Below are 57,671 nucleotides of genomic sequence, written 5' to 3'. Positions count from 1 at the left end.
CCCAACGGCAGATCAACTTCAGCTAAGAATAGGCCAAAGCGAGTATCTCCCACGCGAGCCAAGATATCATAGGGACGAATATGGTCTTGAAGAAGTTGCCCAATTAATACCAGAACAGCATCCCCACCACCCCGACCATGCTTGTCGACAATGCGTGAGAAATCATTCAACTCAAATAGTGCCAAGCAAGCCGGTACTTTCGCCCTTGTACAACGGTTAAGCTCTGCTTCTACATCTGTCGAAAACGCATTAATATTGGGTAAGCGTGTTAAATCATCAACCATAGACAACTGCGATAATTTACGAAGCTCATACCCCATATGCTTCTCTCGGTTCTTATGCTGAGAAATGTCTTTCAATTGAATCAAAACACATCCATCAGCATGAGTTTGCTCCGATACTAAATAACAACGGTCATCCTTAAATTGCAGCTCATACCACCGAAAGGGTCTACTACGACGACTCTTGTGAGAAAACTCAAGCCATTCGTCTACACTAAGGTTATCCAGCTTAAGGCCATGTTCATCCAAAAAAGAGGCGCGCATAAGCTCACTAAATGTCAAACCCACCGTCGTATTTTGAGGCTTCTTAAAGACATGCGCAAATGCTGGATTGCAAAAAACCAGAGTGTCATTCGTATCGTAAAAGGCATACCCGTCCAAACTTTTTACGATGAATTGATCCAGCACTTTTCCAGCATCCGGCCCATAGTGCCTTTCAAGGGTGGTAATTAAAGATGGCGTCGAGGCACCCACCTTACGAGAGGTAAGGGGTAAACTTGATTTAAGGTGAGAAGGCTTTGTGTGTTCCGGTACCGAGGGTTGCATATGCACCTCCTTGCATGCACCAATACTGCGTTTATTTTCCTTCAAGAGTATAGCAGTAACTATCTGCCATTCATGGTCAATTCACAACCTTTCAATCCACCCATAACATTTCACCCATCTATCATTGGTAACCTACCTGTGAATCCTTCCTACTGCCGTTCAGTGCTAGCCACAAAAAGTGTAATCCATATGACTTTAGAGCAAAGGAAGATCCTCAATTAATTTGAAAGCATTTCAGATTAATATCCGCCCAAAAATAAATTAAAATAATTTTTTTAACTTCTAAAATTATTATGCTATTTGCATATGCTCTTCTGACGTTAGAGAAACCACCCGATTTTTACCCTGCCGTTTGGCCAAATACATAGCAGCATCCGCTCTTGCTACCAACAATTGCGGTAAATCTTCTTCCGTCAGCTCTGCCACACCAATACTCACACTTTTTTTTACTACCTCTCCTGGCTTGGGCTCAAATTCAATGGCTAATACGGCTTTTCGTATTCGCTCTGCAATTGTATAAGTGGTATAAAGATTGGTTCTGGGTAAAAGAATTACAAATTCTTCACCGCCATATCGAAAGGGTTTATCTATTTCACGCAACACGGCTTTAATTTCATGCCCCATTGCCGCAATAACTTTATCACCTTCAATATGCCCATAGCGGTCATTGTGACTTTTAAAATCATCAATATCCATCACAATCAGGCTTAAAGATAATTGATAGCGACGAGCCAAAGCGATTTCGCTCGACAGCACATTAAAGAAATATCCACTATTATATAGCCCCGTTAAAGAGTCAGTGATACTGAGTTGTTTGTATTTTTTTTCGCTCTGCAACAAGCGATGATTGGCCAAACGGTATTCTTCCCCCCACAGGTAAAACCCCAAGGTCATCATCAACATCCCTAAAATGTAACCGATATTTTCCTGTGCACTTAGAAATAATGAATCTATCTGAGTAATTTCATCAATAAGATCTGGAACACCTGAAAAAAACAATAAAACAAATCCTAGAAATAACGGCCAAAAGACTAAATCAGACAACCGAGCTCGCAGAATGACAACAATCAAGACGATATTAAACAGTAAAATAAACGACTCACTGATGATATCAGTCCATGAAAGGTCCACCTTGAATTTAAAGTCCAAACTAAACCAATACACTAATTCTAAAAGTGTTATTACAATACATAGAATAATCGCAGTGTATCGGTAGCGCATACAGAATCTCGCGTTAAATCTGGATAAAATTCTAAAATATCAAATATATGGATGACGTATTTCTTTAGTATTGAATAAAACCATCAGAGCTGCCACCGATAGAATGCTACTGAAAGTACCTAAGGGTAGGGTAATGAAACACCTTCTTTTCGCCTCACAAGATTTTCAAGCACTAACCTTGACGAAAGCACACATTGACCCGCACTCACATTCTCCAATCCCAATAAAAAAGCCAGAGGATAACCCCTGGCTTTTTATGTATTTAAAGATGCCTGTATAAGACAGAAAAGCTCAAAGCCTATTAATCAAAACTTGCCTCATCTCGATCAAAACGCGTATCGGCCATGGCGGCCATGTAGATAAAAGCTGCATAGGCTGCCACATTCTGATTCAGCTCATCGGGGTTAATTTTATCGAGCGTATCATTGGGAGTATGATGAAGATCAAAATAATCCCACCCATTTTGCATCAAACCCACAACAGGTACCCCCGCCTCACGCATTGGAATCATATCTGGCCCACCACTGGCCTGATTACTGCCAGGCGCAATACCCAGTGGTGCTAAAACAGCCTGCATTTGTGCAATCGCCTCAAGCCCCCCCTGGCCAACACGACTGTCAAAACGCCAGATTTTCCCAGCACCAAAATCAGATTCAGCAATCAGCACATGATTTTTAAGCTCCGCTTTATGCTGCTTAGCGTACGCCCGTGCCCCAACAAGCCCCACTTCTTCAGAGCCAAACAAAACCACTCGAATGGTACGATCAGGGGCTTTTCTCACATTGTCCATCAATAACTTCGCTGCTCCCATGACGATGCCTACGCCAGCACCGTCGTCTACAGCACCCGTACCCAAATCCCAGGAATCCAGATGGGCCCCAATCAATACAATTTCTTCCGGTTTTGTACGCCCCGGAATTTCTGCAATGACGTTTCCAGACTGTGCGCGGGGCCGAGACTCGGTTTTGATGGTCATTTTGACTTTAACGGGTTTGCCTCGTGAGGCAACACGAACCAACTGATCAGCATCCGGAGCCGATAGTGCAGCGGTAGGCACACTCGGTTCGGTACGATTTTCACCACTACGCATTTGCCCTGTATGAGGGAATCGTTGCGCATTGGTTCCTACAGAGCGAATGAGCGCCCCCACAGCACCCACCCTTGCACTTTCATAGGCTGTTTCACGACGCTTAGCTACGGCAACACGGTAACCTGAGCCATCTTGTGTACGAGTCATCAACTCATCGATGAATACGACTTTTCCTTTAAGACCACCATCTTTAACGGCTTTCAAGGCTGCCAGATTGGGAAAAATCGCTACCTCTCCGGTTACACCACCATCAGGTGTAGACACACTACCGCCGAGAGCAGTGACATATAAGGGCTGAGGAAAGGGAGACACTATCTCAGCGGATTCAACCTGACGCTCCCACCAAGGAACATCAAACGGATCCACTCGAACATTTTTAAACCCCATTTTCTTGAATTTCTTAACCGCCCAATCCCTCGCTCTGGCTTCTGCTTCACTGCCCGCTAATCTGGGCCCGACTTCCGTCGTTAAAGACTCCACTATAGAGTACGCCTGTGATTGTGACGCCTTATCCATTAAGTCATTAGCGATGGCCTTCGTCTTTTCATCAATCGCTTGCGCTCCAACCAAAGTGGCAAATGAATACAACGCCGCTCCAATTAGAAACTTATTTATTCCCATACCCTCTCTCCTAACTACTTTATAATATTTTTATTTAGATCGACTCTTTCTTACAAAACTGCCTGAATCAAGAGTTTACTTTTTCTAATTCACTCGTCTTTAATTTTTCACCTGCAGCATGAGCAGAAGCATTACGATGCTCCCAAAAATCTGCATTGCTAATACCCAACTTCTTAGGATCAAAGGAATACCTGTCTTTTCCTGAACGCTGCTGAGATTCATAGTCTTTAAGCGCTTTGATAGCGGGCTTTGCCATGAAGAAAATAATGATAATGCCAATGATGTTAAGCCAAGCCATTAAACCAACACCAATGTCACCAAGTCCCCAGGCCAGATTAGCGGTTTTAACAGCCCCATAGAATGTAGAGCCAATCAAACCCACTTTAAGCAATAACGTTAAGCCTGGAACTTTAATAGAACGTTGTAGGTAGGTCACGTTCGTTTCAGCGATATAGTAATACGCCAAAATCGTAGTGAATGAAAAGAAGGTTAAAGCGATGGCAACAAAGATGGTTCCCAAACCTGGAAAAACACTTTCAATAGCAAACTGAGTAAAGGCAGGGCTATTAGCAGCCACCGATGGGTCTAGGTTTTGAACCAGCCAAACACCTTCTCCGCCCCCTTGCACATTATAGGTTCCAACGATCAGAATCATGAATGCTGTAGCAGTACAAACAAACAACGTATCCACATAAACCGCAAAAGCCTGCACTAGCCCCTGCTGCGCAGGATGATCCACTTCAGCGGCAGCACTGGACTGCGGCCCCATGCCCTGACCCGCTTCGTTAGAATAAACCCCACGCTTCACTCCCCAACCAATCGCCGCACCGAAGCCCGCCATAGGGGTAAAAGCATCATTGAAAATCATCGCAACAATACCAGGCAATTTATCGATATTTAAACCGATAATGACAAAAGCAACGATGATGTAACTTACCGCCATAAACGGCACAACAATTTGAGTGAAATTAGCGATGCGTTTAACACCACCAAAAATGATGCACGAGAGCGCAATCACAATACCGGTAGCCGCAACCAACTTAGCAGTACTAATATCACCGCCATTGGTACTCGCTCCAAAGGCCAGCTCTACAGCATTACCGATACTATTGGACTGAGCACCAGGCAATAACAAACCCGTTGCAATAATGGTTGCAATAGCAAATACCCAGGCATACCACTTCTGCCCCATGGCTTTCTCAATGTAGTAAGCAGGGCCACCACGATATTGCCCTTCGTGATTTTCTTTGTAGATTTGACCAAGCGTACACTCAATGTAAGAGGTCGCCGCTCCTAAAAACGCCACCACCCACATCCAAAAGATTGCACCGGGCCCACCAAATCCGATGGCGGCTGCCACACCTGCAATATTACCCGTACCAACACGACCGGAGAGGGAAATCGTTAATGCCTGAAATGACGATACCCCCGCACTGGAACTTTGAGAAGATCCAATGAGGCGTAACATTTCTTTGAAATGACGCACTTGGACAAAGCGCGTTAACACCGAGAAAAATAAACCCGCCCCCAAGCACAGATAAACCAATGCCGGGCTCCAAATAATACCGTTCAAAAAATTTACTGCATCTTGCATAAAAACGCCTACATAGTTTTTATTGGTTACATGAGTGATTGGAATCGTTTATAAAAAGGCTATTCCAAGCGACTCAGCATCTTGAAGGATCTTATTTTGATTGCTTGCGGGTTTCAAAGCTACCGAATATTTTCCTAGTGAATATCTTGCTCAGTTCACAGCTCAATAAGAAGGCAATCAGGTCAACAAGAGGCCAACACTGCACTCAAAACACACCTTATGTCATCTCAAACGTTTCACAGTACAAACACCACAAAAGACCACGACGATAATCATCAAGCAGACACCACCGCTAATCTTATGAAAAGCGTCTGCCGGTGCACCACAGAACAAACCCGTGTACTCAAAGTGATCATTTCGGGAGGATGGCCATCTAGCCACAAACCTTGGGCACTCAATTCAGAAAAACCGTATTTAAAAGAATGAATACCAAAAAAGGGATAAAATTGATCGCCTAAAACAACATTTTTTCAGTAAAGAGCACTTTTTGTACCAAATAGAGCGCTTGTGAACGAAATTTTCACTTTAGTCTCGAAAAAATAAAGATTTCACTTGTTTATAGCCGGACTTAGCAATAAAGTAGTCGCGTTGTGTTTAAATTTCGGTCAAGCTTTGTAATACTGCAACACGTTACACCTCGCTTAGCCGTGCCATGCATCGGGGAAGCAGTGCCACGTCCTGTGTTAACGATAAGCCGTATTTAAAACCAGCACCAACGCCTTAGGGCAAAACAAATACAGTTACAGGATAATCTCCATGTCAAGAACAACCGGTACCGTTAAGTGGTTCAACGAAACTAAAGGCTTCGGATTTATTTCTCAAGAAAATGGCGCAGACGTTTTCGTTCATTTCAGCGCTATCTCTGGCGATGGCTTCAAGACCCTTGCAGAAGGTCAACGTGTCGAAATGACCGTGACTGATGGCAAGAAAGGCCCTCAAGCCGAGAATGTTATTGCAATCTAATCAGATTGGTTAACGACTCTCAAAAAGCCCGCTAGGCTTAAATCTGGCGGGCTTTTTTGTTTTTAAGACCAAAAAAACTAACTATTTAGTTAATAATTTATGCACACTTCTTAATCGTGCGCACTAAGCTATAAACAATAAGACATAAAACGACAAATACACGGTAGAGAAGAGAAACGACAGAAGTGCTTACACCGCCGAAGCACCTAATTTAGAGGCACCCAACTTGTCAGTGCCACCACATCGCGACTGATTATTTAAACAAGGGCAATTAATCATTACAAAACAGTAAAGACGGAGACCAGCTATGATTCGTGCGATCTTTAATCGTAAAGGGGGTGTTGGGAAGTCAACCATTACGTGTAACTTAGCGGCAGTGGCGGCACATTCCGGGAAAAAAACCATCGTCGTGGATCTCGATCCACAAGGTAATAGTACGAGCTATCTCGGTCACGATGGAAACGATGACATTGTTGGTATGTCCGAATTTTTTTCATCACAAATTAGCTACTGTTTTCGCGATTTTGAGCCTGACGATTACGTTCGCAAAACAGACTTTGAGAAATTGTTTCTGATTTCCGCCAGCAGCGAATTGATCGATCTCGAATCTAAGCTCTCAGCCAGACATAAAATTTATAAACTGCGTGAATTTCTCCATAAATTGACCCCAATTTACGATGAAATCTACTTAGATACCCCACCGGTATTAAACTTCTACTCTCTGTCTGCCTTGATTGCCTGCGACGCCTGTTTAATTCCCTTTGACTGCGACGTCTTTTCACGAGATGCGCTGTTCGACTTAATTAAAAATATTGAAGAAGTCAAAGAAGATCACAACGATAACCTCCAAGTAGAAGGCATTATCATTAACCACTTTAACGCTCAGGCACGTTTGCCCAGTGAATCGGTAGAAGAATTGGCTAACGCTGGGCTACCGATTCTGACGCCCTACATTTCCACATCGGTCAAAATTCGAGAGTCCCATCGTGATCACACCCCAATGATATTTATGGCGCCTAAGCACAAAGTGAGTTTGGAATTTTTATCGCTTTATCAACGTATCTCTGGCATGAAAGAAGAGGATATAGGCATCCCCCCCACCGATGAAAAAATCAGCGAGGGAGCGAAAGTTGAACATGAAAGAAACATAGAGATTGCAAGCGTATAAACGCCAATATTCTACAAAGGTTTTTTCATCAATGATTGCTTAACCAACAATGACTTACCAACAATAACTTCACCAACGCTTACTCTACGAGCGTTCGCCTTATTAACGTTGAAGTAACTCTGCTACCAGCGGTGCGTAATAGGTCAAGATGCCATCCGCACCCGCTCGCTTAAACGCCAGCATAGATTCCATAACGGTTTTATCTAAATCTAACCACCCATTCTCTGCGGCGGCTTTAATCATGGCATACTCACCACTGACCTGATAAACAAAGGTAGGTACGGCAAACTCCTGTTTCACACGGTGCACAATATCCAAATACGGCATCCCCGGTTTCACCATGACCATGTCTGCCCCTTCAGAAATATCTAGGGCCACTTCATGCAACGCTTCGTCTGAATTTGCCGGATCCATCTGGTAAGTTTCTTTGCTACCGCCTTTCAAATTTGCTGCAGACCCAACCGCATCTCTAAAAGGGCCATAATAGGCAGAAGCGTATTTGGCAGAGTACGCCATAATTCGCGTGTTGATAAACGACTCTTCCTCCAATACCGATCGTATCTCACCAATCCGGCCGTCCATCATGTCTGACGGAGCCACCACATCGGCACCAGCCTTAGCATGAGACAAAGCTTGCCGTACCAAGGTTTCCACCGTGCGATCATTAAGAACATACCCAGATTCATCAATAATGCCGTCTTGACCGTGGGTGGTGAACGGATCTAAGGCCACATCCGTCATCACACCCAATTGCGGATAGGCCTCTTTCAGCGCAGCCACAGCACGTTGCGCCAACCCGTCAGGGTTATAAGCCTCCTCTGCCAATTCACTCTTTAACTCAAGAGGCGTAACTGGGAAAACCGCCAACATGGGAATGCCCAACTCAACCCAGCGGGAAGCCGCTTCGACCAGTAAATCAATACTCATTCGCTCAACACCCGGCATCGACACTACTGGCTCACGACGCTGTGTGCCCTCAAGCACGAAGACGGGATAAATTAAATCGTTGGTGGTTAGGGTATTTTCGCGCATTAAACGGCGAGAGAAATCATCGGCTCGCATACGGCGCAACCGAGTTATAGGAAAATCACGCATAAATGACTCTTTTTACTTTCATGATAAATGCTTTACTGGGGGCTTTCTGACAACGCTTTTCGAAAAGCGTTTTTAAAACCCTACGTTCAATAGTCTTTAAAAGCTATCACCTTAGACTTTTCTGGGCAAAAAACACTCAGAAATAATCAATAATCAGAGATTTTTGTCAGTAGCTTGTTCGCTTGTATGAGGAATATAAACTCGGAAGCAACTCCCTTTTCCAAACTCCGATTCAACCGATATGCTTCCTCCATGAAGCGTAACCATTTCATTCGTAATCGCAAGACCCAACCCCGTGCCATGTCCCACTTTAGACTCACTGTTTTGATCAAATTGTTCAAAACGTCGAAATAAACGGGAAAGGTCATGTTCTTGAATTCCGATACCAGAATCGGAGATAGAAAGAGTAATGCCCGAACTAACCTCACTCAATCTGACTTTTACAAAACCTGCCTCAGTATATTTAATCGCATTACTGATTAAGTTAATCGCAATTTGCTTAAAGCGCAGTGGATCAACCATACAATAGATGAAGGGGTCTAGCTCTGTTGTCACTTTTAATGATTTCTGTTCTATATGCTCGGCAAAACTTTCAACCACTTCTTGTACGATCATCGTCACATTGGTTTTTTCTTTTTTCAATTCAAACTTATTGGCATCTATTTTCGATAAATCTAAAATATCATTAATCAGCTGCAATAAATGATGGCCATTATTATTGATAATTTTCAAAGATTCTTCTAAACGCCCTGTCAGCGACTGATGACTTCTTAATAAACGCTGAGAAAAACCAATGATTGAGTTTAAAGGCGTCCGTAATTCATGAGACATATTAGAAATAAAAATAGACTTGGCTTGACTCATCTCTTCAGCCAATTGCCGCTGTTGTTGCAACTCTGACTTGTACTGCTCTTCTTCCGTCACATCCATGTTGACCCCTAACATACGAATGGGCTCACCATTGCCATTACGAAAGACGCTTGCACCGGCAGCAATGTAACGAACAACACCGCCTGGTGTGATAATACGAAACCGAATTGAGAATTCTTTTTCCCCCTTCAATGCCAAATAATATTCATTCACCGCTCGATCTTTGTCGTCGGGGTGCAAACAGGTCTGCCACATTGAATATGTTTTTTCTGTGCTCTTCGCATCGACACCATAAATGGCATACATGCGCTCATCCCAAATTAAATGATTGGCAGGTACATCGAAATCCCAAACACCAATATTACCGGCTTCACAGGCAAGCTCTAAGCGCTCTTTCAAGGCCTCAACGGCTCTCAACTCTTCCACTTTTTTGGTAATATCTTCAAAAGAGCCGTACAAACGAACGGCCTTTCCATTTTGCGTTTCCGAATTTGACATGGTCCGCACCCAGCGATGATTTCCCTTCGCGGTAATAAAACGTAACTCCAAGTCATAAGCTTCCCCTGTTTGCAATTGTCGATCAATCGCTTCCGTTAAAATAGGGATGGATTCAGGATGATAAAAACTTAACCCCTCCTCTAACCGTGGGTGATAAGTTTTGGGGTCGGTCTCGTGAATACGATGAACCATTTCACTCCAGTACAGCTCTTTCGTGTCTAGGTCGACTTCCCAGAACCCCATATTCGTTGCCAAACTCAGCTTATCTAAGTAAGAATCTTTACGGATAAATTCGGTCACATCCGTTGCCACAAGGTAGGCATGGATAGCCTCTTTTGAATTAGAACTTACCGTCGATTTTGAACAAACCACATCTGCATAAGCACGACATTCCAACCAACGATAATTCCCATAGGCTGAACGGATACGTGCCGAAAAAGACCGCTGTTGACCCACACATTGAAAGAGTAACGTCAATACCTCTTGAACCCGAGCTTGATCATCTGGATGAATGAACCTAATAAAAAGGGTTGCCTGGGGGCTTTGGTTATCAACCCCTAAAGCCGCCTGCCATGACTTATTTAACCTAACGATCTCTTGAGCTGATGATAATTCACACAACAGCTCAGAAGACAATTCAAAGAAAGGATCATGTTCTAGCGACATTTCAATAAGCGCCCAAGGGCTACCTCATTCAACTAACGTTTAGGTCTTACTAAATTCAATCCATACAACAGGATATAGTCAAGAAAACTGTGCGTTCGGGCAGCAGCTAGAACACATTGAATAACCAGAGCGATAAAAGCGCCATCTTATGCACATCTTGATGGAACAACTCATCCGTTTTAAAAGTAATTCACAATTTCTCTGCACAGACCTGACAATAAACTGTGGATGAAATCATACAACCGTCATATTCACGAGCTCATAACAATAAGGCTGTTTTTTATACAAATTTAAAACCATACGCTCTATTAAGATGATCTCAGTGCCAATCATTTACGTATTATTACCATATTAGGTAATACTTCATTAAAAAGGGCATCGATCTTACTGTAGATACGCTATGATGGGGTCGCCGTTAAAACAAACCAAAACATTCGGCAAGCCTTGGCTATTCAATAAGGTCATTTAGAACTGAATTGCGTAGCGAAGTGTGTGGCTTGGCTCGTGCCACACTTTTTTGAATAACTATTTTTGAATAACGGTTTGTGATTTGTTCCTAACAAGTGGTTCTTAACTGAGGTTTCAGTATTCATCAGTTATTGGCCATTTCAACCGAACTTAAGATCAAACACCTTGTGTATCCACTGAAAGCGAGGGACGCTGTTTTTATGATGGAGTTATATCAATTCCCACTTTCCCATTATTGTGAAAAAGTCCGTTGGGCACTGGACTATAAAGGTATCCCTTACCACGCGGTGAACCTACTGCCCGGTTTTCATCTGAAAATGGTGAAATCCATTAGCCAGCAAACTTCCGTCCCCGTTCTCACTCACGAAACCAAAGTCGTGAATGGTTCTGGACGCATTGTCAGCTATTTGGATGATCATAATTTTCCCCCTAGACTCACCCCGGAGAACTCCGAGAAAAAAAGAGAGGCATTGGAATGGGAGCGGCTTGCCGACAATAATATTGGCCCGCATGTTCGCCGCATTTGTTACTTTATACTTTTAAACCACCCCTCTAGCGTCATACGTATGCTGACCTACAACCAACCATGGTATAAGGCTTTCTTTTTACGACTGATTTTTCCAAGGTTAAAAGCCAAAATGCAAAAATACATGGCCATTAACCTGGAAGAAACGGAGAAATCGCGTTTAATCTTAATCGAACAATTGGAAAAGCTTCGCGAAGCGCTAAAGGAGCAATCTTTTTTAGTAGACAATACCTTCACCCGTGCTGACCTTGCGGTGGCGGCGTTACTGGCACCACTGGCAATGCCCTATAACTATGATATTCCTTGGCCAAACAAAAACGTTAGCGAAGAACTTCAACATTATATTCACGGGTATGAAGACATCATGGAGTGGGTGAGAGAAATCTACGATCAACATCGACCTTAATTAAACAAGGTTGTGCTTAAAAACGCCGCTTGCGGCGTTTCAACAAACTTGATGAAGCACTTTCTTAAAGAAACATTTCTGCTAAACGCGAACCTGGGTCATCCGCTCGCATGAACGCCTCTCCCACCAAGAAACTGTGCACATTGTGGCCTCGCATGGCAGCAATATCGTCCGTAGTATGGATACCACTCTCTGTCACAATGATTTTTTCTTCTGGAATCTGGCTCAGCAAATCAAAAGTGGTGTCTAAGGTCACCTCAAAGGTGTGTAAGTTACGATTATTAATGCCAATCAAACGGTTGGGCAACGCCAAAGCATGTTGTAACTCTTCCCCATTGTGCACTTCAACCAAAACATCCATGCCCAGCTCTGTTGCCAAATGATTCAGTGAAGCCAGCTTCTCTGGGCTAAGACAAGCCACAATTAATAATATACAATCGGCCCCAATCGCTCTGGCTTCGTAAATTTGATACTCATCAATAATAAAATCTTTACGAATAACTGGTAAAGATACAGCTTTACGTGCATTGATTAAATACTCATCACCGCCCTGGAAAAAATCCACATCAGTGAGTACAGACAAACACGCCGCACCACCTTTTTCATAACTTTGCGCAATAGCAACAGGATCAAAATCTTCACGAATCACCCCTTTACTGGGTGACGCTTTTTTCACCTCTGCAATCACTGCCGCTCTTCCCTCGGCAATTCGATCTGAAATAGCATTGACAAAACCACGTGGGGTTTCCTGTTCTGCCATCTTTACCTTAAGCGCCTCAACAGAAACGCGATGTTTTCGCTCTTCAATTTCTTGCCATTTTCGATCGACAATTTTACGTAATACCGTGGGTGTGTTCATGGTTTATCCGATTTCTTAAACTGATGGCACAAAAGCTACCAAATAATTTACTCAAAACAATCTATAAAAAATAATGTATAAAAAACAATGATCATCAAAAAAGTAGCCCTATTTATGCTGTTTTCAACAATCCAGTAAAACTGACCAATTCATTCAGTTTACTTTTTGCTAAGCCGCTGCCAATCGCATCTTGTGCCATCAATACGCCTTCTTTCAGTGAACTTGCCACACCCCCAACGTAAATAGCCGCTCCAGCATTCAATGCAATAATGTCCGCAGCTCGTTGCGAACGTTCATCTTGTCCTTTTGTTAACGCCGATTTAATCAGAGACAAGGACTCTTGGGCATTTTCTACGCTTAAACCATCTAATGTTGATGAAGACATCCCGAAATCTTCTGGCGTAACGGAATACTCAGTAATCTCTCCGTTTTTCAACTCAGCAATGTGCGAGGGAGAAGCTATGGATATTTCATCCAGTCCATCTTGGGCGTGCACAACCAACACGTGTTCACTTCCCAAACGCTTTAAGACCTCTGCCATGGGTTTGCACCAAACGGCATCAAAGACACCTATAACCTGGTGCTTTACCCCTGCTGGATTTGTCATCGGCCCCAATAAATTAAAAATAGTACGCAAACCAAGTTCTCTACGCGGCCCAATCGCATGTTTCATGGCGCTATGGTGGGCGGGGGCGAACATAAAACCAACACCCAATTCCTCTACACACCGCCCCACTTGCTCAGGCGTAAGAGACAGGTCCACACCTGCAGCCTCTAGTACATCTGCACTGCCAGTTGAACTTGAAACAGAGCGGTTACCGTGTTTTGCCACACTCCCACCGGCCGCCGCTACAACAAACGCCGCTGCAGTGGACACATTGAATAAATTGGCACCGTCACCACCGGTACCACAGGTATCCACAAGGCAGGTATCAATGACATTGTCGTTCCCTATAGAGACTTTCGCCGCCAGTGTCCGCATCACTGTTGCCGCTCCGGTGAGCTCATCGATTGTTTCGCCTTTCAGTCGCAAGGCAATCAACAACGCTCCGATTTGTGCCGGTGTGGCCTTGCCTGTCATCACTTGTTGCATCACAGCGATCATGTCGTCAGTAGACAGTGATTGACCACTCACAAGATGATTAAGCGCTTCTTTAATTTCCATACTGATCTCCAAATGACACAGGCAACATAAGTGACAAGAAACATAAGTGACAAAAAACATTTCAGGCGATTCACGCCCTTTGATGACAAACGACCTTACCTAAGATGCGGTTAAAAAGTTATTTAACAAGTCATGACCATGTTCCGTCAGTATTGACTCTGGATGAAATTGCACGCCTTCTATCGCCAGGGATTTATGGCGTACCCCCATGATTTCATCCATTTCCCCTTCTTCGGTCTCAGTCCAAGCGGTGATTTCTAAACACTCAGGCAACGTGGTTTTATCGATCACCAACGAGTGGTAACGGGTCGCCCTGTAGGCATTGGTTAACCCTTTGAAAACGCCTTGGTCAATATGATGAATTTGAGAAGTTTTACCGTGCATCACAGATTTCGCGCGCACCACTTTTCCTCCAAAGGCTTGTCCAATGCTTTGGTGTCCCAAACAAATACCAAGAATAGGGATTTTTCCGGCAAATTCATGAATCACACTGATGGACACTCCAGCTTCATTTGGAGTACAGGGGCCGGGTGAAATGACAATTTTTTCTGGCTGCAACGCAATGATTTCATCCAATGTCAGTTCATCATTGCGAATCACTTTCACATCCGCCTTCAGCTCGGCCAGATATTGCACGACGTTGTAAGTGAAAGAATCGTAGTTATCAATCATTAATATCATGGTGTTTTCCCCCCTCAGGCGCTTACGACAAAACCATATCCACTGCACGAAACATCGCGCGTGCTTTGTTCATGGTTTCTTTCCACTCCAACTCAGGTTTAGAGTCGGCCACCACACCGGCACCGGCCTGCACATACAACATATTATCTTTAATAACGGCTGTACGAATGGCAATAGCGGTATCCATATTGCCACACCAGCCGATATACCCTACGGCGCCACCGTAAATGCCACGTTTTTGAGATTCGAGTTCATCAATGATTTCCATCGCGCGAATTTTTGGGGCCCCCGACAAAGTGCCGGCCGGTAAGGTCGCACGCAGTACATCCATCGCGCCCAATTCAGGCTTGATTTGTCCCGTGACATTGGAAGTAATGTGCATCACATGAGAATAACGCTCCACCACCATTTGCTCGGTCAATTGAACCGTACCCACTTGGGAAATACGCCCGGCATCGTTACGACCAAGATCAATCAACATTAAATGCTCGGCAATTTCTTTCGGATCTTGCAGCATCTCTTGCTCAAGCGCCTTGTCCTCTTCCTCGGTTTTCCCCCGGCGACGTGTGCCCGCAATCGGCCGGACGGTAACTTCTCCGTTTTCGAGGCGGGCTAAAATCTCGGGGCTGGAACCCACAACGTGATGATCGCCCAAATCCAGAAAATACATATAAGGGGAAGGATTCAAGCACCGTAGTGCACGATACAAATTCAGAGGTTCGGCTTCAAAAGGAATGGACAATCGCTGAGACAACACCACCTGCATGGTATCGCCCGATAAAACATAAGATTTGACAGCCTCTACAGCATCAAAAAAATTCTCTTTCCCAAAACTTGAATGAAATTCCTCCTCGCGGGCAGCTTCACCACTTAGCTTCATGGGGGCAGTGGCAGGTACCGCTAATCGAAGCTTGCTTTCTAACGCATCCAATCGTTGCAGTGCTTTCTGATAAGCGTCTTCCTGTGCCGCATCCGCATGAACAATCAGTACCAACTTGCCTGATAAGTTATCGAACACCAGAATTTCATCCGATACCATCAGTAAAATGTCCGGCGTCCCCAATACGTCTTCATTCACACCTGCTTTTAACTTTGGCTCGACATAGCGTACACAGTCATAACCAAAATAGCCTACTAAACCGCCACTGAAGTTAGGAAGGTCAGCTAGCGCTGGTACGTTAAAACGGGATTTAAACGCCTCAACAAACGCCAATGGATCTGACACCGATTCAGATTCAACCACCATACCATCAGTTTCGATCACCACGTGATCGCCAAATGCCTTGAGTACGGTCGTGGCCGGCAAGCCAATAATGGAGTAGCGCCCCCACTTTTCTCCCCCTTGCACGGACTCAAATAAATAAGAATACGGGCCTTGGGCAATTTTTAAATAACTGGACAAGGGGGTATCCAAATCAGCAAGCACTTCTCGCTGAACAGGAATGCGATTGTAGCCTTCGGCGCACAACTGCAAAAAAAGTTCTGGCGTCATAGTTACACCTTAATTTAGTTACACCTTAATTTAGTTACACCTTATTTGATTGTTACCTTTCACAAACAGTGTGGGTATCGATAACAACACTTATTGGTAACAACATTTAATGGCGTATCAATGAATTTTCACTGTGCCATGCCAACACTTGAATGTGTAAGCCGACACAAAATACATTTCTAGGGAGAATCAGGCAGTAAGAGAGGAAAAACCAAGGGGGGAATATGCAGTGCAAACCAGAAAAGACAAAACGTTTTTCGTTACTGCAACCGTATGAATCTTCCATTCATAACGTTTTGCTTCTGCGTAACACTCACTATCAACCACCACACAGCCTCGCTCACCCGAAGGTTTAGCGTTGCCATCGCCATCGGCGTGCACGCCATGTGTCATGAAGCGGCTTTGTGGTGATCATGAAAAAACCTTTATGTATAAAAACGATTGCCTATAAAAAAGATTGCTTAGCAACCAATGCGTTAAGCACTGAACCAGCGTAGTGTAACGATTGGGTGTTGCAACGTCTAGGTCACTCAAACGTCTAGGTCACTGAAACACCCAATGAATCGTATTGTGAGCCAAAGGCGTCTGCCAGACTATCGCCCAACCAAATTGGCCCAAACGCCTGGAGATCTTGTCCTTGATGATAGCCATAAGTCAGCGCCAGTGATGCAACCCCTGCTTCGCGAGCAGCGATTAAATCATTGGCTGAATCACCCACCATTAAGGCCTGCGCGGGTGTTACAGCAAGTTTTTCTAAACACCGATGAATCGGTAAAGGGTGAGGTTTTTTCTCTGGCAAACACTCACCTCCTAACACAACCGTGAAAAACCCGGTTAACTGCAACGGCGCCAAAATAGACGGCACAAATTCCACAGGTTTGTTTGTTACTATCGCCATTACCACTTGCTGCGCTTGCAAATGCTCAAGGGTTTCACGTACCCCTCCAAACAAAGCACACTCGTGCGCACTTTCTTGGTAATGTCGACGAAACAAATCCAATCCTTTTCGAACTTCGGATTGGGTTAATTGCCCTAGTTCAGGACCACTATGACAACCACTCAAGGCTCGTCGTACTAAAGTCTCCTGTCCATTACCAATCCATTGGCGTACCGAACTCAAGTCGACTTCTGGCCGTTTAAGTTCACGCAACATAGCGTTTACCGCCGACGCTAACCCTGGAGCGCTGTCCACCAATGTACCATCCAGGTCGAACAGGACGGCTTTGGGCAGCCCCGAAAAATGCGCTTCAATTGCTGAAATCATCTATTCTCCGCTCTCGTTACACTCATCACCCCTAACACACGCCCCTCTTTTCAATACGCTCTTAACCCATTACACATATGATCAAAACCCTAAACTACCTATGATTAAAACCTTAAACCATCGCCAACTGGTCTCTCATTGCCTTAATCACCGTACGATAATCGTCAGCACCAAAGATGGCAGAGCCAGCAACAAAGGTATCCGCTCCGGCTTTGGCGGCTTCCGCAATATTGTTGACCGTAATTCCACCATCCACTTCTAAACGTGTCGATAGCCCCATTTCATCAATCATGACACGTGCCATTTTGAGTTTATCAAGTGTATAAGGAATAAATTTCTGCCCACCAAAACCTGGGTTAACGGACATCAATAGCACCATATCCAACTGAGGCAATACGTGTTTGATCACCTCTAACGGTGTCGCTGGGTTTAAAACCAAACCCGCTTTACAGCCTAGGTCTCTGATCAGGCCAACAGATCGATCCACATGTCGTGATGCCTCTGGATGAAAGGTAATGTAAGTCGCCCCTGCTTTCGCAAATTCAGTAATCATCGTATCCACAGGCTCAACCATGAGGTGCACATCAATGGGGGCCGTGATGCCGTAGTCACGTAAGGCCTTGGCGACCATCGGGCCGACGCTTAAATTGGGTACATAATGATTGTCCATTACATCGAAATGTACGATATCGGCTCCCGCCTCAAGAACGTCACTCACCTCTTCCCCAAGTCGCGCAAAATCGGCAGCAAGAATAGAGGGCGCTATTTTGAAATCTGACATGCTTATTTCTCGTAGGTGTTTTATTGGTCTAGGTGTTGTATTGATTTAGATGTTGTATCGATAAAGTCGAAGAAGCACTGTGGTCTACACTCTTATCTTACTTTTTAAAATGCATTTTCAAGCTTTTTGTCATCACTTGCATGGATAATTTCGGAGGTAGACACCCTTGTTCGCATCGGTCATCAGCGCTACTTGGGCGCGTATTGTAGCGCTATCAACAGAATTAACCCAAAAGATTGAACAAGCCTCCATCAATATACCCCCCTCTTTTTTTCATTTGTGGCGCCATGTTTCTATAAAACCGCTATTCAGTGGAATTTTTCTTTGTGTCTGGGCAACAGTGGGTTTAGCACAATCTTCAGAAGACACCCCAATGACCTCAGAGAACTCAACACCTCCACCAACGCTTCCAGCAAATTCCGAAAGTGATAACGAAGATGTCAATTCATCTTCAACCTCAGAAAAACCGGACTCTGTATTTCATGGCCCACGAGCGGAAATTTTATATAACGAAGAAATGCAAATGATGGCGGTTGCGGAAAGCATCCAAGATGCAGAGGTAGTCTGGCTGGAAGCTGCTGAACAGAAGTTTTTGAGCCTTTATGATGCTGATCGCAGTGGCAACCCACAAGGCGCGGTCATTTTACTGCACGACAGTGGTCACCACGCCAACTGGCCTCGTAGCAGTTCAAAATTAAGACGGCATTTAGCCTATTATGGCTGGTCTAGTTTGGCCATTAATCTGCCTACAGCAGAGCACCCCAAACCCCCTCCACGCCCAAAGCCTATCCAACCCCCATCACCACCCAGTGACCAAAAAGAGAAGGAAAATGGAGACTCAAGCACATCCAAAGTGGATCGCCTACCGGAAACAGAAGTCATTTACGACAGCGAAACCGGAGAGTTAAGCGACGGACAATTGGGGGCTAACGCTATGCCAGATGCTGACACTATGACCGATGAAAATGTCGACGACGGCAACAACAATATTGACGAAGCAATGACGGCCACCGAAGCAGTGAGCCCTGAGAACAAATCAGAAACCACACCCAAATATAGCCATGATGCCATCATAGACCTTCGATTAAAGATGGCTTTGGATTTTCTGCACTCAAAAGGACAATTCAATGTTGCAGTCATTGGATTTGGTGAAGGGGCTTTTTATGCGGCACGATTTGCCGCTGATATGAACAGATCAAGCTCAGCCCAAAGTGCACCACCTAAAAGCATGGGAGAAAATGAAAATACCGCAGAAGAATCTAACCTTGCTATTGGCGCATTGGTGATGATCGACCCGAAGCATCAAGCCATTGGAGTGCCGACGCCGTTGCTGGATTACCTCACAGATCCCAAATTACAAGTCCTAGATATCATCACTGAAGACAACGAGCTGCAAACCTTACTGGCAGAATCTCGGCTGACCAAAAGCAAACGAAGCGGATTTGAAACGTATCGACAAACTACCCTCACTTCTGCGCTGGATGCAACTAACTCTACGTTTTTAGAACGTCGAGTTCGAGGCTTTTTACAACGGCATATGTCCGGGACGACATTAGAAAATGCAACCGTGATTCAACAACCCTGAGCGCTTAAACCTTAGCCTCTCGTACTAATCGTACTAAAACACCTCAGGTGATTTTCAAACTACTCGGCCTGTCATCATAGCTAACACTGCCATAACGCATATCACCGTAAAGGACACCATCGTTCGAGGCCAAATTTAAAGCCACATCCTCACCGGGTATAAACCAGCGCTCTGCCGGGGCGGGTTTCCCCAAAAAGTAACCTTGGAAAAGTGCACAGGGCGTATTCGTTAGATACTCCCATTGACCTTGAGTTTCAACGCCTTCTGCAACCGTTTGAATATTCAGGTGCTTGGCCAAGGATAAAAGTGCATCCACAATGGTACGGCTGTCCTCATTGGATTCAATTGATCGAATGAAAGATCGATCAATCTTTAACTCATCCACATCCAATTCATTCAAATACGCTAAGGACGAATACCCTGTACCAAAGTCATCGATAGAGACTTTGATCCCCCACCCTTTCATGATTTGAATTTTAGAGCGCGCATCTTGAAAGTCTTCCAATAATGAGCTTTCGGTGATCTCAATAATTAAATACTTAGGATCGAGATCATGACTCAGCAAGATGGTTTGCAGTTCGTCAGTAAAAAATTCCCCTCGAAACTGTTCAGGGCTAACATTCACAGCAAGACGAAAGCCCTCGGGCAGCATTCCCATACGTTGCCATGATTTGCATTGCCCTACCGCTTCCCACAATACCCATCGCCCAAGCTCTTCAATAATACCGCTATCTTCTGCTACTGGAATGAAAATTTCAGGTGAAACAGAGCCTAATGTAGGGTGGTGCCAGCGTAATAATGCTTCCGCGCCTCGAAGTTTTTTCTGACCATCAAACTTCGGTTGGTAATGCAAGTGCAGTTGGTTATTACCTGCTGCAGCGGCTAACTCTTCCTCCAAAACCATACGCTCTGTGAGCGACTTATGCATATGGGGCTCGAAGAAAGCAAAACGACTGCGTCCGCCCAATTTCGCCTGATACATCGCAGCATCTGCGTATTTCAAAATATCTTCTGGGTTAGTGGCATCGGATGGGTACATAGCGATTCCCACACTCACCGATACTCGGAAAGTCTTATCACCCACCTCTAACGGCGACAAGGTAGCCGCCATGATATTCTGAGCAAGCATGGCCGCCGCCAGTCGAGCATGAGCAATAGAAGGGCTAAGGCTGTTACTGATAATGACAAATTCATCGCCACCAAATCGGGTAATGCTGTCTACTTGGCGTAACGTATCGGTTAACCGCTCAGCCAACGCCTGTATAAGAAGATCTCCGCAATCGTGTCCCTGACTATCATTGATGTCTTTAAAGCGATCAATATCCACAAACATCACCGCAATATTGTGAGAAGCGGCATCTCCCACGTCTTCGGTCACATCCTGCAGCTTTTCCAATAACCATTTACGATTGGGTAGGCCCGTCAAATCGTCAAAGAAACGCTGCTGCTCTAACCGTAACTGGGAACGCTTGTGGCGAATAATTTCGTGCTCTAGCTCACGAGAAGTATCAACCAACTGACGCCCCATCAAGCGCATTCGCCTTTGCACAAACCAAAGTTTCACCAAGGCCATCAACACGAGCACAGCAATAAAAAAACCTTTCTGCCATAAAAACCCTTGATGCTGATCTGTCACATCAAAAATCGCAACATATCGGCCAAGCTCGTTGGTATTTTTTCCAACCACAGGCAATGTCGTCGTTATGAATTGCTTTTGATCTTTTTCAAATTCAATAGGGTTAGCAGTCAAAAACAACGAATGCAGATTTTGCTCTGGCAATAAAGGCTTTGATGAATAAACAACCGATTGAATGGCTTTGTCATAAAAATTCGGGTTACTGCCATCGACCATAACGTACATTGCATCAAGACTTGGATGTGTATTGGCGAACAACATTTCTCTGTTTGCAGAAAGCACAGAATCGATCGGACGCTGAGCAACTACAAAACCCAGTAGCTCCCCTTGGCTCTCCCAAGGAAAAATCACCTGTATCTCAATTTCAGAGTATCGACTCCCCCCAATAGAATGCTCCAGTCTTTTTTGAGGAATAAGATTTTTCTGTGGCAATGAATCTAACTCAGCCTGCTGCATCAACCGGATTAACTCCCCACCACTCATATCGTGCAAAGAAGATAATTGCGAGTCGGCCTGACTTTTATGGGCCGTACTCAACAGCAGTGAATAAGTATTACTGTAGAAGCTCAAGGATCTTGATTGATTCAATCCAAAAAAGTGTAACGCCGTTTCTGCCGTTTTCTTTAAGCCAACAACATCCTCATTTACCATGGCTTTTTCTGCACCATCGCTAGAGGAAATGGCTCGGGCTAACTGGAGTAAATGTTGATATTCATGGTATATGTGGGCATCAATTTGCGAACCTAACGTTCGTGTCCGTTGTTCGACCAATTGGTTTAAATGCTTGTGTTGAAAAAGCCCAATAGCGATCAAACCGACAAGAAAACAAATGGAAAAGCCCACCACAATAGGCATCCACAACGTTTTCCTAGACGAAGCCTTACGATGCCACGCAGTAAAATTTACGGGTTTGAATACCCCTGTACTACTCGATTCAGCCGTCACAAACACACCACATAAGAAGATATTTACTGTGCAAGCTCATCGAACAGTCAATACTGCACCAACTATCTGCACCAACAATCACTCGCTACCGAAGTAGCCAGCGACATGTGGTCACCAGCAGCTCGCCATCAAAAATTGGAAAAATAAGTTTTAATAGGTTGATCAAGAGGGGAGCGCTAAAGAGTCAGAAACAGACCTATCCATTCCCGTGTGAACTGAGGCAGCACTTTCTATGTAACTTGATCACAAATTAATTTTAACGAGCGCGTTTGGCTATTCCAATGCTCTTTTTGAGGAGACGGATTTGATGCTTATACCGCCTTGGTGATATATCGACGTAAAATGGCAACAATGTTTAAATTGCAACCAACAAGACTCTCAATTAAAACATTAAAGCATAGATTTTAAAATAATTATTAAAAATAAATCTAAAAACTAATTTGCCAGTTGGCAAATAAAGTACATCACTTTTACAGTTGATTCATACAAAATGGCTAAATCACCTTATTTTTCGGCAATATCAACACACCAAGAAAAAATCAACTCAAAAATCAAACCAGCCAAAAAAGGGGAAAATAAATAATATAAAACATAAAGGGAATTAAATAAGTGATAGGTACTCATGAGTACTAAAGGTTTTTTAACCTAAAGCTGACTGACCTACCACTCACAAAATCACTACAATGTTTTTAAATATTCCACCAAATCCCAACGCTCTTTCTCAGAAAGATGTATTCCGTATTCATGGCCGGTGTTCCAATTTCCTTTAATCGAGGTATCCATCAAAGAACTGAACGGTGTTTGCTCAGTCACATAACCCACATTAACAGGATCATATTCTCGACTACCTACATAAAAAGAGCGAGATCGCTCAGATTGCGGTAATAACACTTCATACAAATTAGGCACTGAACCATTATGCAAATAAGGAGAAGACGCCCAAATACCATCCAAGGGGCGAGCTTTGTAATGATTGTAATTCTTTTCTTCTTCTTTGGAGGGTGCAAATACATTGCTATAACTGAGAACAGCCGCCGCCGCACTGGCTAACGGCGATTCCAATAACTCGCCCACCGCCGCACGAGCAACCAACGAAATTGTAGGCTCTTGTGACGAAATTTTCCCACCTAGCATGCCAAATGCTTTACTCCCTTCCAACACCCCGGATTCAGAAACAGACTCTGAAAAATTCATCGCCATAGTCGGATCCGTGCCAATTTCCTTAAGAGGTATCAAAGCCGTTTGTACGGATGCCGCCGGTTTTGGCATCAGCGCATGACACTCCACACAATGACGCTCATACAAAGCCTCGCCTCGATTCGCTTTCTCCATATTGATCGGGCCAAGCATTTCAGCAGGCCAAAGTGGGGACTCCAAGTTTTTAATAGCCCCTTGTAACCGTCCTAAATTACGGATTTGTGCGGAAGACTGAAAACCGCCAAGCCAATTTTGATTATTCAAATCAATGCGGCCATAAACGGCTATTACGGTTGTTGCGTTCTGAACCAAAGATCCAATCAATTTATTCGGTGCAGAACCATTCCATTGAACTACGTCTAAGTGGGCCGCATTCCAAAAAACAGGGAAGCTCACCGGCGCATTTGGCTCAATACGATTTCGATCAATACCTAACGCTTCCGTTGCCACTGCATTGAAAATTTGACCGAACGCATCCAGCCGACCATAACCATATTCAATGTTCGTCGCATTCACAGCAAGACGCTTATCTAAAAAAGCCTGTTCTTTCCTTAAGGCATTATAAAAAGCATCATAATTATCATATCTTTGACCTACACGCTCAAACATGGCTTTTGTGAGAGCCGGCTTATAGAGCGTTGCATCCAACGCCGCTTTTAATTCTGCTTCAAATAAACTGTAATTAAGTAGCGCAGCCCCTCCAGGTAAAATTTGGCTCTTGTTTTTGAAGGTGACCTCACCCGTATGACAGGCCGCACACGTTAACCCCATCCACTCTTGACCTTGATCATCACTATATTTGGCAAATCCTACCGGCAATCCATCAGGATTATGCTCAGAAGACTCTGACAAAATAAAACCGTAACGAGATAAATTTTGGTCACTGCTAAAGTGGTTCCCCTCGGCGGTTTGCAAATTCATAAACCAATCATAAGGAATCATTGCAGAGCCGAAACTAAGGTGAAACATTTCATCTCGGATTTCCGCAGACCAGCCCTGAGATAAATCTTGATAATTAGCATTTGCCATAGGGCCATTGGTTTTCACCACGCCCACAAACACAAGACCAATAAAGACAATGCCAAAAACGCATTTGAAAATAAAAGGAAGATAACGACGAAAGAATGCAAAAAGTGTAGTTACAATAGATTTGAATAAAGACATGTTTTTGTGCTCCCTGCTGTTTTGGCGAACAACGTTATAGCATCCAGACAACCCGTATTCCGTCACCGGCTTGTATTTGAAAACACCTTAATTTACAGAATATTTTACTGACGCAAGACTTTTAAATCTATACATACTCGCCCCACCATAAATTCTAGATATCGACCAGTATTGTAAATATTTTGAACATTAGAGGTGCATATATTATGCTCTAATGAAAACTCACGGCTATTGCAAATCGGATTAAAAATACGCAGAAATACTTGAAGCTGACAAAATGATTATAGAACAGACACCCTAATAATTTTATGTGAAAAGGTTATCACTTTTCGTGGGCTACACGCAATCAATAACCAAGTAGAAAAGCGCTTAAGACGCCATTAATTGCCTAAAAATGTCTTTCCTGTTGAATAAATTTAGGCGGTAGCAGGTAACTACCACTACCCAATAACAGGGTTTTGACACCTGTAAGCGTGCCGTAACTGATCTAACCTCTCGGGTGTCCCTATGTCACGCCAATCACCAGTATGCATTTCTGCCGTCAGTTGTTTTCGACCCAAAAAATAATCGAATACCTCCCTCAATCCAAAATACGCTCGACGTTCAGGGTATTCTGAAATCAACCGTGTTCTCAATAATGCAAGGCCGCTATACGTACCTGAGTTGTATGTCCCTAAATCTGGGGTGCTTAAAGGAGCACCGGTATTTGGTGCAGTACGATTATTCTGTAACTTGTGATTCAGACAAGTTAAATAACCTTCGCTGTTAACGTAGAAATCCCCTGTTTGATTGTGTTCAGGATTAGGCACCATAATCAAATGACCACAAACTTCCTCAGGCAACTCTCGCTGCGTTAGCAATTGCAAAGGATAGTCAGACCAAATATCAGCATTCACCAACACAAACCGGCCGTCACTACTGAATTTTTCCAACAGAGGGAGCGCTTTAGAAATACCTCCCCCGGTTTCCAATGGCTCATTTTCTTCAGAAAACATAATCGATAATCCATACTGCCGACCATCTCCCAAACTCGATTTTATTTGATCACCGAGGTAAGCAATATTGACCACGACACTCTCGATACCGGCCTGCTTCAAACGGAATAATTGGTGCTCGATGAGAGAGTACTCGCCTACTTTTAATAATGGTTTCGGCGTATTCTCTGTTAGTGGTCGCATCCGCCGACCCTCACCTGCCGCCAACAACATTGCCGTGGTCACTTGCCCCATTTGATATGCTCTCCCACCTCTTTAATTCTTTTTAATTCTTTCCTGCCCCACCACTTTATCTCACTATTACAACTCGCTATGACTTGAGACTTTGTATTTTAAACAAATGACTCTCTGTCAAATACGTATTTTTGAGTTGGTTATTGGGTTGGCGAATCCCCGGCTTTACTCACTTCTTGGTACCAAGGCTGTTCGGTCATTTTCGGTAGTATTGTTGCTTTAAACCATGTCAGAAATGGACGGCATTCCTCATGCTGTTCACACGCCTCCATGATATAACGGGTTACCAACGGTAAATCATCAAGATAAGAAGGTTTACCATCACGTAATGACAGGCGCGCAAAAATTCCCAATACTTTGATATGACGCTGCACCCCCATCAAATCAAACCAACGCTGGAAGGTAGACTGAACGACGGGTTTCATGACACCCACCTCAATAGCCATGTTGGCGTAACCACAAGCCCATCGACGCACCTGCTCCGGCGACCATCGAATATAACAATCCCGCAATAAAGAAACTAAGTCGTAAGTGACGGGGCCCCATACCGCATCTTGAAAATCAATCACACCGTGTGACTGGCTGCCTCTCACAATCAAATTGCGGCTGTGAAAATCACGATGCACGAGCACTCGTGGCTGAGACAAGGCAGAAGCAATCACGCTTTCAAAAAACGCATCCAACAATATGTGTTCATCAGAAGACAGCTCGTAATTCAGCAGAGAAATCACAAACCATTGACGAAACAATTCCATTTCTCGCCACAACAATTCTCGTTCATAAATAGGAATAGGCGGCTCAAGAGGTCCACACTGCTGCAGAGCCAATAAGCTCATTAAGGCTTCACCATATTGCTCTTGCGCAGATTCTCGATCCCGCTCCAGCACGCTGAGCAATAACTCATCACCGAAGTCTTCGACAAGCAACCACCCTTGATCATAATCAACACCAACCACCTGCGGAGCATGAACGCCATTCTTACGTAAATGCTTCGCTAAAGAGACAAAAGACCGGGAGTTCTCAGTCTCTACAGGCGCTTTTACGGCAAGTAAAGGAGGAGTGGTGCTAACTCTAAAATACTCTCGGAAGCCAGCATCGCCGGACAACGAATTTAATTGAAGTGGTTGGGTATGTTCCCAACCCAGTGTTTCTAATTGCGCACTTATCCATCGTTTAAACTGTTCCATTGATACCTCAGTGTTTTCAGACTTTATATGACGGTTATTGTAATGATTGTTGTAATGGCACCTTTTGTAATGTTTCCAATTCAATGAACTTGATAATTGCGAAAGTTCACAAATTAAAGAATATCAGCAACTTAAGAAGAATTCCGAGGATTTCTCGGATGAGAATGAATCTGCATTTATTGTGCGCACTGATTCGCGTAGAATCGCGCCTTACGATGAACTTTGTGTCCTAATCACACGCCCAAAAGCTTCTAAACATGCCTAAATTACTGAAACAACGGCCTCATTTTCTCCTCCACTCTTTCTACTTGCACTTTAAAATGCCTAAGAAGTCCTACTCGCCTATCTATAGAGCTCTGTCTTTTTCGACCAGTTTTTTATGCGCCATCAGTGTTGCACCTTTTACCGCAGCTCAGGAAGACGAGAAAGAAACACTGACCGATCGTCAACGTACAGAAGCTTTTGTTCGCTCTCAAACACAGCGTATCGATTGGATTCCTGTAGATGAACTTTCTCCTGAGCAAAAAGAAAAGCTTCGTCCAGGGTGTTGCGGTCGGTACGTAGAACCTCAACGAACCGATTCAGACGCTCATCTCGATCCAAATCAATCCGAATTAAAAATTGATGCTGACCATTCTCGTATTGAAGACCAATCTCTGTACGTCATCGAAGGAGACGTCCTACTCACACGAGGCTCACAACAAGTAGAAGCCGACCGACTGACCTACGACACCGTTACAGGTGAAGCGATTGCAGAAGGCAACGTGTTGTTACGAGAACCCGGCTTACGGATATGCAGCAATAGAGCAAACGTCAAAACACAACTGAATACCGTTGAAGTTCAGGATGCAGAAATCGTCCTATACGAAGCACAACTTCGGGCTCAAGCGGATCGAGCCTATCGTCACAGTAATGCCAATTTAAACTTATCCCGTGTTAATCTCACTAGCTGTGACCCAGGACGAAATGACTGGTCTGTGGATGCAGAATCTGTGAGCGTCACTCAAGAATCCATTTGGGGTGTGGCCAAAGATGTGAAAATGCGCCTCTACGGCGTCCCAATACTATACTCTCCCTTTCTCACCTTTCCCGTCACAGACGATCGACTCTCTGGCTTCCTCTACCCCACTCTGCGGCAGAGTGAAAGTGGCGGGCTAGATTTATCACTACCTTATTATTTCAACTTGGCGCCGAACTACGACTTGATTCTCACCCCTCGTTACATTCGAGGCCGAGGCAAAATGCTCGAAGGCTTGGGACGGCATATGTCAACACAGTTTTATACTGAGGTAAGTGCGGCGTATCTACCCAACGACGAGGGCGCAAATGAAAACAGCAACGCCTTGGTTGATGCTGGAGTAATTGAAGAGGACGACCCCAACCCCTTTATTGGAACCGATCGTTGGGTACTGGATATCAATCAGCAAGGACGAGCTACGGCCGACAGTCCCATTAATTGGTACTCACGTGTTGATTTTATCCGCGCCAGTGATAAAGAATATTTTCGAGAGCTCGACAACACCAGTATTGAAGTCAGCAGCCAAACCCACCTCCGCCAATTTGGGGAAGTTGGAGTAGGCGTAGACCACTGGAATTTCTCAGCCAGCGCAACGGGGTACCAAACCCTGGTGTACGACATCTTCGAGCCTTACCGAGAGCTACCAAAACTATCGGCATTGGGAAATTACACGTTAGATGACAATTGGCAACTGACACTGGATCACGAGTGGGTACGATTTGAGCACAGCGACGAGTTTGATCGTTCTGGGGTCACAGACCCTGATGCACCCGGGCGAGACATCGTCATTGGCGACCGCAGCAGCCTTAACTATGAACTGCTGTGGGATAACCAATGGGTTTGGGGATTTTTCACTCCGGGTATGTATTTAAAGCATCGCCAATTCGACTTAGATGAGAAAAATCTCAGCGAGACCGCAGAGACCAACCAGGAATACACCATTCCCCAAGGCAGCCTACACACCGGATTGTTTTTTGAGCGAGAAGGTACAGCGTTCTCACAAGGCTATATCCAAACCTTCGAGCCCGAATTATTTTACTTTTACAGCGATTTCCAAGATCAATCGGATCTCCTACGTGTTACCGACGGAGGTCAAATCGTTGACTTTGATACGGCAGAACTTACCTTCAGCTACAATCAGCTATTCCAGCCCCAACGCTTTTCCGGTGGAGATCGTGTTGGCGACGATAACCGACTCTCCGTCGGGCTAACCACTCGCTTTCTGAATGCCGAAACCGGTGCCGAGTGGTTAAGAGCCAGCATCGGGCAAATCTATTACGGATCAGAACGCCGAGTTCAGCTTAATTCAAATACCCCCGAAAACCACACAAAATCCGAAATTGCCGGCGAACTCTCGTTTTCCATTACTGACAACTTTACTTCTACATGGAGCGCTCTCTATGACGAGGAAGAGCAGTTAATGGAACGAGGAACCGTCTCATTCAGCTATCAAAATGATGACTTTCTAACCATAAATGTTGGTTACAACTACCAGCGCATGAATGACCGCATTACCATACTTACCGATGAAGAAACTGATGAACCGTTAAGGGATGAGAGCGGAGCCGTTATCCGAGAAATCACCCAAACTCATACCCAACAAAGCGATATTTCCGTCATACTACCTCTAAATGATCGATGGACGCTGTTTTTAAAGAATATTCATGACTTCACATTTGATCGGGAACTCGATAGCTTTGGCGGCATCGAATACGGCAGTTGCTGCTTTAGAAGCCGAATCATCTGGCGTCGATGGCTAGACAATGAATTCGTCAATATTATTGACGACGAAGATTTAGAGTTTGATAACGGCGTCTTCTTCGAAATTGAATTACGAGGGCTGGGTGGCAGTGGCGGCCAATTACAACGGGTGTTAAGCGAAAATATTCGTGGTTATAGCGCCCGGGCAGCAAATTTGGCACGATAGCCTCTCCACAACAGTAGCAACAAGCGCCATAGCGCCCGCTATAGGATGTAGAAGTACGCTTAGAAGTACATTGACAGAGACTGAAACAATAATGATCAAAGCCATTAGTAAAACCTGTTTTCACACTTTCAACGCAGTACCTTTTTTCAAGAAACGGGTTTCCCACAGCCTCGCTGCCGTGAGTGCTATCACTTTGATCACACTCTCCCCCCTGGGACTAACTCCCCCCGCTCATAGTAAAACCGTTGATCTCGACAAAGTGGTGGCGATTGTCGATGACGATGTTGTTATGGAGAGCGAATTAAAGTCGCAAATGCGCCAAGTCTTAGGCCAATTGAAACAACGGGCCTCATTACCCCCCGAAGAAGTTCTACGAGAACAAGTGCTTGAACACCTTATCGTCAAACGACTACAACTGGCTATGGCCTACCGTGTAGGGATGGACATCAGCAGCTCTGAAGTCGAGCAAACCATTGCTCGTATGCAGCAAACCAATGGCCTCAGCGCAGACCAATTTACTCAACAGCTTTCTCAAGATGGCCTAACCATCGGCGGCTTAAAACAGCAAATTAGAGAAGAAATGCTTGTTCAGCGAGTGCAACAAGCGCGAGTCAATTCGCGCATTCAAGTATCCGAACAAGAAGTGGATAATTTTTTAAGCTCTGAAGAGGGTAAATTCTGGCTATCACCACAATACCAACTTGGCCACATCCTCATTCCTTTTAGCGGTAACGGCCTAGGCCAAGATCTTGCCAACACTCAAGTTCAGGCACAAAGCATTTACAACTCTCTAACAAAAGGGGAGAACTTTCGAGAATTGGCCGTTGCCCACTCCGGTGGCCAAAATGCATTGCAAGGTGGCGACCTTGGATGGCGTAAAGGCGTTGAATTACCAGAGTTATTTTCTGAACAACTTACGAGTATGGAAGCCGGTGATGTATCAAAACCCTTCAAGAGTGGGGCGGGCATTCACATACTGAAAGTCTACGATAAACGCGGAAGCTCAGAAACTGTCATCCGCCAGTCTAAAGTCCGACACATCTTATTAAAGCCCTCAGAAATCCTCAGCGAAGCCCAGGCGAAACAACAACTGATGGATTTTCGTCAACAAGTGTTGAATGGTGGTGATTTTGGTGAGCTTGCCAAAGAGCACTCTGAAGACATAGGCTCTATGCTCGGTGGAGGCGATTTAGGCTGGTCTTTGCCAGGTAAATTTGTTCCTGAATTCGAACAAACCATGGAAGCAACCGCTATTGGAGAAATGAGTGAACCATTCCGTTCACAATTTGGCTGGCATTTATTAATGGTTGATGATCGTCGCGATGAAAATATGACCGAAACCGTCATTCGTAATCAAGCCGTTAATCTGTTACGTAATCGTCGCTTTTCCGAAGAATTGGAAATCTGGCTGCAAGAAATCCGCAGCCAAGCTTACGTTGATATCAAAATGTAAGGGCAGCTTGTGCAAGGCTCATCAACATCACCTATTCGGCTCGCCATTACTCCAGGGGAGCCGGCAGGCATTGGGCCTGATATTGTCATTCAGCTGGCACAATCTTCCTACCCTCATGAACTGATTATTGTGGGTGACCCACTCCTTTTTGCTCAACGAGCAAAACAACTGCAACTTCCCCTCTCAATCAAGCAAACGTCAATTGAAGAGCTTCGTAACACAGCTCCAATGGCGACAAAGGCACAACAGCTCACCGTTTTACCGATTACGCTTGCTCAACCCAGTCAAGCAGGACAACTCAATCCGAGCAACGCACCTTACATATTAAATACCCTCGACACCGCCATAAATGGATGTTTGCAAGGAACCTTTTCCGCTTTAATCACAGGCCCAATTCACAAGGGCGTGATCAACGATTATGGCATTCCGTTCAGTGGCCATACGGAATACCTTGCAGAAAAGACGAACACAGAAAAAGTCGTTATGCTCTTAGCCACAAAAGGCTTGAGGGTAGCATTGGCAACAACGCACCTGCCGCTCAAAGAGGTCAGTAGCCATTTAACTCAAAGCAGCCTGGAAGAAATACTCCGAATCCTTCACACCGATTTACAACAAAAATTTGGCCTTCGCTCCCCCCACATCCTCGTTGCCGGGCTCAACCCGCATGCGGGTGAAAACGGGCATCTGGGTATGGAAGAAATCACTATCATCAGCCCAGTGCTAAATCGTTTACGTGAAGAAGGCTTTAACCTCACCGGCCCTCTTCCCGCCGATACGCTGTTTACCCCCAAGTATTTAGAACACGCAGATGCAGTACTGGCCATGTACCATGACCAGGGTTTACCTGTTCTTAAATATTTAGGATTTGGGCAAGCGGTTAACATTACCCTTGGCCTTCCTATCGTCAGAACCTCCGTCGATCACGGCACAGCACTGGATATGGCCGGGACAGGAAAAGCCGATACCGGCAGCCTACTTACTGCTCTAAACACAGCATCCAACATGGCTCAAGTGCATATAAAAGAAGCTGAGTGAACATCAAACATATCGATATAAAGATGCTTGCTTCAATTACGTGATAGCTCTATACGATATGCTCCGAATCAGTCAGAATAGCTTCCCTAATTGTGACTCTTGAAGCAACTCTCGACGCCACTTATGAAGACAAACAAACCTTTGATTGGCCTTTCGCCAAATAACTGAGCCAATACTCAAGTGACACCCTACCCCCAGACCTCTGAAGAACACTTTTATCTCGGATAGCACCACCAAAGAATGACTAAAAAGACTATTTTGCCCACAGGGCTTCAACATAAGGCACGAAAACGCTTCGGGCAGAATTTCCTGCACGACTACGGCGTCATATCCAGTATTGTCAGAGCCATAGGGCCAAGAGAGTCTGATAACCTCGTTGAAATTGGCCCAGGAAAAGGGGCTATTACCGCCCTGCTCCTAGAACAATGCCCAAACCTTAATGTTATTGAACTAGACCGCGACTTAGTACCGATCTTACTGGCACAATTTGTGAAATATCCCGGCTTTAAAATTCACCAAATTGACGCTTTAAAATTCGACTTTGCCTCACTCGCGACAACCGATAATCCGTTGAGAGTTGTCGGTAACTTGCCTTACAACATTTCAACACCATTGATTTTCCACTTACTGAGTTTTCATCAACGTATCAAAGACATGCACTTCATGCTGCAAAAAGAAGTCGTTGAACGCTTAGCCGCGCAACCAGGGGATAAAGCCTATGGGCGTTTAAGTGTGATGACACAGTATTATTGCGATGTTGAAAATCTATTTTTAGTGCCGCCCGAATGTTTTGACCCGGCTCCCAAGGTGGACTCGGCCATCGTGAGATTGACGCCCCATACCAATATACCTTGCCCAACGAAGGATATTGATATCCTTCACAAAGTTGTCAATGTAGCATTTCAGCAACGGCGTAAAACATTGCGTAATGCGTTAAAGGGTATAGTCACCTCAGAACAATGTGAACAACTGGGTATTGATGCCAGTGTAAGACCGGAAATGCTCAGCTTGAGAGACTACGTTGCGATTGCCGATTTTGCCGTCGATCAAAACGATTAAACCAACAACCTGATTTTACACAAGCAAAAAAGACCAGAAAAACACCTTCAAGCAACTTAAACACACCTAAATCGTATAAGTTGCCGGACCTTAGATACACATGAAAGAATCGAAATCATGAGTGACCAAAATACAGAACGATCAATCGAGTCAAGCACAACTCTTCCCACTTCAGAAAACGCCATTAATGTGAGCGTGAAAACAAAGTTTGTCGAAGAACAATCGAACGCCGATGACAACCGATTTGTGTACGCCTATACCATTACGTTACGAAATACCGGAAAAGTCACCGCTCAACTGGTCAGTCGCCATTGGGTCATCACAAATGGGAATGACGACATCCAAGAAGTGCGTGGTGACGGTGTAGTGGGCGAACAACCATGGCTGGCCCCTGGAGAAGAATACACTTACACCAGCGGTGTCGCATTAGAGACCGAATTTGGCACAATGGAAGGTTCCTACACCATGAAAAATAGCGCAGGATTGCCCTTCGAAGCAGAAATCCCCATGTTTGCGCTGGTGCCGCCTCACGCACTGCACTAACGCATCCAGTAGATACTTGCCCCCACCTGTACCAATGAAAAACACTTACGCGCTCAGGCTTATAAAGCGCATTGCTTAAAACGCCCACTTAAGAGCAAATGTGAAAAGACCGATACTTAAGCTTCATTGGTGCAGACCTATCGCCCCATTGCCTGGAGTTAAATATGGCAACCTATGTTGTTGGAGATTTACAAGGCTGCTTGTCACCACTGCTTGCATTGCTAGAAAGCGTGAATTTTAACGAAAAACACGATGAGCTTTGGGTGACAGGCGATATCGTTAATCGAGGGCCACAATCCCTTCAAACATTACAATTTCTATACCGTCTACGCCATTGTGTTACTGCCGTGCTAGGAAATCATGACCTCCACCTATTGGCCGTTGCCGCTGGAGTAAAACAAGCCTCTCGCAGTGATACATTGGACAATATTCTAGTGGCCCACGATCGCGAAGAATTACTCAGGTGGCTCCGACAACTTCCACTGGTACATCACTGCCCTGATCGAGCCATCACCATGGTTCATGCTGGTCTCCCACCACAATGGAGCCTCTCGACTGCACTGTCATTGAGTGCCGAAATAGAAAAAGTACTCAAAGACGAGTCCAGCGCCCTTACTTTTTATCAAAACATGTACGGCAACACACCTAACCGCTGGGACCCCACTCTGGAGGGCTTTGAACGATTGCGATTAATCACCAACTATTGCACCCGCATGCGGTTTTGTGCCTCAGACGGCACGCTAGAACTGACGGCCAAAGGCTCGCCCATAAATCCACCTGAAGGTTATCAACCATGGTATGCCCACGATAATCGCATGACTCAAGACGATACTCTATTATTCGGCCACTGGGCGGCATTAGAAGGCAAGACAGGCGTGAAAAACGCCATAGGGCTCGACACAGGATGCGTGTGGGGTGGCTGCCTCACATTGTTGCGCTTAGAAGACCGTCAACGTTTTGTGCATCCCTGCTCGAAGAAGGCGTAACGACTTTATCGAAATTCCATATCACCTCTTACCCTTCATAACCGTTCGGATTATTAGATTGCCAGCGCCAAGTATCTTCCACCATCGTCTCAAGCCCCAGCTCAGCCTTCCAACCCAACTCCTCTAGTGCGCGGGTAGGGTCTGCGAAAAATTCAGGCAAATCGCCTTCCCTACGGGGCATAACTTCATAAGGAATCGCTTTACCTGCCGCATTCTCGAAGGCTTTAACCACTTCCAGTACGCTATAACCCACGCCCGCACCGAGATTATAAGCTCGCCAGCCAGGCGCCAACGAGAGTAGCTTTTGCACCGCTTTCACATGCCCTTTAGCCAAATCTACCACGTGGATGTAATCTCTAACCCCGGTACCATCACGAGTGTCGTAATCATCACCAAATATTCGTAAAAACGGACGTTTACCAACAGCTACTTGAGCGACGTAAGGAAGAAGATTGTTTGGAATACCCTGAGGATCCTCCCCAATACGACCACTTTCGTGAGCACCAATCGGATTAAAATAGCGCAATAAAGATACCCGCCATGGCGAACTTGGTTTTGCACAACAATCTTTCAGAAGCTCCTCTACCATAAGCTTGGTTCGACCATACACATTACTGGCCGCAGTCGGTAAAGTCTCTACATAAGGAATGGGTGCTTTTTCGCCATACACCGTAGCAGAAGAGCTAAACACGATTGACTCACAACCAAACTCTTCCATCACTTGTGCCAAATAAACCGTACCCCCAACATTATTTTCATAGTAATTCAAAGGTAACTCTGCGGATTCACCAACCGCTTTCAAGCCGGCGAAGTGAATCACTGCATCAATGTTGTAGGATACAAATACCTCTCTTAGTTGAGATTTATTACAAATATCCCCTTCCACAAATGGAATCGAGCGGCCAGTAAGCGTTTCTACACGAGTGATGGCCTCTCGGTTACTGTTACAAAGGTTATCAAAAACCACCACATCGAAATTGGCGTTTAACAACTCCAGGCAAGTGTGGCTTCCTATATAACCTGCGCCACCGGTAACCAAAATCGTTGACATTAAGTATTTCCTTTCAGTAATTAGCGCTTCGCGCATGAATGTTGAATTAAATGTTGCAACCTACGGGAATCTCATCAAATAATAAAGGCAATCATTTCCCAAAAATAGTGTCCAATAAATGATTAATATTGCGATGCTTCACAATGCTCTTAACTCACTGCTTTACAAAACAGTCGTAAATCCGCAGCCTAAGGAAAGACCGTAATTGAGAGATATATCATAAGAAATTGCGATCAAATGTTGAATTTACATCTCTCATCCTGAACAAAATTGGCCTATGCTGAAAACAAGGTTGTTTTTTTGCATAGCCACCACAACCGAGCCAAGTTTGGCACGGAAGATTGCAGCACTTATCCAGATGCCATGAGGAGGCGATTGATGAGTATTTTCAATCATTATCAGGAACGTTATGTAGCAACTCAGGAAGAGGAAATGAGCATTCAGGAATATCTGGAGCTCTGTAAACAAAAGCCAAGCGTCTATGCCACTGCTGCCGAACGGATGCTCATGGCGATAGGCGAACCCGAATTAGTGGACACCTCCAGAGACTCCCGTCTCAGCCGAATTTTCTCCAACAAAGTCATTAAACGCTATAAAGCTTTTGGGGATTTTTATGGCATGGAGGAATGTATCGAGCAAATCGTCTCATTTTTCAAACATGCCGCCCAAGGCTTGGAAGAAAAGAAACAAATTCTCTATTTACTCGGCCCTGTTGGCGGAGGAAAGTCTTCTTTAGCAGAAAAACTTAAAGCGCTAATGGAGAAAGAGCCTATTTACTGCATAAAAGGCTCACCTGTATTTGAATCACCCTTGGGTTTGTTTGATCCAGATGAAGATGGACATATTCTTCAAGAAGATTATGGTATTCCTACTCGTTATGTAAAAACCATTATGTCGCCATGGGCCGTGAAACGTTTACATGAATTTAACGGCGACATCAGTAAGTTTCGTGTGGTAAAAGTCTACCCCTCCATGCTTGATCAAATCGCCATTTCCAAAACAGAACCTGGCGATGAAAACAATCAAGACATATCCTCACTGGTCGGAAAAGTCGACATTCGAAAATTGGAAGAATTTCCACAAAATGACCCAGACGCCTACAGTTTTTCTGGAGGGTTATGCCGTTCAAACCAAGGCATTATGGAATTTGTGGAAATGTTTAAAGCGCCCATAAAAGTACTGCACCCGCTATTAACGGCAACGCAAGAAGGCAACTACAACAGTACAGAAGGGCTAGGCGCTATTCCTTTTGAGGGAATCATTCTGGCTCACTCAAATGAAAGCGAATGGCAAACCTTCCGTAACAATAAAAACAACGAAGCCTTTATTGATCGAGTTTACATCGTCAAAGTCCCCTATTGTCTTCGCGTTTCGGAAGAAATTAAAATTTACGAAAAACTCCTCCAAAATTCCTCTCTTTATCAATCTCCTTGCGCACCCGACACTCTAAATATGCTCGCGCAATTTACCGTATTATCACGCATCAAAACACCCGAGAACTCTAACGTCTTCTCCAAAATGAGGATTTATGACGGAGAGAATTTAAAAGACACCGACCCTAAGGCAAAATCCATACAAGAATATCGGGATATGGCGGGTGTTGACGAAGGAATGTCTGGCTTATCCACTCGATTTGCCTTCAAAATTTTATCAAAAGTTTTCAATTTTGATCCGACAGAAGTCTCTGCCAACCCTGTACACCTACTTTATGTCTTGGAACAGCAAATAGAGCAAGAGCAATATTCACAAGAAATTCAAGATCGATATTTGGGTTTCATAAAAGAGTTCATGGCACCAAAGTATGTCGAATTTATTGGAAAAGAAATTCAAACTGCGTACTTAGAGTCCTATGCCGAATACGGACAAAATATCTTCGATCGCTACGTCACTTATGCAGACTTTTGGATTCAAGATCAAGAATACAGAGACCCTGAGACAGGAGAAATTTTAGATCGAGCTTCGCTCAATGAAGAACTTGAAAAAATTGAAAAACCCGCTGGCATCAGCAATCCAAAAGATTTTCGTAACGAAATTGTTAATTTTGTGTTACGCGCACGAGCAAACAATGGCGGTAAAAATCCTGCCTGGAACAGTTATGAAAAACTTCGCACTGTGATAGAGAAAAAAATGTTCTCCAACACAGAAGATTTACTGCCCGTTATTTCATTCAATGCCAAAGCTTCTCATGATGACCAACAAAAACACCAAGACTTTGTAAAAAGAATGGTAGAGCGCGGCTACACAGAAAAACAAGTGCGTTTGTTATCTGAATGGTATCTACGTGTTCGCAAGTCACAATAAAACCTGTTTGAGGCAGTCTCACTAAGGAGATTGAATGAGTTATATTATTGATCGACGGTTGAATGCGAAGAACAAAAGCACGGTCAATCGACAACGTTTTTTACGCCGCTATCGTGCACACATCAAGAAAGCGGTTTCAGAGGCGGTCGGTCGCCGCTCCATCAAAGACATGGATAAAGGAGAACAAATCGGTATTCCAACCCGGGATATTTCAGAACCTCAACTTCACCATGGCCAAGGCGGGCGTCAAACTCGAGTACTTCCCGGTAATGATCAATTCATTTCTGGGGATAAAATTCCACGCCCTCCTGGAGGGGGCGGTGGTGGTGGCTCTGGCGAGGGTAATGCTAGCAACTCTGGGGAAGGCATGGATGAATTTGTCTTTCAGATTACCCAAGAAGAATTTCTAGACTTCATGTTTGAAGACCTCGCCTTACCTAACATGGTAAAGCGGCAACTCTCTGGAAATGAAGAGTTTAAAACACGACGTGCCGGCTTTTCCAATTATGGCACCCCCGGCCAAATCAATATTATTCGTTCACTACGTTCAGCCAATGCCCGACGCATTGCTTTAACCAGCTCTAAGCGCCGACAAATCAGAGCATTAGAAACTGAACTTGAGCAAGAACAAGAAAAAGACAACATCCTCAAAGACCCGAATAAAATCGAAGCTCTCACGTCCGAAATTCTTTCGCTGAAAAACCGAATCAAACGTGTTCCTTGGCTAGATGATTTCGATATCAAATACAATCTACACGCAAAATACCCAGTACCCCATTCCAAAGCAGTTATGTTTTGTTTAATGGATGTATCCGGCTCAATGAGCCAAGCCACCAAAGACATGGCCAAACGCTTTTTCATTCTTCTCTATTTATTTTTGCAACGCAATTATGAGCATACAGAGGTTGTCTTTATTCGACATCACACCAGTGCTAAAGAAGTCGACGAAGAAGAATTTTTTTATTCAAGAGAAACTGGCGGCACCATTGTTTCTAGCGCACTTTATTTAATGAAAGACATATTGTCTGATCGATATCCATTAAGTGAGTGGAATGTCTATGGTGCACAGGCGTCCGATGGTGACAACTGGAATGATGATTCCACAACCTGCTCAAAACTTCTTATCGATGAAATCATGCCCAAAGTTCAATATTACTCTTATATTGAGATTACACCTCGACAACATCAAGCGCTATGGGAAGAATACGAAAGTGTTGCCAAAACCTTCAGTGACACATTCGCAATGCAACAAATTGTTGATGTAACGGACATCTACCCAGTATTTCGCCAGCTATTTCAGAAGAGGACGGCATGAGTAAACAAAAACCGATATCAACTTCTTCTGAATGGACATTTGAATTAATACAAACTTATGACAAAGAAATTTCAGACATAGCCAAAGAGTTCAAACTCGACACCTACCCTAATCAGATTGAAGTCATCAGTTCAGAGCAAATGATGGATGCTTACGCTTCCGCAGGTATGCCAATTGGGTACAGTCATTGGTCTTACGGAAAGCAATTTCTTAATATTGAGCGGTCCTATAGCAGAGGGCAAATGGGTCTTGCTTATGAAATTGTAATTAACTCCAGCCCTTGTATTGCTTATCTCATGGAAGAAAACACAATGACAATGCAGGCGCTGGTGATTGCACATGCGTGTTATGGCCACAATTCTTTTTTTAAAGGGAATTATTTATTTAGAGCATGGACAGATGCAGAATCCATCATTGACTATCTCGTTTTCGCAAAAAACTACATTGCCAAATGCGAGGAACGCTATGGCATATCTGAAGTAGAAAAAATCGTGGACTCTTGCCACGCTCTTATGAATTATGGAGTAGACCGTTATCAACGACCTTATCCTATTTCAAACGCTGAAGAAGAAGCACGCCAAAAAGAGCGCGAAGAATACTTACAACGTCAAGTGAATGACCTATGGAGAACCATTCCCAAAGGGGAAAGTCATGACGACAGTGCCGAGAAACCCAAATTTCCTTCTGAGCCTCAAGAAAATTTGCTCTATTTTTTTGAAAAAAATGCTCCACTGCTGGAATCATGGCAACGCGAAATTATTCGAATCGTCAGAAAAATTTCACAATATTTTTATCCTCAACGTCAAACTCAAGTGATGAATGAAGGGTGGGCAACATTTTGGCATTACACTCTACTCAACACACTCTATGATCGGGGAAAATTGAGTGATGGCTTTATGATGGAATTTTTGCAATCACACACCAGCGTCATTTATCAACCTCCTTACAATAGCCCTTACTTTTCAGGCATCAATCCCTATACGTTAGGATTCAGCATATTTTGTGATATTCGTCGAATGTGTGAACACCCAACTGATGAAGATCGAGAATGGTTTCCTGACATTGCAGGAAAAGACTGGTTGGAAACCTTACACTTTGCCATGCAAAACTTTAAAGATGAGAGCTTTATTCTTCAGTACCTTTCACCCAAAGTCATTCGAGATTTAAAGTTATTTAATATTATGGATGACAATTTGGAAGAAGAAATATTGGTGAGCGCCATCCATGACCAAAGTGGATATCAATCCATCCGTGAAGCATTAGCCGGACAATACAATTTGGGGAATCGAGAGCCTAACATACAAGTAACCAGTGTAAACGTAAGAGGAGACCGCTCATTGACCTTAGAACACGTTAGATACAATCGTGTTCCCCTGGGGGATTCAACCGAAGAAGTCTTACGACATGTTCATCGACTTTGGGGGTTTGATGTTCACTTGCATTCTACTGACAACGGTGTTTTATGCGAGACCTACCATTGCCCACCTAAACCGGAGCATACCGAATTAAATTAAACACACGCACTACACGCTGAAAAAATAAAAAGTCTACGTTATGTTGTGTGGCCAAACGGATTGTTACCATTATTATTGTTATAGCAACATTGCTCCCGAGAGACTCATACCCACTGAACTTGCCACACCCTTGGGTAGCATCGACTCTCTGTAGTTCATTATGAAGAAAGGAGGCTTTCCACCCGTTCCAATAACTCTTCATTACGGAAAGGCTTGGAAAGTACAGAGTTGGCCCCGGTCTCTGTTGCACGTACCAAACTGGCCTGAGTTTCTGCTGACACTACCAGCACTTTGATTTGAGAAAACTCGTCAGAAGAACGAATAAAGCGGAGAACTTCGAACCCATCCATTCCGGGCATTTTAAGGTCTAGTGTTACTAAGCTAGGTTTCATTTGTGCCAATAATGTACCGGCCATAAACCCATCACGGGCCACCTCTACCTCATACCCCGCACGCTTCAATACACGTCGAATCGCGGCGGCCATTTCAGGCTGATCCTCAATAACCAAAACACTTCGCTTAACCTCTAACTCATCAGGAACTGGCATTGAGTTTTCTCGAAGAAACTCAACAAAGTCCTCCTGCTTGATTCGATGGTCTCCACGACCTGGCAACTTGTAGGCTTTCAAACGGCCTCTTTCTATCCAACGTATGATGGTGCGAAAGTTCACACCGCAATACTTTGCCGCCTCACCAGTAGTGAAAACTTTAAGCTCTGTCATTCAAACCTCTCATTCGATCAAATCGAGGAGCACCCAGCCTACCGTCCCAATTTAACAGCTATTTTCGATTACTACTGCCCTTCAAAATAGCGTGCTATCAACACGAATAGCCGAATTGTCCCTAAATATGGCCCATCTATCTAATAAATGACACCAAAATCAACCAAAGTAATTACAATAAATAATTAATGCGGCATTGATTTTGGCACTCAAATCTCTAGACCACTAATGTACTCCATAATATAGCCTGCCTTAAATGACATTTGTATATATCTTGATCTTTATCTCATAAGAAATGGTATAAATGTCATTATTGACAGGTTGGACAGTTTGTATACAATAGTAATTATTGAATAGTTAAGCAGAGAGCACTATACAAAAGCGGTAGCCAAATTACCCCAGAGAAAAACTAAAAAAAAACTCTTTATTCTCTGCAAATCGAACACCCTAAGACCCTTGTCCCTAGCAGTAACGGGGACTTTTTTGAACACAGACTGGTGGCATAGGCGGCCAGCATGAACACCCTAAGACCTTTGTCCTCCGATGTAACGAGGACTTTTTTGAACACAGTCTGGCGGCATAAGCGGCCAGCATGAACACCCTAAGACCTTTGTCCTCCGATGTAACGAGGACTTTTTTGAACACAGTCTGGCGGCACAAGCGCGGCCAGCATGAACACCCTAAGACCCTTGTCCTCCGATGTAACGAGGACTTTTTTGAACACAGTCTGGCGGCTAAGCGACCAGCACGAACACCCTAAGACCCTTGTCCTCCGATGTAACGAGGACTTTTTTGAACACAGTCTGGCGGCATAAGCGGCCAGCACGAACACCCTAAGACCCTTGTCCTCCGATGTAACGAGGACTTTTTTGAACACAGTCTGGCGGCACAAGCGCGGCCAGCACGAACACCCTAAGACCTTATCCCCGATTATCGGGGATTTTTTTTGTCTTCATAAAAGTTCTATCCTCTATACACTCTCCAACAAGGCCATTACCTCTGTCTGAGTAAGCTTGATAAATATGAAAAAAAGTTGTTAGCTTATTTATGACCACGTATTCATTTCAAGCAACTCAGTAATCAATACAAACGTTGAAGCCTCTATGACCACATCTCTCGACATGAATGAAGCCATCAACACAAGTCACCCTCATCCAGCCATACTGCTGGTGGACGACAACCCCGTAAATTTACAGCTGATATCCAAAATTTTGGAAAATGAGAAAATGGAAATCAACCAAGCAATCAATGGCGCCCAGTGCTTGTCGATGATGTCAACGCAAGAATTTGATCTCGTGCTATTAGATTTGAATATGCCCGAAATAGATGGATTGGAAGTCCTGAGAAGAGTCAAAGAATGGACCCAGGTTACTTTGCCAACTTTTGTTGTCGTCTCGGCAGATAATTCACCGGAATCTATTAGCCAAGCCTTTAAACTCGGAGCAGCCGACTACATAACCACACCATTCAAAAAAGAGGAAATGCTGGCAAGAATTAACACACAACTTCATCTTAGAAGCCGTGAGCGACACTTGGAAAGCTTGGTGCAACGCCGTACTGTTGAACTCGTAGAAGCCAATAAACGTGTTCAAGATACTTATCATCAATTGGTTCAAGCGGAAAAAATGGCATCATTAGGGCAACTTGCTGCTGGCGTAGCGCATGAGATCAATAACCCTGTGGGCTACATCAGCTCTAACTTAGACACATTAAATGCCTATCTCGACGATATACTGGATATGGTTCAGTTTTATGAAGGGGCTATGGTACACATCAAACACGAACCGACCAAAACATTAATTAAGAACAAGAGAGCTCAATTAGATATTGAGTTTATCGAAGAAGATATTAAACACATCATTTCAGAATCCCAGACCGGAGTAGAGAGAGTCATCCAAATTGTTTCGGATCTGAAGAATTTCTCTCACCCCGAACAAAAAGCATGGCAAACTGCTGATATTAATCAATGTATCGATTCAGCTCTGAATATTGTTCACAATCAACTAAAATACAAAGCCAATATCCACAAACACTATGAAAATCACTTACCTCAAGTAGAATGCATCATCCCTCAAATAAGCCAGGTTTTAGTGAACTTATTTGTTAACGCCGGGCAGGCCATGAAACAATTTGGTGATATCCATATTACTAGCCGATGCGTTAATGAAAATAACATTGAAATTGTTATTGAAGACAACGGCTGTGGTATTGAATCCGCATTACTAACCAATATTTTTAACCCTTTTTTTACCACCAAACCTGTAGGGGAAGGTACAGGGCTCGGATTATCGGTCTCCTATGGCATCATCCAAAATCATGGGGGCGATATTGATGTTCATAGCAAAGTGGGAGAAGGAAGCCGATTTACCATTAGGCTCCCCATCAAGCAAGGCATGCCACCGAGCCATTAAACCTATTGATAAAGGGTAATGAACAATGAAAGAGAATGAGGTGAAGAATGATAAAATTAATGAGCATGTCTTTATTTCAATATCGCCTTGCCGATGCCTGAGTAAACACTCAACCCTAACAATACCAAACCAGTTCCAACAAAATAATGAGTACTGAAAGATTCTTCCGCCACTGCAACCCCCAACCCCATTGCCAATATAGGAGAGAGCATACTAATCAATGCTGTAGTGCTTGCCTGTAAATGACGCAATAAAAAATAGTAGGCACTAAAGCCAATTACTGACCCCATAATCACCAAATACATTCCCGCACTCGCCGGGACAATACCTACTGAACTTGGCCAGCTCGCCCCTAGTAACCACCAACATAACCAAAGGCCCGGTAGAGCAAACAACATAGACCCACATGCCTGCTGTAACGGACTGATTTCTGCACCTATTTTTTTAATCCACACACTGCTGATGCTGAACAATAATGTGGACAAAATAACAGCACCAATGCCTTTTCCAGCCTCATCATTCAATTGCAGCTGATCCCAAAACACCACGCTCAACCCACAAAACGCAACCATCAATCCAATAATGCGATTTTGACCAAGTCGCTCCCCCAAAATAAATTTACCAAACATGCCCATAAAAAAGGGCACCGATGAAAATACCAAAGACAATAAACCAGAAGGAATAAATTGAGCACCCCAGTAAACTAGCGGCATATTAGGAAACACGCCGATAGACGCAATTGCATACACCCTCCAATCACTTGCTGAAGAAAATAACGATTGTCCACGAAGCAACAATATCAGCCACACCAAAGACGCTCCCAATGTCATTCGAGCAGATACCGCAAGAGCAAAGCCAAAATCTTGGTTACTTAACTGAATAGCCAGTGGTGTTGTTGACCAAATCACCACCACTAATAAGAAAATACTGGGTACAACAAAAGGTTTCATATGAACTCTCTAAAAAGGAGAAATACTCATGGCACACCACTGGACTTCCTTTTTAAACAGATATCATCTTAGGGAGGTCCTCTCCAAAGCGTGGCATACTATGAACGACTCAATACCATTGAACAATGCAAATGTTTCGGAGCATCAATTGGACGTTTATTTAGTGGGTGGCGCTGTACGCGATAAATTACTTGGGTTTCCGTTTCACGAAAAGGACTGGGTCATTGTCGGTGCCACACCCTCAACACTTATAGAACAAGGTTACACTCCGGTCGGCAAAGATTTTCCCGTGTTTTTACACCCTACAACAAAAGAAGAATATGCCCTAGCCCGAACAGAACGTAAAACAGCACCTGGATATACCGGCTTTGAATTTAATACTTCTAAGGATGTGACACTTGAGGAAGATTTACTCCGTAGAGACCTAACCATTAACGCCATCGCCCAAAAATCAGACGGCAGCATTATTGATCCTTACGGCGGCCAACATGACTTAGAAAAAAAAATATTACGCCATGTCTCCCCGGCGTTTGCTGAAGACCCTGTCAGAATTCTGCGAGTCGCCCGATTCGCAGCACGCTATCACCACCTTGGGTTCCACGTTCATGAGGATACATTAACATTAATGAAATCGATGGTCGCTCACGGTGAAGCACAATACCTCGTCAAAGAACGGGTATGGAAAGAGTTTGAACGTGCACTCAAGGAGAAAAATGCTCATATTTTCTTAGAAGTACTCAGAGGCTGTGGAGCATTAGTATCGGTATGCCCCACCCTGTCAAAAAACATACAATTGGGTGCCCCCTGTATTCACTACTTAAAAGAAATATCGAGCCTAAGCATTGATGGCGCCGATCAACTCCACCCACATGAATACACTAATGCGATTTGGGGCGATCAAAGCAGTCTACTTTCTGTCAGTGTATTGAGATTCACCATCACTTTACTGGCACTAGCATCACTTAAAAATAATGACACCGAGTCACTCATTGATAACGCCAACAAAATTTGCCAAGAATTACTCGTCCCAAAGCATTACAACATATTGATTATTGATGCTCTTACCCATACTAAGCTGCTGTCCATCTCAGAAATAACTGGCAATGATTCTGCTTGGTTATTTGATACGTTTAAACGCTTGGATGGGTTTCGACGACCCAATAAAGTCATTGATTTACTTCAAATCAAAGAGGCTTATCAACACATTTGTCAAAATTTTCTCTCAACGGGTGCAAAGCGTATTTCTTACGCACTAAAAAGCAGTTGTGAGGTTTCAGCAAGTTTTCTCATCCAGCAAGGTTTTTCTGGAAAAGCACTAGGATCCGCTATCGAAGCTCAGCGTATAAAGATCATTAAGCAATGCTTAGACAACTCTCTTTAGATCCTAAGAAAAGGCCAACTTATGTCCAACAACCCTACACCCAACAACAGTCATCAACATAAGAACCACCAACATAAAGTTGCCCTGATTACCGGTGCAGCTCGCAGGATTGGTAAAACGACTGCTGAACACCTTCACACATTAGGATGGAATGTCATCATTCACTACCATCACAGTGCAGATGAAGCACATAAAGTGGCTTCTGAACTCAATCAACAAAGAGAGCATTCTGCCACCTCAATTCAAGGTGATTTATGCTCTACCCAAGAAATTAATAACATCGTAGAAAAAGCGATCAAGCCATGGGGGAGAATGGATGCATTAATAAATAATGCGTCGACGTTTTACCCAACGCCACTGGAAACACCCACAACGCAAAATGATAACCAGCAGACTCAACGCCAACGAGAGCAATCACTAGAGAGTGCTTGGGAAGACTTGTTCGCAACAAACCTCAAAGCGCCCTTTTTCTTGTGTCAAAAGTTGGCACCTTTTTTACGACAGCATCAAGGTTGTATCGTGAATATTGCCGATATTCATGGAATAAGACCTATGAAAAACTACCCCATTTACAGCATGGCAAAAGCCGGCAATATCATGATGACCCAATCATTGGCCAAAGAATTCGCCCCAGAAATTCGCGTCAATGGCGTTGCACCTGGGGCAATATTATGGCCAGAAGATACGGCTGAATTATCATCAGAAAAAAAATCAGAGATTCTATCTCGTATTCCATTAGGAACACCGGGTGCCGCGAAAGACATTGCCAATACCATTGCCTTTCTCTTAGACGAGGCACACTACATCACCGGGCAAATATTGCCTGTTGATGGCGGCAGGACACTCACCACCTAGACAAGAAGAAGTGAAGCAAAGTAAACCAAACAAAAAAGCGAGTTTCCCTTAAGAACTCGCTTTTTTATTGGAGATTAATTTCCCTTGCCATACAAAATCGACGGGCCACAACTTTTGCGTATCTTTATTAAAGGACTGCCACAACGCCTGATAACTCAACCCCAAACTCGGGTGGCCATCTTTTGCGGCCACATCCACCATAGGTAATAAGACAAACGCATGAAAGGCAATTTCTTCTCTGGGTAGGGTAATTCCATCAAAGGTTCCCACACAATCACCGTAAGTAAGAATATCCACATCCAGTGTTCTTCCACTGAATTTGGGGGAGCTTCGATCACGTCCGTATTGATCTTCCAAGTGTTTCAAATACTGATTTAATTCGAACAGTGGTCGATCTGTGTGAATACCCACAACCAAATTATAAAAATTATCCCCTGCAAAACCCACTGCCTCACTTTCATATACAGAAGAAATGATCAACTCACCGAAGGCTAAGAAAAGTTCATCCAATGCTTTTTGTATGTGAAATTCAGGGTTTTGATTACTACCAATACTCAAATATGCCTTGGGCATTAAAACAATCTCCCTTGGTCATCCATTGGACTTGAAAACGTCCGTTCAATCACCACACCCACATCACGCGCTTCTTTTACTGCACCGGGTTTATGAACCGTAAGGCGAACCCACGACAAACCAAATTTTTCATTCAACTTCATTGATAAATGTTCCACTAACGATTCAATCAACTGAAATTCACTGTGGCTCACAAACTCAATCAACTCATCAGCAACCGCTCGGTAATTGATGGCATATTCAAGGTTATCGGTCTTAGCTGCTTTCACAATGTTCGTTGCCATTTCTACATCAAAGACCAGCCTCTGCTTAACTCGCCTCTCCCAATCAAAGACGCCAATTACAGCTTCAACTTCTAAATCCCGAATAAAAACGATGTCACGGTTTGGAGAGTTATCACCCATATTGCGGTGTGCCTTGTTAACGTCAAGTAAGTTCTGAAAAAAGAAATAATGAAAAACACAGTGGCATTAACCACACTCACCAGCTTAACTTTGCATCACAAAAGCGGTGATAACGTATCCATAGGCCAGCGAGGCTTCACATTCACGGCTAATTTGTCTTGCTGCCCCGCTAGTAATCTCTGGCAGCCTGCATACGCAATCATGGCGCCGTTATCGGTACAAAACTGATGACGAGCGTAGAAAACACTTCCACCCACTCTCGCCAGCTCTTTCACTAATACATCCCTCAAACGTATATTTGCAGACACCCCACCGGCAATCACTAAGGTTTTATAGCCTGTTTCTGACAACGCACGTCGACATTTAATCGCCAACGTTTGCACTACTGCCTCTTGAAACGCGTGGGCAATATCGGCACAGGTTTGATCGTCCGGCAAACCATCATCCAAAGCATGAGCAGCAACGGTATTCAGGGTGAACGTTTTTAAACCACTAAAACTAAAATCCAATCCGGGACGATCCACCATGGGACGAGGAAAGGTAAACCGTCCTGAAGTTCCAGATTCTGCCAGCCTCGCAATGTGTGGCCCACCGGGATAATCCAAGTCCAGCATTTTGGCGGCTTTATCGAACGCCTCACCTGCAGCATCATCGAGCGACTCTCCAAGCAATCGGTACTGTCCGATGGCCTCCACTTGCACCAATTGTGTATGTCCGCCCGACACCAACAAGGCCACAAAAGGAAATTCTGGAGGGTTGTCTTCCAACATGGGAGCCAGTAGGTGCCCTTCCATATGATGGACACCAATAGCGGGTTTCCCCCAGGCATAAGCCAGCGAGCGGCCAAAACAGGCCCCAACCATTAGAGCACCAATCAGCCCTGGGCCAGATGTATAGGCAATACCGTCAATATGCCCAGTGGTGAGATCAGCCTGCTTCAAAACTGATTCAATCATCGGCAATAATTTACGAACATGGTCACGAGAAGCCAATTCAGGGACCACGCCACCATACTCGGCATGCAATTTGACTTGGCTATATAAGGCATCGGCAAGCAGGCCTTGCTCACTGTCATAGATGGCAACACCTGTTTCATCACAGGACGTTTCAATACCTAAGACACGCATGCTACCCCCTTAAACTACGTATTCATGGTCTCAGAAGACGATCGTAGAGGCACCTTTTTTCGGTGACTCACTCTATCGGTGACTCACTCTGAAAATACGAGCACCGACTTTGAAGGCGGCACATGTTATCGATTCAGCTCCTCAAGCTCCAGTATTACTGCCAAAAACCCAACCCCCATGGAAAATAGACTTAACATTCACCACCCTTTTAAGCCCTATGTTTCTGTCCATCCCTTCAAAATCGCAGTTTCTAATGGTCATTCAAAAAAATTGCGCAAATAAACGCACAATCAACACCGTCATGATGTTGCAGAGGTTGCCATCAACGTATAGAATTTGCGCCCCTAAGAATTGAATATACTTTAGTCAGTGGGCAACAGCCCATCTACTCTTAACCAAACACAGGTAAACTTATGCCTTCAGTAAAGATCAAAGAAAACGAGCCATTCGATATTGCCTTGCGTCGCTTCAAGCGTTCGTGTGAAAAGGCAGGCATCTTGGCGGAAGTTCGTCGTCGTGAACATTATGAAAAACCAACTTCTGTACGCAAGCGCCAAGCAGCGGCTGCCGTAAAGCGTCACGCTAAGAAGTTGCAACGCGAAACTCGCAAGTTCCAACGTCTTTACTAATCGCGATTAAAGGTCATTTATTGACGGCCTTTTCAAGGCAACCTTGTTGCCTATCGCCTACAAGCGCAGCTTTTATTGGTGACCGCCTTTTCAACGCTCTCGAAAAGGCATCTTTCCTTTGCCTGTCACCCTCAATTCTACAGAGCTGTGCTTTTACTTCTGGCTAAGTCATACTTTCCTAACTAATTTGCTAAAACTCCCTGAGTTTCATCAGCATTTCAAACCCAATAACAATTATACGAATGAGTGAGATTTCTCATGGCCGACTCAGAGTTGAAACCTCGTATTCAAAATGCCGTCAAACAAGCAATGCGAGCAAAAGAAAAAGAACGTTTAGCCACACTGCGAATGATGCAAGCGGAATTTAAACGCATCGAAGTGGATGAGCGTATTGAACTGGACGATGCCCGCGTACTGGCCGTGTTGGACAAAATGATCAAGCAACGTCGCGACTCCCAAACCCAATACGAAGATGCCGGACGCCCTGAACTTGCCGAGCAAGAACAAAAAGAAGCGGCCATCATCGCCGAGTTTCTTCCTGCCGCTCTCACCGCTGAAGAAATAGAGGCCATCATAACAAAGGCTATTTCCGATGCCGGTGCCAGCTCAGCCCAAGAAATGGGTAAAGTCATGGCCATTGTGAAACCACAAATTCAAGGGCGTGGTGATATGGGTCAAGTGAGTAAACTCGTTAAAGAACGTTTGTCGTAATTCCTGCTCACCCCTAAAGCGCCCCTGCAGACATCGAATCAGTAAGCGACGCACTATGTTGTTACTAAATTCGCTCCGTCATACTCTTTAAGAGCACTAAGAGCACTGGAGCAATAGGGCTGAATAATAGGACTGAACCAGAATGCCGGGGCAAATACCACAACCGTTTATCGACGACTTGCTGGAAAGGCTAGACATCGTCGATATCATCGACTCTCGTGTTAAGCTCAAACGTACAGGCAAGAACTACTCCGCCTGCTGCCCCTTTCACGAAGAAAAAACCCCTTCTTTCACCGTTAGTCCAGATAAACAGTTTTATTACTGCTTTGGTTGTGGGGCCAGTGGCAATGCCGTTGGCTTTGTCATGGATTATGACAAAATGGCCTTTCCTGAAGCAGTGGAGTCTCTCGCAAAACTTGCCGGTGTTGACGTCCCTAAAGAAAGACATGCATCCCCACAGCAAGCGGAACGAGAGAAAAAACGTAAGCTCATTTATCGATTACTAGACCAAGCTTCCAACTACTATCAACAGCAACTCAGGAAACACAAAGCTCGCCGAGAAGCTGCCGAATACTTACGCCAGCGAGGGCTCACCGGCCACATTGCGAAAAGCTTTGAGCTGGGCTTCGCTCCACCTGGGTGGAACAATCTCATTGACCATCTACGCCAAGAAAACCCAGAATTGAAAGACTCTATTGAATCCCTTTCACTGGAAGCCGGTTTACTGGTAGAGCACGCTGAGACCAAGCGGCGTTATGACCGCTTTCGTCATCGAATTGTTTTCCCAATTAAAGACGTAAGAGGCAGAACCATTGGTTTTGGCGGCCGAGTACTGGGTAATGACAAGCCCAAATACCTCAATTCCCCCGAAACACCCGTATTCCATAAAGGAAAAGAACTCTACGGGCTGCACAGAGCTAAGCAGAACGGCAAGCAAACACGTCTTGTCGTTGTAGAAGGTTACATGGATGTGGTGGCTTTAGCCCAATTTGGTATCGATAACGCAATCGCCACTTTGGGTACCGCCTGCGGAGAAGACCATCTAAACCTAGCCTTCAAACACACAAGCGAAATAGTCTTTTGTTTTGATGGTGATGCAGCTGGTCGACAAGCCGCTAAACGGGCATTGGAAAACTGCCTCCCTACAATGACGGATGGGCGACAAGTCAAATTTCTCTTTCTGCCCAATGGCGAGGACCCAGATACTATCGTAAGAAGCCTTGGCGCTGAATCCTTCACTAATATGGTAGAAAATGCAGTACCGCTAGAAGACTATCTGTTTGACGCTGCCGGTGAAGACCTCAATGTCAACTCAATGGAAGGTAGAGCAAGACTCAGTAAAGCTGTCGTACCCATGCTAAACCGGCTGCCTACTGGTGTGTATCGAGAGCTAATGTTTGACAATTTGGCAAAGCGCACCGGGCTCAGTCGAGATACTCTAAGTGAACTCATCAATATTGCAGCACCCGACAATCAACCTTCCCTTAGCACCACTCATGCAGATAGTATCACTCATGCGGAACTGCCTACCTCACTAGAAGCCGCACAGGAGTTTATTACCGAAGCCAATACAGCATACTTCCCCCCTAACGACACCACAAATCATGAAGAACATTCTCACTTTTCAGCGCAAAACCTCGATACTCACGGAGCTCACACACGTCACCATCACCTTACCTCTTGCAAGCAAACACCGGAGAAAAGACTGTGCACACTTCTCCTACAGCACTCGGAGTTGGTCAGCGTTACCACCGAATTTGACTTAGCCGAGTTAAACGAGTCGTCCAACCCTGACACTGTAAGATTTCTTGAACTCCTTGAACTTCTAAAGCAACGCCCCCATTACAGCCTCAGTAAAATACTCGGTTACTGGCGAGCAGCAAAAGGCGCTGAAGACACTGAACAACTGGCCAGCCTCATTGCTTCAGATCTACTGGCTAACGCCAACAAGACCTTAACCTATGATGTGGAAGGGGAATATCGAGCCTGCTTTGCTCAACTCATAGAGCGATACACAAAACAAAAACGACAAAAAGCACTGGAAAAACTGAAGGTTAGCACCTTAACTGGTCTTACTAGGGAAGAAAAACAACAGCTGTTGAACGAGGTGTTAAAGGGCCGCCTAAATTAACTGCACACTATTCACTATAAGCAGATGTCCAATATATCAGATGTCCAATATATCAGTGGTAGAAAGAAGAAAAGTTCGTTGATACCAACAGCCAAGCACAAACGTGATGAGCACAAAAAGTACAGTATAAAAAATACAAAGATCAGAAGTGCAATTTCAGAAGTACATCTAAAAAAGTACATTTAGAAGCACAACTATAAAGAGATCAAAATTAATACAGCAACGATTTGAATCACCTCTGACGAGAGCCAACACTTGCAAATCGACAAAAATGAGACTCAGTGCCACTGAACCAAATGAAGAGAGCATGCTCTTACTCGTTACCTAATGCATGGCAAGCTTGTAACAAAATAAGTTATAATTGACCGTTTTTACGCCCACCACTTTCGAAAGGTTTTACAAGGCTTAGAATGACCGACACCGCCCAGCAACAATCACGAATCAAAGAATTGATCGCACGAGGGAAAGAGCAAGGGTATCTTACATACGCCGAGGTCAACGACCACCTTCCCGATGACATTTCCGACCCAGATCAGGTCGAAGAAATTATTCAAATGATCAACGACTTGGGTATCCAGGTTTTTGAGTCTGCCCCTGATTCTGACCAGCTCATGATGTCCGACAGCGAATCTCCCGACGAGATCGCTGCCGCCGAAGCAGCTGCGGCACTTGCTGCAGTCGAGACTGAAGCAGGTCGCACCACTGACCCCGTACGTATGTACATGCGCGAAATGGGCACCGTCGAGTTATTAACTCGAGAAGGTGAAATTGCCATCGCCAAGCGTATCGAAGAAGGCGTACGGGAATTAATGCACGCGATCGCCTACTGGCCAAATGCGGTATCAGGCCTCATCGACGAGTATGACCTAGTCGAAAAAGAAGAGCGACGCCTACCAGATGTCATTAGCGGCTGGCTCGACCCCGCTGAAGATGTACCCGCAGCCACAGCAGTTGACAATACTGCAACAGAAGAGGTCAAAGAAGACCTCGACGATGATGACGAAGATGAAGAAAACGCAGGCGGCGTAGACCCAGAAGAAGCCAAAGCGCGTTTTAATGAACTTCGTGCTCAGTGTGAAACCGTGCAATCCGTTTTGGAATCCCATAGTCGCGACTCCAAAGAAGTGCAAAAAGCACTCAGCGGTCTAGGAGATATTTTCAAGTTCTTTAAACTGCCACCAAGACAGTTTGACCCACTATACATATACATCCGTAGCGTCTTAGATCGTATCCGCAGAGAAGAGCGGAACATCATGAACTTGTGTGTACGCAAAGCACGCATGCCACGTAAAGCCTTTATGAAGGAATTTCCGGGCAACGAAACAGCAGAAGAGTGGATTCCTGGTATTATCGAAAAAAATCGAGACTACTCTACTCGCCTGAAACCCTATGTAATGGACATCATGCGTTCTCAACGCAAGCTAGCCCAAGTTGAAGAAGAAACCGGCTTATCCTTAGCGGCGGTGAAAGATATCAACCGCCGCATGTCCATCGGCGAAGCCCGCGCCCGTCGTGCGAAAAAAGAAATGGTTGAGGCAAACCTACGCTTAGTTATTTCAATTGCGAAAAAATACACCAATCGTGGCCTACAATTTTTGGATCTTATTCAAGAGGGCAACATTGGCTTAATGAAAGCTGTGGACAAATTTGAATACCGTCGTGGTTACAAATTCTCCACCTATGCTACTTGGTGGATTCGCCAGGCCATTACCCGATCCATCGCAGACCAAGCTCGTACGATTCGTATTCCGGTTCACATGATAGAGACCATCAATAAACTGAACCGAATTTCGCGTCAAATGCTCCAGGAAATGGGTCGAGAGCCGACACCAGAAGAGCTGGGCGAACGCATGGATATGCCAGAGGATAAAATTCGCAAAGTCTTAAAAATTGCGAAAGAGCCCATCTCCATGGAAACCCCCATCGGTGATGATGAAGATTCACACCTAGGCGATTTCATCGAAGATACCGCAATTACCTCTCCGGTAGAAGTTGCCACAGGCCAAGGCCTCACCGAAGCCACAAAAGAAGTACTGGCAGGGCTCACTGCTCGTGAAGCAAAAGTCCTGAGAATGCGCTTTGGCATCGATATGAATACCGACCACACTCTTGAAGAAGTTGGTAAGCAATTCGACGTTACCCGTGAGCGTATTCGCCAGATTGAAGCAAAAGCATTACGAAAATTACGCCATCCATCGCGTTCTGATCACCTCAGAAGCTTTTTGGACGAATAATTCATTACCAAAAAACTTTCGCTTCAGTACTTTTCAGAAAACTTGCGGGGCTATATAATGCCCCGCACTTACCAACGGCAGCCTGCTTTGCCGTTAAGAAGGGCCCTTAGCTCAGCTGGTTAGAGCACTCGACTCATAATCGATAGGTCCACGGTTCAAGTCCGTGAGGGCCCACCATTTTCCCCACCTTTGTAGCCTACTGTTCTTGACACCATAGTTTGGCCGCTTTGGCCAATGTATGGTGTCTTAGGACACCAATGATGGCCATTCTTCACTATATATATCCTTAGAGCACTTCAAAGTGAAGTGTTTTTTACTCTAGCCGGCCGGCTTAACTATGAATATTCTAGAAGCTTTTTATGCTTATTTTTTAAACTCCGACAAATACTTTTCGGATAGCTATCTGCGGCATGATCGAAAGTTCTAGCGGCTAAATCCATTATTATTTTATTGTTTTCCACCAGTCCTTCCCATGGCGTTAAAGATTCGAGAGATCTGTTTAGTGGTGCCAAAATTGAATTTTTTAATGATCGAATACTATTCGTCGAATTTCGTTCAAATGGCCAAACTCCACCTTTAAATTGATAATTTATCTCTCCTCGTAGAATTGGTGGGTTGAAATGCCCAACCGATCTTTGTACGAAACTCTTATGCAGGCTAAGAAGAAGAGCTTCAGATGCATACTCGCTCATATCTTTCTCCAAGTGAGCCACGAGCCTATCTATAAATTCAACCCAGAGCCTCCAAGCGTCAACGTGAGATCCTCCTGATCTTGCTTGAGGTTTTCTCATCGTTAGAACTTGAGTATCAACATTGTATTTAATAGTATATAAGCCCCGCACGGGAGCTCCATTTATTCCTGCACTAGCCCCATAACAACATTGTTCGATCCTTGAAACTGAGCTGCTATCAAGATTACACAAACCAATTCCAGAGATGCGAATGAGATAATGTATTGCGTAGTAAGCTGCATAGTAATGTTCAATTACTTGCCAAGCTGCATTATCTTCTTGTTGTTGAAAAGACCTTTGTTTACTAACGGCTGACGCTAACAAAAATCGATGCGCCTCGCCTGCTAGAAGTTGAAAAAATGGAGGTTCGGAAAGAATCTGTAGCTCTACAGTGCAAGACTGATCAACATTATCAATCTTTCGAGTAATAAACTCCAAATCATTTAGACTCTCAAAAAGCCGGTCATGGGCCGAACGTCTTGCCGACACAATACCAGACACGATATGTGGCAGTACAAGCCTTGAAAGCTTTTGCAATTCTCAAATCCTAACCGTTCTTTTAAGAAGCTTTCTATCCAAAGCCTCGGTTGTTCTAGCGTATGCTCGAGATGCGGCAATATCATCAAATGAACCTGGAAGAGACCTAGATAAATACTTCTTATACTCGCTTATCTTTTCAATATTCTCAGGGTTGTAATCAAATATCATAGATATAACAGACCTCAGGGCTCCCTAGTAATAAACAATCAAAATGATCCAGATCCAACCCAAAGGATCATTGTTTGACCTAATTTTAAATTCAAAAAGATATATTTGGGGTCTCAGGCAATTTGCCTGATGAAATTTTTCTCTTATGAATCTTTCTTTTGATTAATAAAGGTTCATATGGATCAAGCTTTAACCTTAAGCATTGATCAATTATTACTAGGGAGCCCTGTAACAGACCTAGAGTGAGATACTAAAATTTTGAAAACTGTTGCCTTGGTAATTATTTTCGACAGATTTAATCCGTTATCCTCATATAGGTCACCGGCAGCATGAAAATATGCATTCATGATTTGATAAAGCTTATCTACATTTTCAATTTCAAATTCCTTGACAATTGCTTTCATTGAGTGTAGTGGTCTAATAGCACCGGACACTTAATTAAGAGACAATTACCGTCAAATAGTTAAGGGGTCATCATGAGTCAGAAACGAACTCACAAACAATATACAAAAGAATTCAAAGAAGAAGCTGTGGCTTTAGTGGTAGATCAGTGGCTCAGGCCGCAAAGTCACTGGGTATTGGAACCAGCCTGATCTATAAATGGAAAGAAAAAATAGAAGCTCAGTCAGAGGGTATTACCTTGGTCGAAGATGAGCGAGCAGAGCTAAAACGCCTACGTAAAGAAAACAAAGAACTGCGCATGG

44 protein-coding genes, 1 tRNA gene and 1 pseudogene (1 of these 46 running past the window's edge) are annotated in these 57,671 nt (G+C 44.3%); 22 read left to right on the top strand and 24 right to left on the bottom strand.

The annotated features are described in order from the left end of the window. The 4 genes from LU351_RS11270 to LU351_RS11255 form a co-directional block, all read right to left on the bottom strand. On the bottom strand, positions 1–827 hold the 5' portion of the coding sequence (locus LU351_RS11270; RefSeq protein ID WP_232594172.1) for a GGDEF domain-containing protein. 232 nt of this gene lie to the left of the window's left edge; the window shows 827 of its 1,059 coding nt (coding positions 1–827); it begins with the start codon at positions 825–827; its stop codon lies off the left edge, out of view. 291 nt (positions 828–1,118) lie between these two features. Further along, a complete protein-coding gene (locus LU351_RS11265; protein ID WP_232594171.1) occupies positions 1,119–1,958 on the bottom strand; it encodes a GGDEF domain-containing protein in 840 nt (279 codons plus the stop codon). A 391-nt stretch (positions 1,959–2,349) separates the two neighbouring features. Then, positions 2,350–3,759, bottom strand: a complete 1,410-nt coding sequence (locus tag LU351_RS11260; protein WP_232594170.1) for a M28 family peptidase — start codon at positions 3,757–3,759, stop codon at positions 2,350–2,352. A 67-nt stretch (positions 3,760–3,826) separates the two neighbouring features. Then, positions 3,827–5,353 (bottom strand): alanine/glycine:cation symporter family protein, encoded by a 1,527-nt coding sequence (locus tag LU351_RS11255; protein WP_232594169.1) that lies wholly within the window; start codon positions 5,351–5,353, stop codon positions 3,827–3,829. 756 nt (positions 5,354–6,109) lie between these two features. On the opposite strand from LU351_RS11255, the gene cspE reads away from it, so the two are divergent. Together cspE and LU351_RS11245 are read left to right on the top strand one after the other, a co-directional pair. Further along, positions 6,110–6,316, top strand: coding sequence for a transcription antiterminator/RNA stability regulator CspE (gene cspE / locus LU351_RS11250; protein WP_232594168.1), 207 nt, complete (start codon positions 6,110–6,112; stop codon positions 6,314–6,316). Positions 6,317–6,623: 307 nt separating this feature from the next. Next, entirely contained in the window at positions 6,624–7,484 is an 861-nt protein-coding gene (locus LU351_RS11245; protein WP_232594167.1) for a ParA family protein, read from the top strand. Between the two features lie 102 nt (positions 7,485–7,586). On the opposite strand, the gene hemB is transcribed toward LU351_RS11245, so the two are convergent. Continuing rightward, complete coding sequence (hemB, locus tag LU351_RS11240) at positions 7,587–8,579, bottom strand: porphobilinogen synthase (protein ID WP_232594166.1); 993 nt, start codon at positions 8,577–8,579, stop codon at positions 7,587–7,589. A gap of 153 nt (positions 8,580–8,732) precedes the next feature. Continuing rightward, the gene (locus LU351_RS11235) at positions 8,733–10,613 is read right to left on the bottom strand and encodes a PAS domain-containing sensor histidine kinase (protein ID WP_232594165.1); all 1,881 of its coding nucleotides are present in this window, start codon (positions 10,611–10,613) and stop codon (positions 8,733–8,735) included. 668 nt (positions 10,614–11,281) lie between these two features. Between LU351_RS11235 and LU351_RS11230 the strand changes: the two genes are divergently transcribed. Next, on the top strand, positions 11,282–12,013 hold the full coding sequence (locus LU351_RS11230; protein WP_232594164.1) for a glutathione S-transferase family protein: 732 nt from the start codon (positions 11,282–11,284) through the stop codon (positions 12,011–12,013). A gap of 64 nt (positions 12,014–12,077) precedes the next feature. On the opposite strand, the gene trpC is transcribed toward LU351_RS11230, so the two are convergent. The 7 genes from trpC to rpe form a co-directional block, all read right to left on the bottom strand. After that, positions 12,078–12,872: an indole-3-glycerol phosphate synthase TrpC gene (trpC, locus tag LU351_RS11225; protein ID WP_232594163.1), complete on the bottom strand. Its 795-nt coding sequence runs from the start codon at positions 12,870–12,872 to the stop codon at positions 12,078–12,080. Between the two features lie 112 nt (positions 12,873–12,984). Continuing rightward, on the bottom strand, positions 12,985–14,037 hold the full coding sequence (gene trpD / locus LU351_RS11220; protein WP_232594162.1) for an anthranilate phosphoribosyltransferase: 1,053 nt from the start codon (positions 14,035–14,037) through the stop codon (positions 12,985–12,987). A gap of 99 nt (positions 14,038–14,136) precedes the next feature. Next, positions 14,137–14,718, bottom strand: a complete 582-nt coding sequence (locus LU351_RS11215) for an anthranilate synthase component II (protein ID WP_232594161.1) — start codon at positions 14,716–14,718, stop codon at positions 14,137–14,139. 22 nt (positions 14,719–14,740) lie between these two features. Continuing rightward, positions 14,741–16,210 carry an anthranilate synthase component I gene (gene trpE, locus LU351_RS11210; RefSeq protein WP_232594160.1) on the bottom strand — a complete coding sequence of 490 codons (1,470 nt, stop codon included), beginning with the start codon at positions 16,208–16,210 and terminating at the stop codon, positions 14,741–14,743. A gap of 189 nt (positions 16,211–16,399) precedes the next feature. Next, positions 16,400–16,603 carry a hypothetical protein gene (locus LU351_RS11205; protein WP_232594159.1) on the bottom strand — a complete coding sequence of 68 codons (204 nt, stop codon included), beginning with the start codon at positions 16,601–16,603 and terminating at the stop codon, positions 16,400–16,402. A 145-nt stretch (positions 16,604–16,748) separates the two neighbouring features. Continuing rightward, positions 16,749–17,474, bottom strand: coding sequence for a phosphoglycolate phosphatase (locus LU351_RS11200; protein WP_232594158.1), 726 nt, complete (start codon positions 17,472–17,474; stop codon positions 16,749–16,751). 112 nt (positions 17,475–17,586) lie between these two features. Further along, entirely contained in the window at positions 17,587–18,255 is a 669-nt protein-coding gene (gene rpe, locus LU351_RS11195; RefSeq protein ID WP_232594157.1) for a ribulose-phosphate 3-epimerase, read from the bottom strand. 166 nt (positions 18,256–18,421) lie between these two features. Here rpe and LU351_RS11190 point away from each other — a divergent pair, with 166 nt between their 5' ends. Further along, positions 18,422–19,840, top strand: coding sequence for a DUF3530 family protein (locus tag LU351_RS11190; RefSeq protein ID WP_232594156.1), 1,419 nt, complete (start codon positions 18,422–18,424; stop codon positions 19,838–19,840). Between the two features lie 43 nt (positions 19,841–19,883). Here LU351_RS11190 and LU351_RS20930 read toward each other — a convergent pair whose 3' ends face one another. From LU351_RS20930 to LU351_RS11170, 4 genes are all read right to left on the bottom strand, one after another. Next, positions 19,884–22,421, bottom strand: a complete 2,538-nt coding sequence (locus LU351_RS20930; RefSeq protein WP_232594155.1) for a putative bifunctional diguanylate cyclase/phosphodiesterase — start codon at positions 22,419–22,421, stop codon at positions 19,884–19,886. Between the two features lie 678 nt (positions 22,422–23,099). Further along, positions 23,100–24,782, bottom strand: coding sequence for a di-heme-cytochrome C peroxidase (locus tag LU351_RS11180; protein ID WP_232594154.1), 1,683 nt, complete (start codon positions 24,780–24,782; stop codon positions 23,100–23,102). Positions 24,783–25,222: 440 nt separating this feature from the next. Continuing rightward, positions 25,223–26,011 (bottom strand): nucleotidyltransferase family protein, encoded by a 789-nt coding sequence (locus LU351_RS11175; RefSeq protein ID WP_232594153.1) that lies wholly within the window; start codon positions 26,009–26,011, stop codon positions 25,223–25,225. Between the two features lie 140 nt (positions 26,012–26,151). After that, on the bottom strand, positions 26,152–27,198 hold the full coding sequence (locus LU351_RS11170; protein WP_232594152.1) for an aminoglycoside phosphotransferase family protein: 1,047 nt from the start codon (positions 27,196–27,198) through the stop codon (positions 26,152–26,154). Positions 27,199–27,518: 320 nt separating this feature from the next. On the opposite strand from LU351_RS11170, the gene LU351_RS11165 reads away from it, so the two are divergent. From LU351_RS11165 to LU351_RS11140, 6 genes are all read left to right on the top strand, one after another. Continuing rightward, entirely contained in the window at positions 27,519–30,143 is a 2,625-nt protein-coding gene (locus LU351_RS11165; protein WP_232594151.1) for an LPS-assembly protein LptD, read from the top strand. A 91-nt stretch (positions 30,144–30,234) separates the two neighbouring features. After that, positions 30,235–31,596: a peptidylprolyl isomerase gene (locus LU351_RS11160; protein ID WP_232594150.1), complete on the top strand. Its 1,362-nt coding sequence runs from the start codon at positions 30,235–30,237 to the stop codon at positions 31,594–31,596. Positions 31,597–31,629: 33 nt separating this feature from the next. Next, positions 31,630–32,631: a 4-hydroxythreonine-4-phosphate dehydrogenase PdxA gene (gene pdxA / locus LU351_RS11155; RefSeq protein ID WP_348525039.1), complete on the top strand. Its 1,002-nt coding sequence runs from the start codon at positions 31,630–31,632 to the stop codon at positions 32,629–32,631. Positions 32,632–32,871: 240 nt separating this feature from the next. Then, on the top strand, positions 32,872–33,690 hold the full coding sequence (rsmA, locus tag LU351_RS11150) for a 16S rRNA (adenine(1518)-N(6)/adenine(1519)-N(6))-dimethyltransferase RsmA (protein WP_232594148.1): 819 nt from the start codon (positions 32,872–32,874) through the stop codon (positions 33,688–33,690). Between the two features lie 117 nt (positions 33,691–33,807). Then, positions 33,808–34,233 carry a Co2+/Mg2+ efflux protein ApaG gene (gene apaG, locus LU351_RS11145; protein WP_232594147.1) on the top strand — a complete coding sequence of 142 codons (426 nt, stop codon included), beginning with the start codon at positions 33,808–33,810 and terminating at the stop codon, positions 34,231–34,233. A gap of 164 nt (positions 34,234–34,397) precedes the next feature. Further along, entirely contained in the window at positions 34,398–35,219 is an 822-nt protein-coding gene (locus LU351_RS11140; RefSeq protein WP_232594146.1) for a symmetrical bis(5'-nucleosyl)-tetraphosphatase, read from the top strand. A 28-nt stretch (positions 35,220–35,247) separates the two neighbouring features. On the opposite strand, the gene galE is transcribed toward LU351_RS11140, so the two are convergent. After that, positions 35,248–36,270 (bottom strand): UDP-glucose 4-epimerase GalE, encoded by a 1,023-nt coding sequence (gene galE / locus LU351_RS11135; RefSeq protein ID WP_232594145.1) that lies wholly within the window; start codon positions 36,268–36,270, stop codon positions 35,248–35,250. A 378-nt stretch (positions 36,271–36,648) separates the two neighbouring features. Between galE and LU351_RS11130 the strand changes: the two genes are divergently transcribed. Genes LU351_RS11130 through LU351_RS11120 form a run of 3 tightly spaced genes read left to right on the top strand, consistent with a single transcriptional unit; the run spans position 36,649 to position 41,400 of the window. Continuing rightward, positions 36,649–38,571: a PrkA family serine protein kinase gene (locus LU351_RS11130; protein ID WP_232594144.1), complete on the top strand. Its 1,923-nt coding sequence runs from the start codon at positions 36,649–36,651 to the stop codon at positions 38,569–38,571. A gap of 34 nt (positions 38,572–38,605) precedes the next feature. Next, positions 38,606–39,886 carry a YeaH/YhbH family protein gene (locus LU351_RS11125; protein WP_232594143.1) on the top strand — a complete coding sequence of 427 codons (1,281 nt, stop codon included), beginning with the start codon at positions 38,606–38,608 and terminating at the stop codon, positions 39,884–39,886. Continuing rightward, positions 39,883–41,400 (top strand): SpoVR family protein, encoded by a 1,518-nt coding sequence (locus tag LU351_RS11120; protein WP_232594142.1) that lies wholly within the window; start codon positions 39,883–39,885, stop codon positions 41,398–41,400. The genes LU351_RS11125 and LU351_RS11120 overlap by 4 nt, the downstream gene beginning before the upstream one ends. Before the next feature lie 158 nt (positions 41,401–41,558). Here the strand turns inward: LU351_RS11120 and LU351_RS11115 are convergent, their stop codons facing one another. Next, entirely contained in the window at positions 41,559–42,122 is a 564-nt protein-coding gene (locus LU351_RS11115) for a response regulator (RefSeq protein ID WP_232594141.1), read from the bottom strand. 1,103 nt (positions 42,123–43,225) lie between these two features. Between LU351_RS11115 and LU351_RS11110 the strand changes: the two genes are divergently transcribed. After that, positions 43,226–44,533, top strand: a complete 1,308-nt coding sequence (locus LU351_RS11110) for a hybrid sensor histidine kinase/response regulator (protein ID WP_232594140.1) — start codon at positions 43,226–43,228, stop codon at positions 44,531–44,533. Positions 44,534–44,604: 71 nt separating this feature from the next. Here the strand turns inward: LU351_RS11110 and LU351_RS11105 are convergent, their stop codons facing one another. Continuing rightward, positions 44,605–45,483, bottom strand: a complete 879-nt coding sequence (locus LU351_RS11105; protein ID WP_232594139.1) for a DMT family transporter — start codon at positions 45,481–45,483, stop codon at positions 44,605–44,607. A gap of 148 nt (positions 45,484–45,631) precedes the next feature. On the opposite strand from LU351_RS11105, the gene cca reads away from it, so the two are divergent. Continuing rightward, positions 45,632–46,864, top strand: a complete 1,233-nt coding sequence (gene cca, locus LU351_RS11100; protein WP_232594208.1) for a multifunctional CCA tRNA nucleotidyl transferase/2'3'-cyclic phosphodiesterase/2'nucleotidase/phosphatase — start codon at positions 45,632–45,634, stop codon at positions 46,862–46,864. Positions 46,865–46,885: 21 nt separating this feature from the next. Further along, positions 46,886–47,719 (top strand): pteridine reductase, encoded by an 834-nt coding sequence (locus LU351_RS11095; RefSeq protein WP_232594138.1) that lies wholly within the window; start codon positions 46,886–46,888, stop codon positions 47,717–47,719. A 48-nt stretch (positions 47,720–47,767) separates the two neighbouring features. Here LU351_RS11095 and folK read toward each other — a convergent pair whose 3' ends face one another. The 3 genes from folK to tsaD form a co-directional block, all read right to left on the bottom strand. Beyond that, positions 47,768–48,292, bottom strand: a complete 525-nt coding sequence (gene folK / locus LU351_RS11090; RefSeq protein ID WP_232594137.1) for a 2-amino-4-hydroxy-6-hydroxymethyldihydropteridine diphosphokinase — start codon at positions 48,290–48,292, stop codon at positions 47,768–47,770. Continuing rightward, on the bottom strand, positions 48,292–48,696 hold the full coding sequence (gene folB / locus LU351_RS11085; RefSeq protein WP_232594136.1) for a dihydroneopterin aldolase: 405 nt from the start codon (positions 48,694–48,696) through the stop codon (positions 48,292–48,294). The genes folK and folB overlap by 1 nt, the downstream gene beginning before the upstream one ends. A 95-nt stretch (positions 48,697–48,791) precedes the next feature. After that, positions 48,792–49,823: a tRNA (adenosine(37)-N6)-threonylcarbamoyltransferase complex transferase subunit TsaD gene (gene tsaD, locus LU351_RS11080; protein WP_232594135.1), complete on the bottom strand. Its 1,032-nt coding sequence runs from the start codon at positions 49,821–49,823 to the stop codon at positions 48,792–48,794. Between the two features lie 413 nt (positions 49,824–50,236). Between tsaD and rpsU the strand changes: the two genes are divergently transcribed. From rpsU to LU351_RS11055, 5 genes are all read left to right on the top strand, one after another. Next, complete coding sequence (rpsU, locus tag LU351_RS11075; protein ID WP_232594134.1) at positions 50,237–50,452, top strand: 30S ribosomal protein S21; 216 nt, start codon at positions 50,237–50,239, stop codon at positions 50,450–50,452. A 258-nt stretch (positions 50,453–50,710) separates the two neighbouring features. Further along, positions 50,711–51,163 (top strand): GatB/YqeY domain-containing protein, encoded by a 453-nt coding sequence (locus LU351_RS11070; protein ID WP_232594133.1) that lies wholly within the window; start codon positions 50,711–50,713, stop codon positions 51,161–51,163. Positions 51,164–51,305: 142 nt separating this feature from the next. After that, positions 51,306–53,294: a DNA primase gene (dnaG, locus tag LU351_RS11065; RefSeq protein ID WP_232594132.1), complete on the top strand. Its 1,989-nt coding sequence runs from the start codon at positions 51,306–51,308 to the stop codon at positions 53,292–53,294. A gap of 410 nt (positions 53,295–53,704) precedes the next feature. Further along, positions 53,705–55,528: an RNA polymerase sigma factor RpoD gene (rpoD, locus tag LU351_RS11060; protein WP_232594131.1), complete on the top strand. Its 1,824-nt coding sequence runs from the start codon at positions 53,705–53,707 to the stop codon at positions 55,526–55,528. Between the two features lie 100 nt (positions 55,529–55,628). Then, a tRNA-Ile gene (locus LU351_RS11055) sits at positions 55,629–55,705 on the top strand. Positions 55,706–55,863: 158 nt separating this feature from the next. On the opposite strand, the gene LU351_RS11050 is transcribed toward LU351_RS11055, so the two are convergent. Continuing rightward, positions 55,864–56,796, bottom strand: a complete 933-nt coding sequence (locus LU351_RS11050; RefSeq protein ID WP_232594130.1) for a hypothetical protein — start codon at positions 56,794–56,796, stop codon at positions 55,864–55,866. A gap of 647 nt (positions 56,797–57,443) precedes the next feature. Here LU351_RS11050 and LU351_RS11045 point away from each other — a divergent pair. Next, positions 57,444–57,671, top strand: a pseudogene (locus LU351_RS11045) (transposase); the annotation flags it as partial.

It is taken from the genome of Marinibactrum halimedae, assembly GCF_021234875.1.
GTDB lineage: Bacteria > Pseudomonadota > Gammaproteobacteria > Pseudomonadales > Cellvibrionaceae > Marinibactrum > Marinibactrum halimedae.
Note: the sequence above shows the minus strand (reverse complement) of the source record. Positions and strands in the feature narration are given on the sequence as shown.

Bases quoted from the DNA above. Each gene is read 5' to 3' on its own strand.
- LU351_RS11260 (WP_232594170.1), bottom strand. From the start codon at position 3,759: ATGGGAATAAATAAGTTTCTAATTGGAGCGGCGTTGTATTCATTTGCC.
- LU351_RS11255 (WP_232594169.1), bottom strand. From the start codon at position 5,353: ATGCAAGATGCAGTAAATTTTTTGAACGGTATTATTTGGAGCCCGGCA.
- cspE (WP_232594168.1), top strand. From the start codon at position 6,110: ATGTCAAGAACAACCGGTACCGTTAAGTGGTTCAACGAAACTAAAGGC.
- LU351_RS11245 (WP_232594167.1), top strand. From the start codon at position 6,624: ATGATTCGTGCGATCTTTAATCGTAAAGGGGGTGTTGGGAAGTCAACC.
- hemB (WP_232594166.1), bottom strand. From the start codon at position 8,579: ATGCGTGATTTTCCTATAACTCGGTTGCGCCGTATGCGAGCCGATGAT.
- LU351_RS11235 (WP_232594165.1), bottom strand. From the start codon at position 10,613: ATGTCGCTAGAACATGATCCTTTCTTTGAATTGTCTTCTGAGCTGTTG.
- LU351_RS11230 (WP_232594164.1), top strand. From the start codon at position 11,282: ATGATGGAGTTATATCAATTCCCACTTTCCCATTATTGTGAAAAAGTC.
- trpC (WP_232594163.1), bottom strand. From the start codon at position 12,872: ATGAACACACCCACGGTATTACGTAAAATTGTCGATCGAAAATGGCAA.
- trpD (WP_232594162.1), bottom strand. From the start codon at position 14,037: ATGGAAATTAAAGAAGCGCTTAATCATCTTGTGAGTGGTCAATCACTG.
- LU351_RS11215 (WP_232594161.1), bottom strand. From the start codon at position 14,718: ATGATATTAATGATTGATAACTACGATTCTTTCACTTACAACGTCGTG.
- trpE (WP_232594160.1), bottom strand. From the start codon at position 16,210: ATGACGCCAGAACTTTTTTTGCAGTTGTGCGCCGAAGGCTACAATCGC.
- LU351_RS11205 (WP_232594159.1), bottom strand. From the start codon at position 16,603: ATGACACATGGCGTGCACGCCGATGGCGATGGCAACGCTAAACCTTCG.
- LU351_RS11200 (WP_232594158.1), bottom strand. From the start codon at position 17,474: ATGATTTCAGCAATTGAAGCGCATTTTTCGGGGCTGCCCAAAGCCGTC.
- rpe (WP_232594157.1), bottom strand. From the start codon at position 18,255: ATGTCAGATTTCAAAATAGCGCCCTCTATTCTTGCTGCCGATTTTGCG.
- LU351_RS11180 (WP_232594154.1), bottom strand. From the start codon at position 24,782: ATGTCTTTATTCAAATCTATTGTAACTACACTTTTTGCATTCTTTCGT.
- LU351_RS11175 (WP_232594153.1), bottom strand. From the start codon at position 26,011: ATGGGGCAAGTGACCACGGCAATGTTGTTGGCGGCAGGTGAGGGTCGG.
- LU351_RS11170 (WP_232594152.1), bottom strand. From the start codon at position 27,198: ATGGAACAGTTTAAACGATGGATAAGTGCGCAATTAGAAACACTGGGT.
- LU351_RS11165 (WP_232594151.1), top strand. From the start codon at position 27,519: ATGCCTAAGAAGTCCTACTCGCCTATCTATAGAGCTCTGTCTTTTTCG.
- LU351_RS11160 (WP_232594150.1), top strand. From the start codon at position 30,235: ATGATCAAAGCCATTAGTAAAACCTGTTTTCACACTTTCAACGCAGTA.
- rsmA (WP_232594148.1), top strand. From the start codon at position 32,872: ATGACTAAAAAGACTATTTTGCCCACAGGGCTTCAACATAAGGCACGA.
- apaG (WP_232594147.1), top strand. From the start codon at position 33,808: ATGAGTGACCAAAATACAGAACGATCAATCGAGTCAAGCACAACTCTT.
- LU351_RS11140 (WP_232594146.1), top strand. From the start codon at position 34,398: ATGGCAACCTATGTTGTTGGAGATTTACAAGGCTGCTTGTCACCACTG.
- galE (WP_232594145.1), bottom strand. From the start codon at position 36,270: ATGTCAACGATTTTGGTTACCGGTGGCGCAGGTTATATAGGAAGCCAC.
- LU351_RS11130 (WP_232594144.1), top strand. From the start codon at position 36,649: ATGAGTATTTTCAATCATTATCAGGAACGTTATGTAGCAACTCAGGAA.
- LU351_RS11125 (WP_232594143.1), top strand. From the start codon at position 38,606: ATGAGTTATATTATTGATCGACGGTTGAATGCGAAGAACAAAAGCACG.
- LU351_RS11120 (WP_232594142.1), top strand. From the start codon at position 39,883: ATGAGTAAACAAAAACCGATATCAACTTCTTCTGAATGGACATTTGAA.
- LU351_RS11115 (WP_232594141.1), bottom strand. From the start codon at position 42,122: ATGACAGAGCTTAAAGTTTTCACTACTGGTGAGGCGGCAAAGTATTGC.
- LU351_RS11110 (WP_232594140.1), top strand. From the start codon at position 43,226: ATGACCACATCTCTCGACATGAATGAAGCCATCAACACAAGTCACCCT.
- LU351_RS11105 (WP_232594139.1), bottom strand. From the start codon at position 45,483: ATGAAACCTTTTGTTGTACCCAGTATTTTCTTATTAGTGGTGGTGATT.
- LU351_RS11095 (WP_232594138.1), top strand. From the start codon at position 46,886: ATGTCCAACAACCCTACACCCAACAACAGTCATCAACATAAGAACCAC.
- folK (WP_232594137.1), bottom strand. From the start codon at position 48,292: ATGCCCAAGGCATATTTGAGTATTGGTAGTAATCAAAACCCTGAATTT.
- folB (WP_232594136.1), bottom strand. From the start codon at position 48,696: ATGGGTGATAACTCTCCAAACCGTGACATCGTTTTTATTCGGGATTTA.
- tsaD (WP_232594135.1), bottom strand. From the start codon at position 49,823: ATGCGTGTCTTAGGTATTGAAACGTCCTGTGATGAAACAGGTGTTGCC.
- rpsU (WP_232594134.1), top strand. From the start codon at position 50,237: ATGCCTTCAGTAAAGATCAAAGAAAACGAGCCATTCGATATTGCCTTG.
- LU351_RS11070 (WP_232594133.1), top strand. From the start codon at position 50,711: ATGGCCGACTCAGAGTTGAAACCTCGTATTCAAAATGCCGTCAAACAA.
- dnaG (WP_232594132.1), top strand. From the start codon at position 51,306: ATGCCGGGGCAAATACCACAACCGTTTATCGACGACTTGCTGGAAAGG.
- rpoD (WP_232594131.1), top strand. From the start codon at position 53,705: ATGACCGACACCGCCCAGCAACAATCACGAATCAAAGAATTGATCGCA.